This is a genomic window from Corallococcus sp. AS-1-12, assembly GCF_020036995.1.
GTDB lineage: Bacteria > Myxococcota > Myxococcia > Myxococcales > Myxococcaceae > Corallococcus.
Genome location: NZ_JAIQDD010000009.1, coordinates 226749 through 283744, shown reverse-complemented (window position 1 = coordinate 283744; position 56996 = coordinate 226749). Strand labels below are relative to the sequence as shown.

General features: G+C 71.2%; 46 protein-coding genes and 1 pseudogene (2 of these 47 cut by a window edge). 21 read left to right on the top strand and 26 right to left on the bottom strand.

The genetic code is table 11. From position 1 onward, the window contains the following. Positions 1 to 816, top strand: the end of a protein-coding gene (locus tag K8556_RS17965) for a hypothetical protein (protein WP_223741302.1). The gene continues 876 nt to the left of window position 1, outside the view; 816 of the gene's 1692 nt are visible here — the last part of the coding sequence; its start codon lies off the left edge, out of view; it ends in the stop codon at positions 814 to 816. A gap of 30 nt (positions 817 to 846) precedes the next feature. Next, complete coding sequence (locus tag K8556_RS17960) at positions 847 to 1170, top strand: DUF3644 domain-containing protein (protein ID WP_223741301.1); 324 nt, start codon at positions 847 to 849, stop codon at positions 1168 to 1170. 354 nt (positions 1171 to 1524) lie between these two features. On the opposite strand, the gene xerC is transcribed toward K8556_RS17960, so the two are convergent. The 11 genes and pseudogenes from xerC to K8556_RS17910 form a co-directional block, all read right to left on the bottom strand. After that, entirely contained in the window at positions 1525 to 2010 is a 486-nt protein-coding gene (gene xerC, locus K8556_RS17955; RefSeq protein ID WP_223741300.1) for a tyrosine recombinase XerC, read from the bottom strand. 403 nt (positions 2011 to 2413) lie between these two features. Then, positions 2414 to 3127 (bottom strand): laminin G domain-containing protein, encoded by a 714-nt coding sequence (locus tag K8556_RS17950; protein ID WP_223741299.1) that lies wholly within the window; start codon positions 3125 to 3127, stop codon positions 2414 to 2416. Between the two features lie 88 nt (positions 3128 to 3215). Beyond that, positions 3216 to 5117 (bottom strand): tetratricopeptide repeat protein, encoded by a 1902-nt coding sequence (locus tag K8556_RS17945; protein ID WP_223741298.1) that lies wholly within the window; start codon positions 5115 to 5117, stop codon positions 3216 to 3218. Continuing rightward, positions 5117 to 5755, bottom strand: a complete 639-nt coding sequence (locus K8556_RS17940; RefSeq protein WP_223741297.1) for a hypothetical protein — start codon at positions 5753 to 5755, stop codon at positions 5117 to 5119. Before K8556_RS17940 ends, K8556_RS17945 begins: the two co-directional genes overlap by 1 nt. Then, positions 5752 to 6255, bottom strand: a complete 504-nt coding sequence (locus K8556_RS17935; RefSeq protein ID WP_223741296.1) for a hypothetical protein — start codon at positions 6253 to 6255, stop codon at positions 5752 to 5754. The genes K8556_RS17940 and K8556_RS17935 overlap by 4 nt, the downstream gene beginning before the upstream one ends. Then, positions 6246 to 9518: a tetratricopeptide repeat protein gene (locus tag K8556_RS17930; protein WP_223741295.1), complete on the bottom strand. Its 3273-nt coding sequence runs from the start codon at positions 9516 to 9518 to the stop codon at positions 6246 to 6248. Before K8556_RS17930 ends, K8556_RS17935 begins: the two co-directional genes overlap by 10 nt. After that, positions 9515 to 11128: a hypothetical protein gene (locus K8556_RS17925; RefSeq protein ID WP_223741294.1), complete on the bottom strand. Its 1614-nt coding sequence runs from the start codon at positions 11126 to 11128 to the stop codon at positions 9515 to 9517. Before K8556_RS17925 ends, K8556_RS17930 begins: the two co-directional genes overlap by 4 nt. Continuing rightward, positions 11125 to 11760: an outer membrane beta-barrel domain-containing protein gene (locus K8556_RS17920; RefSeq protein WP_223741293.1), complete on the bottom strand. Its 636-nt coding sequence runs from the start codon at positions 11758 to 11760 to the stop codon at positions 11125 to 11127. Before K8556_RS17920 ends, K8556_RS17925 begins: the two co-directional genes overlap by 4 nt. Positions 11761 to 11819: 59 nt before the next feature. Beyond that, positions 11820 to 13289, bottom strand: a complete 1470-nt coding sequence (locus K8556_RS39790; protein ID WP_370639938.1) for an AgmX/PglI C-terminal domain-containing protein — start codon at positions 13287 to 13289, stop codon at positions 11820 to 11822. A gap of 915 nt (positions 13290 to 14204) precedes the next feature. Continuing rightward, positions 14205 to 14303: pseudogene (locus tag K8556_RS39785) on the bottom strand (FHA domain-containing protein); the annotation flags it as partial. A gap of 174 nt (positions 14304 to 14477) precedes the next feature. Further along, positions 14478 to 14888 carry a hypothetical protein gene (locus tag K8556_RS17910; RefSeq protein WP_223741291.1) on the bottom strand — a complete coding sequence of 137 codons (411 nt, stop codon included), beginning with the start codon at positions 14886 to 14888 and terminating at the stop codon, positions 14478 to 14480. A gap of 230 nt (positions 14889 to 15118) precedes the next feature. On the opposite strand from K8556_RS17910, the gene K8556_RS17905 reads away from it, so the two are divergent. Next, complete coding sequence (locus K8556_RS17905) at positions 15119 to 17464, top strand: MtsA protein (RefSeq protein WP_223741290.1); 2346 nt, start codon at positions 15119 to 15121, stop codon at positions 17462 to 17464. Between the two features lie 230 nt (positions 17465 to 17694). Beyond that, complete coding sequence (locus tag K8556_RS17900) at positions 17695 to 18126, top strand: hypothetical protein (RefSeq protein WP_223741289.1); 432 nt, start codon at positions 17695 to 17697, stop codon at positions 18124 to 18126. On the opposite strand, the gene K8556_RS17895 is transcribed toward K8556_RS17900, so the two are convergent. The 3 genes from K8556_RS17895 to K8556_RS17885 form a co-directional block, all read right to left on the bottom strand. Further along, positions 18123 to 19085, bottom strand: a complete 963-nt coding sequence (locus K8556_RS17895) for an HTTM domain-containing protein (protein ID WP_223741288.1) — start codon at positions 19083 to 19085, stop codon at positions 18123 to 18125. The two genes, K8556_RS17900 and K8556_RS17895, sit on opposite strands and share 4 nt — an antisense overlap. Beyond that, positions 19082 to 19627: a hypothetical protein gene (locus K8556_RS17890; RefSeq protein ID WP_223741287.1), complete on the bottom strand. Its 546-nt coding sequence runs from the start codon at positions 19625 to 19627 to the stop codon at positions 19082 to 19084. The genes K8556_RS17895 and K8556_RS17890 overlap by 4 nt, the downstream gene beginning before the upstream one ends. A gap of 112 nt (positions 19628 to 19739) precedes the next feature. Next, positions 19740 to 20135 (bottom strand): hypothetical protein, encoded by a 396-nt coding sequence (locus K8556_RS17885; protein WP_223741286.1) that lies wholly within the window; start codon positions 20133 to 20135, stop codon positions 19740 to 19742. A gap of 247 nt (positions 20136 to 20382) precedes the next feature. Here K8556_RS17885 and K8556_RS17880 point away from each other — a divergent pair, with 247 nt between their 5' ends. The 5 genes from K8556_RS17880 (at position 20383) to K8556_RS17860 (ending at position 29639) form a co-directional block, all read left to right on the top strand. Further along, complete coding sequence (locus K8556_RS17880; RefSeq protein ID WP_223741285.1) at positions 20383 to 22020, top strand: calcium-binding protein; 1638 nt, start codon at positions 20383 to 20385, stop codon at positions 22018 to 22020. A gap of 170 nt (positions 22021 to 22190) precedes the next feature. Then, the gene (locus tag K8556_RS17875; RefSeq protein ID WP_223741284.1) at positions 22191 to 23513 is read left to right on the top strand and encodes a thrombospondin type 3 repeat-containing protein; all 1323 of its coding nucleotides are present in this window, start codon (positions 22191 to 22193) and stop codon (positions 23511 to 23513) included. Positions 23514 to 23549: 36 nt separating this feature from the next. Further along, the gene (locus K8556_RS17870) at positions 23550 to 25535 is read left to right on the top strand and encodes a vWA domain-containing protein (RefSeq protein ID WP_223741283.1); all 1986 of its coding nucleotides are present in this window, start codon (positions 23550 to 23552) and stop codon (positions 25533 to 25535) included. Next, a complete protein-coding gene (locus K8556_RS17865) occupies positions 25532 to 27322 on the top strand; it encodes a vWA domain-containing protein (RefSeq protein ID WP_223741282.1) in 1791 nt (596 codons plus the stop codon). Before K8556_RS17870 ends, K8556_RS17865 begins: the two co-directional genes overlap by 4 nt. A gap of 16 nt (positions 27323 to 27338) precedes the next feature. Next, on the top strand, positions 27339 to 29639 hold the full coding sequence (locus K8556_RS17860; RefSeq protein WP_223741281.1) for a hypothetical protein: 2301 nt from the start codon (positions 27339 to 27341) through the stop codon (positions 29637 to 29639). Between the two features lie 59 nt (positions 29640 to 29698). Here K8556_RS17860 and K8556_RS17855 read toward each other — a convergent pair whose 3' ends face one another. After that, the gene (locus K8556_RS17855) at positions 29699 to 30133 is read right to left on the bottom strand and encodes a hypothetical protein (protein WP_223741280.1); all 435 of its coding nucleotides are present in this window, start codon (positions 30131 to 30133) and stop codon (positions 29699 to 29701) included. 88 nt (positions 30134 to 30221) lie between these two features. Here K8556_RS17855 and K8556_RS17850 point away from each other — a divergent pair, with 88 nt between their 5' ends. Further along, positions 30222 to 30662 (top strand): hypothetical protein, encoded by a 441-nt coding sequence (locus tag K8556_RS17850; RefSeq protein ID WP_223741279.1) that lies wholly within the window; start codon positions 30222 to 30224, stop codon positions 30660 to 30662. A 10-nt stretch (positions 30663 to 30672) separates the two neighbouring features. On the opposite strand, the gene K8556_RS17845 is transcribed toward K8556_RS17850, so the two are convergent. Continuing rightward, a complete protein-coding gene (locus K8556_RS17845) occupies positions 30673 to 32325 on the bottom strand; it encodes a GMC family oxidoreductase (protein WP_223741278.1) in 1653 nt (550 codons plus the stop codon). Further along, positions 32322 to 32975: a gluconate 2-dehydrogenase subunit 3 family protein gene (locus K8556_RS17840; RefSeq protein WP_223741277.1), complete on the bottom strand. Its 654-nt coding sequence runs from the start codon at positions 32973 to 32975 to the stop codon at positions 32322 to 32324. The genes K8556_RS17845 and K8556_RS17840 overlap by 4 nt, the downstream gene beginning before the upstream one ends. 74 nt (positions 32976 to 33049) lie before the next feature. Between K8556_RS17840 and K8556_RS17835 the strand changes: the two genes are divergently transcribed. Both K8556_RS17835 and K8556_RS17830 read left to right on the top strand, forming a co-directional pair. Next, entirely contained in the window at positions 33050 to 34369 is a 1320-nt protein-coding gene (locus K8556_RS17835; RefSeq protein WP_223741276.1) for a hypothetical protein, read from the top strand. Then, positions 34366 to 34917, top strand: a complete 552-nt coding sequence (locus K8556_RS17830) for a hypothetical protein (protein WP_223741275.1) — start codon at positions 34366 to 34368, stop codon at positions 34915 to 34917. Before K8556_RS17835 ends, K8556_RS17830 begins: the two co-directional genes overlap by 4 nt. Before the next feature lie 50 nt (positions 34918 to 34967). Here the strand turns inward: K8556_RS17830 and K8556_RS17825 are convergent, their stop codons facing one another. The 3 genes from K8556_RS17825 to K8556_RS17815 form a co-directional block, all read right to left on the bottom strand. Continuing rightward, entirely contained in the window at positions 34968 to 35615 is a 648-nt protein-coding gene (locus K8556_RS17825) for a DUF3332 domain-containing protein (protein ID WP_223741274.1), read from the bottom strand. Between the two features lie 56 nt (positions 35616 to 35671). Beyond that, entirely contained in the window at positions 35672 to 37036 is a 1365-nt protein-coding gene (locus K8556_RS17820) for a sigma 54-interacting transcriptional regulator (RefSeq protein WP_223741273.1), read from the bottom strand. Positions 37037 to 37279: 243 nt separating this feature from the next. Continuing rightward, positions 37280 to 38992, bottom strand: coding sequence for a hypothetical protein (locus tag K8556_RS17815; protein WP_223741272.1), 1713 nt, complete (start codon positions 38990 to 38992; stop codon positions 37280 to 37282). A 217-nt stretch (positions 38993 to 39209) separates the two neighbouring features. Here K8556_RS17815 and K8556_RS17810 point away from each other — a divergent pair, with 217 nt between their 5' ends. Next, positions 39210 to 39908, top strand: coding sequence for a bifunctional 2-polyprenyl-6-hydroxyphenol methylase/3-demethylubiquinol 3-O-methyltransferase UbiG (locus K8556_RS17810; protein WP_223741271.1), 699 nt, complete (start codon positions 39210 to 39212; stop codon positions 39906 to 39908). Positions 39909 to 39918: 10 nt separating this feature from the next. Here the strand turns inward: K8556_RS17810 and K8556_RS17805 are convergent, their stop codons facing one another. After that, on the bottom strand, positions 39919 to 40632 hold the full coding sequence (locus tag K8556_RS17805) for a response regulator transcription factor (RefSeq protein WP_223741270.1): 714 nt from the start codon (positions 40630 to 40632) through the stop codon (positions 39919 to 39921). After that, entirely contained in the window at positions 40629 to 42161 is a 1533-nt protein-coding gene (locus K8556_RS17800; RefSeq protein WP_223741269.1) for an ATP-binding protein, read from the bottom strand. The genes K8556_RS17805 and K8556_RS17800 overlap by 4 nt, the downstream gene beginning before the upstream one ends. 255 nt (positions 42162 to 42416) lie before the next feature. Between K8556_RS17800 and K8556_RS17795 the strand changes: the two genes are divergently transcribed. Then, on the top strand, positions 42417 to 44453 hold the full coding sequence (locus K8556_RS17795) for a c-type cytochrome (protein WP_223741268.1): 2037 nt from the start codon (positions 42417 to 42419) through the stop codon (positions 44451 to 44453). 271 nt (positions 44454 to 44724) lie between these two features. Here the strand turns inward: K8556_RS17795 and K8556_RS39135 are convergent, their stop codons facing one another. Beyond that, entirely contained in the window at positions 44725 to 46185 is a 1461-nt protein-coding gene (locus tag K8556_RS39135; RefSeq protein ID WP_255651867.1) for a hypothetical protein, read from the bottom strand. A 185-nt stretch (positions 46186 to 46370) separates the two neighbouring features. Between K8556_RS39135 and K8556_RS17785 the strand changes: the two genes are divergently transcribed. Next, positions 46371 to 47318 (top strand): hypothetical protein, encoded by a 948-nt coding sequence (locus K8556_RS17785; RefSeq protein ID WP_223741267.1) that lies wholly within the window; start codon positions 46371 to 46373, stop codon positions 47316 to 47318. 29 nt (positions 47319 to 47347) lie between these two features. Continuing rightward, the gene (locus K8556_RS17780) at positions 47348 to 48355 is read left to right on the top strand and encodes an NAD(P)H-dependent glycerol-3-phosphate dehydrogenase (RefSeq protein WP_206799246.1); all 1008 of its coding nucleotides are present in this window, start codon (positions 47348 to 47350) and stop codon (positions 48353 to 48355) included. Positions 48356 to 48370: 15 nt separating this feature from the next. On the opposite strand, the gene K8556_RS17775 is transcribed toward K8556_RS17780, so the two are convergent. After that, positions 48371 to 48832, bottom strand: coding sequence for a hypothetical protein (locus K8556_RS17775; protein WP_223741266.1), 462 nt, complete (start codon positions 48830 to 48832; stop codon positions 48371 to 48373). A gap of 50 nt (positions 48833 to 48882) precedes the next feature. Then, entirely contained in the window at positions 48883 to 50538 is a 1656-nt protein-coding gene (gene hflX / locus K8556_RS17770; RefSeq protein WP_223741265.1) for a GTPase HflX, read from the bottom strand. A gap of 169 nt (positions 50539 to 50707) precedes the next feature. Between hflX and proB the strand changes: the two genes are divergently transcribed. Continuing rightward, positions 50708 to 51832: a glutamate 5-kinase gene (gene proB, locus K8556_RS17765; RefSeq protein WP_223741264.1), complete on the top strand. Its 1125-nt coding sequence runs from the start codon at positions 50708 to 50710 to the stop codon at positions 51830 to 51832. Positions 51833 to 51854: 22 nt separating this feature from the next. On the opposite strand, the gene K8556_RS17760 is transcribed toward proB, so the two are convergent. Next, positions 51855 to 52328 carry a hypothetical protein gene (locus K8556_RS17760; RefSeq protein ID WP_206799241.1) on the bottom strand — a complete coding sequence of 158 codons (474 nt, stop codon included), beginning with the start codon at positions 52326 to 52328 and terminating at the stop codon, positions 51855 to 51857. Between the two features lie 359 nt (positions 52329 to 52687). On the opposite strand from K8556_RS17760, the gene K8556_RS17755 reads away from it, so the two are divergent. From K8556_RS17755 to K8556_RS17740, 4 genes are all read left to right on the top strand, one after another. Beyond that, a complete protein-coding gene (locus tag K8556_RS17755) occupies positions 52688 to 53713 on the top strand; it encodes a YafY family protein (RefSeq protein ID WP_223741263.1) in 1026 nt (341 codons plus the stop codon). Next, positions 53710 to 54639 (top strand): YafY family protein, encoded by a 930-nt coding sequence (locus K8556_RS17750; protein WP_223741262.1) that lies wholly within the window; start codon positions 53710 to 53712, stop codon positions 54637 to 54639. The genes K8556_RS17755 and K8556_RS17750 overlap by 4 nt, the downstream gene beginning before the upstream one ends. A 6-nt stretch (positions 54640 to 54645) precedes the next feature. After that, positions 54646 to 56253: an FHA domain-containing protein gene (locus K8556_RS17745; RefSeq protein ID WP_223741261.1), complete on the top strand. Its 1608-nt coding sequence runs from the start codon at positions 54646 to 54648 to the stop codon at positions 56251 to 56253. A gap of 102 nt (positions 56254 to 56355) precedes the next feature. After that, on the top strand, positions 56356 to 56996 hold the 5' portion of the coding sequence (locus K8556_RS17740) for a phosphatidylserine/phosphatidylglycerophosphate/cardiolipin synthase family protein (RefSeq protein ID WP_223741260.1). It continues 592 nt past the right edge of the window; 641 of the gene's 1233 nt are visible here — the first part of the coding sequence; its start codon is at positions 56356 to 56358; its stop codon lies off the right edge, out of view.

Sequence of the window (56996 nt, the reverse complement as noted above, 5' to 3'; positions counted from 1 at the left end):
CGGCAGGTGCAGTTCGAGAAGGAGGTGCGCGAGGCGCTGGTGCGCATCGAGACCAAGCGCACGCATGAACTGAAGACCACGCGCGGCGGGCTGGTGTTCGAAGACGCGGTGCTGGCCTTCGTGCGGAGCGCGACGCAGGGGGCCCCGTGCGTGTTCGACGCGACCGGTGCCGCGGCGGGCATGGGCCGCAGCAAGAAGGGTGACGCCGTGGTGCGCTTCACCCAGGAGAGCGCCTTCGCAGGTGCGGGCGTCGTCTTCGAAGCCAAGCGCGACGCGAGCTACTCGGTGCAGAAGGCGCTCGACGAACTCGAAGCCGCCCGCAAGAACCGCGACGCGGCGGCGGGCGTTTTTGTGATGGCGCGGTCGCACGCCAGCGACGCGTTCCCGCGCTTCGCCCGCTTCGGAAACAACGTGCTCGTCGTGTGGGATGACCAGGACCCACTGACGGATGCCTACCTTCACGCGGCGGTGCTGCTCGGAGTCGGTCTCGTCACGCGCACCAAGACCGTCGGTGACGAAGGCGACATCACCGCCCTGCGCGACATCGAGAAGCGCATTGAAGACGAGCTTGTGCGCCTCGAAAAGATGGAAAAGCACAGTGAGAACATCCGCAAGAACATCGACGGCATCAGCGAAGAGATCCGCAAGGCGCAGAAGAAGCTCGACCTGCTCCTGCGGAACGCGCGCAGCACGCTGACGGCGCTGAACGTCGAGGTGAGCGACGAGGCCATCGAGATCAAGAGCCCGATCGCTCTGCCGAAGGGCTCGTTCGACGCGGCGGTGTGTTCGCTTCCCGGCGGCGGGGAGGCCGCGTGAGACTAATCGGCTCGTAGGAGACTGCACGCGATGCCCAAGTTCCGCCGCGATGTTCAGCCCTTGCTCGAGGGGTCGATCGATTCTCTCACCTTGGGGATCGCGCTGTTCAGCCGCCCCACCTACACGGCGCGAGCGCACGCGGTCCCGATGCTGCTCCATAACGCATTCAAGTTCGTGTTGAAGGCGGCGATCCTCCAACGCGGGCGTCGCATCCACGACAAGGCTGCCCGCAACACGTTCGGCCTCGACAAGTGCCTCGCGGTGGCCGAAGAGGAGCTGAAACTGATCACGAAGGACGAGCGCGCCACCCTCTCGATCCTCGACGCGCACCGGGACACCGCCGCTTCCGGTTGAAAGCGGCCATCACAGGCGAACGCGAGAACGCGTTCTCGCCGACTTGGCGCGCGGGGCGGAGCGCGAACGCCACCGAGACGATGGCCGCTTTCCGTGGGCACTCCGCCGTGACTCGCGGGGATCGGCCCGCACCGCGCGTCGATGATTGCCCCCGGGGGGAGGGCAAATTCTCGTGGCGCCGCTCGCGCCGGGCGTGGTGCCAGGGAGCCCCTGCCGATAGGGGTCGTTTCAGGGAAATGAACGGGGCCGACGCGGCGAAGCGAGCGTCCAGAAACAGCGGGCACGCCGAGCGCGCTGGTCACTATCGACTTGCAAGTAGCTCGAGAGCCCCGCTGCGGGGAGTCAGCAGCGCAGCTACTCGACGGCGCGCGAGAGGTCGTCGTCGGTCGGGTCGGTGTAGACCATCGTGGTGACGACGCTCCGGTGCCGGGCGAAGCGCTGCGTGAGCCACAGGTCCTTCGACAGCGCGTAGATACCGGACACCGCCGTGTGGCGGAGCGCATGCTGGCTCACGTGCCGCCCGAAGCCCGCGCGCTCCTGCCAGACGCCGAAGGCGTGCCGGAGCTGTCGCGTCGAGAGCCGAGCGCCTCGCTGGCTGACGAAGAGAGGGGCGGCGCGGTCGAGGCTCTCGCCCTCGCCGGTCTTCCACGCCCGGAGCTTTGCGAGCTTGGCGCGCAGCCCTTCGGGGAGCAGCACCTCCTGGCCGTCGTCGCCGCCACGTCCGTCACCCTTGAACACGCGCGGCGCGAGGCGGCGCCGCACGCGCCCGGCGTCGTCGAAGATGTCGCCGACGTTGAGCGCGACGAACTCGTGCGCGTGAAGCCCCCTGCCGAGCGCCATCGCGAAGGGGACGTGGTCACGTCAGCCGGCGCGGTGTTCGCCCGTCACGCGCAGGAGCACCTTCTGTTCGCGCTCCATCAGCGTGCGGAGCGCGCGGCGGATCGACTCGACGTATGCCGCCAAGCGGGGATGACGGCTTCCTTCACGTGCGAAAGCAAGGCCCGCTCGCGGCGGGACCGCGTTCTTTGCCGACCTCGCAGATACGCCTTGATGGGCCTGCCCGCGGGCACGAGCCCCGACGACGACCTCGTGCTGCTGGCGAGCGCCGGAGGCGAGTCCTTCGGCGTCCACGCGGAGGCGCGCTACCCCCCTTCGGCCGGACGCTCCCGGAGTCACCGCGTCCCACGTCCACGGGGCCTCCGCTGCCGGACGCCCTCATGCGCTCGCGCGAATAGCCCCGGACTCAATCCAGGTTGAAGTACACCTCGTCGATGGCGCCGTGGAACTGGTCGTTGTTGTTCCCCGCGCTCTTGGCCCCGATGCCGACGGACTGGCCCGTGGGGTTGATGTCGTAGGTGCTGGCGAGCAGCGCGCTGCCCCGGGCCACGTTGTCGATGAGGATGGTCAACGTGGTGCTGGTGCGCTGACACGTCACCTTGTGCCAGACGCCATCCGCGATGCCCACGGACGACTTGACGATGACAGCGTCCGCGCCGCCGGTGGTGCGCACCACGCAGCTCGGCTTGCCCGTCACCGCGTCGTCCAACTGCAGCTTCCACTGGGGCGTGGAGGAGAGCCCCTTCTGCACCAGGTTGGAGCCGTGGTCCGTGCTCAGCTCCGCGAGCGTCACCCGCACGCGCGCCCCGAAGGAGAACAGCGCCGTGCCCGGGTTGAGCGACACGGAGTCCGCCGCGCTGATGAACGCCTTCGCGCACGTCGTCCCGACACAGACGGCGGGGAAGCGCACGCCCTGGCCCTCGTAGCCCGCGGCCTCCACCGTCACGGTGCCGCCGTTGGACGCCTGCACGGTGCCCGTGTGGCCCTTGCCGCTGTCGTCCACCACGGTGGTCACCGGGTCGGACACCGACTCGAACTTGTAACGCAGCTTCTGGCTCACCGCGCCCGCCGTCAGCGGGCCCAGCAGCAATACCGCGGCGAATCCCATCCGCACCTTCATGACGTACCTCCCCAGGGACTGCGTGAGCGTGCCACTCCAGCACGGACTCAACCCCTGGGGCAGCGGGAAGGCTTCCCCGCCGCGCACGTCACGGCACGTCGACGGCCAGCTTCTGCAGCGCGGACTTCGCGTCCGCATGGTCTGGCTGCAACTTCACCGCGGCTTCGTACTCCTTCTTCGCCTCGGGCTTGCGGTTGGTGGCCTCCAGGAGCTGCGCGAGCGCGAAGTGCGGCTCGCCGGCGCTCGCGTCCACCTGCGACGCGCCCCGGAACGCCTTCTCCGCCTCCGGCAGCTTGCCCTGCCGGTACAGCGTGTGCCCCAGGTACAGCAGGCCCAGCGAGTTGCGCGGCTCCACCGCCAGCACGTCGCTCAGCACCTGGAGCGCCCTGGTGTCGTCACCGCCGCGCAGGTACAGGAAGCCCAGCTCCGCGCGGGCCTCCAACTGCGCGGGGTCCTTCGCCACCACCGCCTCCAGCTCCGGCACCGCCAGGTCCGGCCGGCCGCGCCGCGAGTGCAGGATGCCCAGCCGCGCCAGCGCCGCCGTGTCCGCCTCTTCGCCCGCCGCGGGCGTGAGCAGCTTCTCCGCCGCCGCGTAGTCGCCCATCGCGAGCAGCAGGTCCGCCAGGCCCAGCTTCGCCGCGCGGTGCTTCGGGTCCTCCTGGAGCACGGCCTCGTAGAGGGGCCGCGCCTGGGCGCCCACGTGCTTCTTCGCGTACGCCTCCGCCAGCATCAGCCGGTTCTCCACCGTGGGCTGGAGCTTCACGCAGGCCGAGTACTGCGCGATGGCGCCGTCCAGGTCACCCTTGGCCTTGAGCGCGTCGCCGTAGCCCGCGCGCACGCCGGGCTCGTCCGGGAAGGTCTCCACCGCCGTCTTCAGCGTGGCCAGCGCGTCGTCCACCTTGCCCAGCTCCAGATATGCGCGCGCCAGGCCCTGGTAGGCCTCCGTCGTCTTCTTGCCGTCGTCGGCGCTCTTCTCGATGGCCTTCTGGAACGCGGACACCGCCTGCGTCTTCTTGCCCTGCGCCAGGTACAACTGGCCCAACTGCGTGTACGGGCCGCTCGCGCGGCGGGGCTCCAAGAGCAGCGCCTTCTCGAAGGCCTTCGTCGCCCGGGCGTTCTCCCCCAACTGGAAGCACGCGAGCCCCAGGTTGAAGTGCGCCTCCGCGTACTTCGGGTCCAACGTGATGGCCTTCTGGAACGCCTCCGCCGCCTTGCGCGCGTTGCCCTGGCCGTCCAGCACCACGCCCAGGTTGTTCTGCGCGCGCGCGTGCCTCGGGTCCGCCTTCAGCGCCGCCTGGTACTCCGCGAACGCGCCCGTGACGTCGTTCTCCCGCATCAGCACGACGCCCAGGTTGTAGTGCGCCTCCGCGTCGCTGTCCTTCTGACGGATGGCCTCGCGCAGCGTCTCCTTCGCCTCCGCGGCCAGCCCCTTCTCCGCCAGCGCCTTGCCCAGGTTCACCCGCGCCACCTGGAGCCCGCCGTCCAGCTTCAGCGCCTCGCGGTACGCCTCGATGGCGTCGTCCGTGCGGTTCGCGCGCTGGAGCACCTCGCCCAGGTTGAAGCGCAGCTCCGCGTCCTTGGGCGACAGCTCCGTCGCCACGGAGTACTGGGTGATGGCCTCGTCCGTGTCGTCCTGGATGCGCGCCAGCAGGCCGCGCTCCGAGCGCAGCGTGGCCTCCTCCGGGAAGGCCGCCAGCGCCGCGTCCAGCACCGCCTTGGCCTTGGGCACGTCCCCGGACAGCCGCAGCGCCCGCGCCAGCGCGACCTTCGCGGGCACGCCGTCCGGCGTGAGCCCCACCAGCTTCGTCAGCGGCGCCACCGCGCGGCGCGGCTGGTTCTGCGACAGGAAGGCCGTGCCCAGCTTGTAGAGCGCGTCCGGGTCGTCCGGGAGCTTGTCCGCGCGCGCGGCGGGCTTCTCCGGCGGAGGTGCCTCCGGAGCGGGAGCCTGGGCCGTCAACAACTGGAGGAGAAGGACTCCGGCTTTCGTCATCACAGGTTCTCCACGTACGGGCTGGCGCGCGCGTCGAAGGTCTTCTTGGCCAGGGCGGCCTTCTTCGCCTCCCACGCCTCCTTCGCCGCCTGCGCTTCCTTCGTGTCCCCCCCGAGGTTCGCGCGCTCTTCCTTCACGGCGGCCTCGCACTCGGACACCTGCTCCTCGAAATCCTTCGGCTCCAGGCGCTCACTGCCCTGGACCTTCGCCTTGCGCGCCGCCGTCAGCCGCGCCAGCTCGAAGCGGGCGAACGCGCAGCGCAGCGACAGTTGCTCCACCTCGCGCAGCCCCACGTTGAGGCGCTGGTGCGCGCGCAGGTACTCCACGCGGGCCTCGGACTCCGCGATGGCCAACTGCGCCACCTCGCGGGACGCCGCGTCCTGCGCGCGGTCCTCCTCGTCCTCGGCGGCCTCCTGGCGGGACTTCGCGCGGCGGATGTTGTCGCGCGCGCGGTTGATTTCGTTGTCCGCCTCGTCCACCCGGTCGATGGCCAGCGCCAGGTCGTTCTCCGCCTCCAGGAGCTCGATGCGCGTCTCGTACGGCAGCTTCTTCACCAGCGCGTCCGGCACGCGCATGCCGTAGCTCGGGCCGCAGGCGGCGGTCAGGAGGGACAGGCTGAGGAGCAGGTGGCGCTTCATGGAGCGATGGCCTCGAAACGGCTGAAGAGGGTCCGGCCGGAGTAGACGTCGGTGCCGTTGGTGAACGTGACGTTGAACTCGCCCGACACCCGGTCCCCGGTGTTTTTCGGAAGGGACTTCACGAAGAGGTTGCCGCGCACGAGCGGCGGGAAGGGACGCACCGGCTCATCCAGCACGCTGCGGTCCACGCTGCCCCGCTGCGAGCCGTCCTCCAGCGCCTCCGCCAGGTCGATGTCCAGCGAGCCCGCGTACTCGTTGTCCGGCAGCATGTCCGCCACCCGCGCGCTCACCTTCAACACCACGTCCTGCCCGCTGCCCTGCGTGCTGACGAAGCTCACCGCCAGCGTGCCCTCCGCCAGGGCCGCCTCCGTGCGCTGGTAGCGCAGGTCGATGAGCTCCGACACGCTGCCCTCCACCCGGCCGCCCTCCTCACCACACGCGGTGGCGACGAGCGCGAACAGCACCGGGGCGATGCGGCGGAGGGGCGCGCTCACTTGCATGCCTTCCACCCCGCGTCCACGTCCGGGCCGTTGAGCGTGCCCATGTCCTTGAGCACGGCCAGCTCGCGGCGCGCGCCGTCCGTGTCGCCGAAGCGGCAGCGCAGCGCGGCCAGGTTGAGGCGGGCCTTGTCGTAGGTGGGGTCCGCCTCCAGCGCCTTGGCGTACGCCGCGCGGGCGCCCATGGCATCCCCCAGGTTGAGCATGGCCCAGCCCAGCGCCGCGTGCGCGGACGCGCGCGTGTCCTGCAGCTCCGTCACGCGCCCGAACGTCAACTGCGCCATGCCGTACTGGTGCGCGTCCAGGTAGCCCATGCCCAGGGCCTCCAGCGCCTCCGCGGTGAGCACCTTCTCCGCCTTCTTGCGCAGGTCCTCCAGCGCCGCGGGCTGCGTGGGCGCGGCCGGCTGCGGCACCGGCAGCGCGGCCACGTCCGTGCGGTTGCGGCAACCCACCACCGCCGCGTTGAAGACCTCCAGCGACTCCGCGCGGGACAGGCAGGCCTTGAAGGCTTCGTCCGAGCGGGCCTTGAGCGGCCCCACCTGCTGCTTCACCGCGTCCTGGAACTGCTTCGTCTCCGCGGCGGACAGCCCGCCGGGCACCGGCGTCTGGTCCACCACGTCCGCGATGTGGCCGTACGCCAGGGCGATCTTCCACAGCGACGCCACCGCCCACTCCGGATACCCGAGCGACGCGGCCTGCGTGTACACGCCCTCCATGGCCTGGAGCGCGGCGACCTTCTCCTCCACCTTGTCCGCCGGCAGGTCCTTGTAGCCGCGGTAGAGGATCTCACCCAGGTACCAGAGCCCCTTGGCCGCTTCCTCCGTCTGGCCGTTGGGGCCCTGCACCGCGGCGGTGAGGGTGGAGATGAGCGCGTCCGGCGGAGCGGTGGGCGCGGTGGTGGCCTGCACCTCCGCGAGCACCGCCGCGGCGGCCACGTTGTTCTTGTCCAGCTTGAGCGCGGTCTCCGCCGCCGTCTTCGCGCGCGCGTAGTCCTTCTGCTTCAGGCGCGTCTCGGCGAGCAGCGCCAGCACCTCGCCCTTGCGCGCGCCCGCGGCCTCCGCCGCCGTCTCCAGGTTGCGGGACGCTTCCTTGTACTCACCCAGCGCGATGCGCAGGCGGGCGCCGGCCATCCAGCCGTCCACCGACGCCAGGTCGCCCGTCAGCTTCTGGCCCACCTGCTCGAACCAGCCGGCCGCCTCGTTGAAGGCCGCGGCCTCCGCCGCGTGCCGGCCCAGCGTCAGGAGCACGTCCGACAGGTACTGGCTCTTGGGGTAGGACTGCGCCAGCTTCGCGCCCAGCTCGCGCTCGCGCGGCAGGTCGCGCTTCTCGCGCGCGGCGGTGAACGCGCCGTAGAGCGCCTTCTCGCCGATGTCGCTGTTCTTGTTCTCGTCCGCGACCTTCATCAGGCCTTCGATGACGTCGCCCGTCTCCTGCGCGCTCTGCAGGGCCAGCTCGTCCAGGGCCTCGGCCTTGCTCTGGGTGAGGATCTTCTGCACCTCACCCCGGAATCCGGACGGCAGCGCGGACGCGAGGAACTTGCGGCCTGTCTCGTCCAGCTTCTTGAAGTCGTTCACCTGCCGCAGGCTGTCCAGGGCCAGGTTGCCCGCCACCGGCGCGTCCTTGTACTGCGGGTGCGCCAGCGCGAACGCGGTGAACAGCTCCGCCGCCTTCGGGTACTCGCCGTCCTCGTAGTAGGCGCGCGCGATGTTGAACTTCACGTCCAGCACATGCGGGCTCTGCGGGAAGCGCGACACGTAGGAGGCGCCCAGCAGCTTCAGCGCCTGCCGCGCGTCCGCCACCTCGAAGGCGTTGCGCTTCTGCGCCTCCTCCGGCTTGAGCGTGGAGAAGTGGGCCAGGAGCGCGCCGTACATGGCGGTGTCCACGGCCTTGCCGTCCTTCGCCTTGTCCTCGTAGCGGGCCAGCTCCTCGAACTGGCGCGCGGCCTCCGGGAACTCCCTGGCGGCGAAGAGCGCGTCCGCGCGGTTCTTCATGATGGGCCGCACGTACTGCTCCGGCCGGAACAGCCCCAGGTACTCGCGGTAGGCGTCCGCGGCCTTCAGGTACAGCTCGCGCGAGTCCGCCTTCTGCGCGGCCAGGTGCACCTGCGTGGACAGGTCGCGCGCCATCTCCTCCGTCTCCGCGAGCTGCTTCTTGCGGTCGGACTCCGACATCTCCGGGTCCGTCTTGCTCTGCACCGCGGCGCGCACCAGGAAGCGGATGTCCTCCGGCTCCGGGCTCACCTTTCCCTTGGCGGCCTTGAGCGAGTCGTACAGCTTCTGGGCCCGCTCCAGGTCCATCTCCGGGTCGGGCTGCACTTCCATCAGCTTGCGCAGCGTGGGGATGGCCCACTCGTACTGCTGCTTGATGAAGTAGCGGTTGCCCAGCTTGTCCAGCGCGAGCGCGTACGTGGCGCGGCTGTCGCTGAGCTTCTCGAAGTAGTTGAGCGCGCCCTTGGGGGGCTTGGCCTCCGTGTAGCTGTAGACCAGGTCCAGCAGGGCCTCGCGCTTGACGTTGAGCGCCTTCTTCACGTCCACGCCGGGCAGGGGCGCGCTGGCGGCCGCCGCCTCGAAGAACGTGACGGCCTCCGCGTGCTTGGCCTGGTTCACGCGGATCCAACCCATCTTGTAGCGGGCCAGGTCGTGCACCGGCGACGGCGGCAGCTCCAGGATGGCCTGGTAGTGCTTCTCCGCCTCGACCAGGTCCGCCTTGTCGAAGAAGTGGTCGCCCAGGATCTGTTCGGCTTCCAGGCGCAGCGGGCTGTTGGGGTACTTGCGCGTCAGGTCCCCCAGCGTCTTGAGCATCTCGTCGAACTGGCCCAGCTCGCGCTGCTCGTGCGCCAGGTAGAACGTCACCTGGTCCCCGTCCTTGAAGTCCGGGTACTCGCGCAGCAGGCGGTAGTACATCTGCACCGCCTTCTGCTTCATCAGGCGCGTCTCCGGGGAGACGATGGCGCCCGTGGCGCCCTCCGGCCGGGACTCCGCCTGGAGGTAGTACACGTAGCGACTCTTCTCCACGTAGAGCTCCGCCAGCCGGAACTGCAGGTCCGGCAGGTACGGGGCGTTGCGGCTCTTGGAGATGAGCTTCTCCGTCTCTCCGATGGCGCGGTCCACCTTGAAGATGTCGCGCTTGAGCTTGGCGATGAGCTCCTCGCGCTCCTTCGCCTTGGACACGATGGGGTTGGTGTTGGGCCCGATACGGCCGCCAGGGCCGGGGGCCGCGGCCGCGAGCAGCGCGGCGGTGATGAGGCCGGTGAACGGGCCGGTCATGGGGTTTCCTCGATGCAACGGCTCTCGATGCGGACCCGGTAGGACTTGAGCTCGTCGTTCCAGTATTCGTTGTCGAACTTGAAGGCGACCTGCGCGGGCGACAGCAGCTCTTCCTCCTGCGCCGCCACCACCTGCGCGCCCTTCTTCACGCGCTCGTACAGCTTGAGGCCGACCTCGTACTCCATGAGGCGCACCTGCTCCGCGGCGCGCAGGAGCGTGTCCGCCTCCTGGCGCACGGCGTCCTGCAGCCGCGCGTCGTACACGCGCACGGCCTCCGCGTGGGACAAATCGTAGACGCGCGTCAGGTGCCCGAAGAGCCGGTCGCCGAAGCTGCCGGCGTAGCGGCCCAGGCGCTCGCCCTCCAGGTCCAGCAGGGCCACGAACTTCGCGGCGCGCTGGGTGCCGCCGTGCGCGTTGGCGGCGCGGCGCAGGCGCACGTCCTGGCTCAGGTCCTCGCGGTTGCGCACGGACTCCAGCGAGTCCGCGTACCGGCGCGTCAGCTCCTTCGCCGCGCGCTTGGCGGGCAGGTAGTGGCACAGGTCGCGGAAGATGAGCGCGCGCAAGAGGTACTTGTCCGGCATGAACTCATCGCGGAAGGACGGCGCGTCCAGCGTGGTGAGGATGCCCAGCGCCGCGCGCAGGTCGCCCAGCTTGTAGCGGGTCCACGCCTCCTCCAGGTAGAGGCTGGCGCGGCCGGGGTCCAGCTCCGGCAGCTTCACCTTGCTGTACGCGTCCAGCGCGCCGGTGAAGTCCTTCTTCTCGTAGCGCAGGCGGGCCACCGCGAGCGCCGCCTCGTTGCGCGCCTCGCGGGTGAGCTTCTCGTCCTGGGACAGGCCGAGGAAGTCCTTCACCATCTCCTCCGGCGGATCCTTCACCTGCTTGAGCCGGGTGACGAGCAGCGCGAACTTCGCGCGGCTCGCTTCGGCGCTGGTCTCCGGCAGCTTGGAGAAGTGCGTGTTGGCCCAGCGCTCGTTGCCCACGCGCAGGTCCACCAGGCCCTGCTGGTAGTGCGCGTAGGCGCCCGTCTCGTCCGGGAGGAAGCCCAGGTCGAGCGCGCCGAAGACCTGCTCGTCGATCATCACCTCGTCGTGCGGCCGGTCCGTCAGCCCCTTGAGCGCGTCCAGCGCGCGCGGCAGCACGTTGGGGTTGGAGCGCTCGCGCGCGATGCGCGCCAGGTACGTGGCGCCCGCGTGCGTGAGACCCAGGTCGATGAGGCTCCGCGCGAGGAAGTACTGGCCCCACGCGTAGTTGTCATCCGTGCGGGGCGTGGCCTGGAGCCACGCGTACAGCGGGCCCGCGGCGTCGCGCGGCTTGCCGTCGAAGTAGGCCTTGAGCGCGTTGTCGAAGGTCTCCGGCGGCACCTTCTGCGGCGGGGGCGGAGGCGCCTCCGCGACGGCGGCCCTGGCGGGCGCGGGCGTGCCGGCGGCGGTGCCCGCGTCCGTGGGGCCGGGGGTGCCCGCGTCCGTGGGGGCGCCCGCGGCCTTCGCGGCGGCGGCCGGTGGGGGTGGCATGGGCAGCGTGCCCGCGTCCGGCGCCGCCCGGGCGACCGTCGGGGACACGAGGAGCGCGGCGCTGGCGAGCGCGGCGACGATGAGGGGGCGTGACGTCATTCCGTGGCGCCGAAGTTGAAGGCCGTCCCAATCTGCACGGTGGGCACGTTGATGATGCGCGACGCGCCCGCGAAGACGGTGTTGTTGGTCACGTCCAGCCGGAAGGACACGTTCTGGCTGGAGAACAGGCGCACGCCCAGGCCCAGGTTGACGGCGGGGCGGAAGCCGTCGCTGCGGTCCACCTTCACCACCGTGCCGCCGGCCAGCAGGAAGACCTCGAAGTGCAGGACGTTGGCGTTGAGGAAGGACGTCTTGCCGTACAGCGGGCTCCACATGAGGTCGCTGCCCACCATCCACTGCACCTGGTCCTCGAAGGCGGTGGCGGTGGGGGCCGCGTCGAAGTCGCGCTCCAACTGGCGGCGCAGGCTGGTCTGCACGTTGTAGCTGTACGTGCCGCGGCCCACCTGCCACGCGACGGTGTCGCTGAAGTGGTACGTGTAACCGACGGTGCCGATGAGCCCCTTGTAGAAGGCGTCCGCGGGCAGCACGCCCACGCCGAGCGAGAGCTCGTGGTGCATGCGGAAGAGACGGTCCTGCACCGCGGAGACGGTGCCGGGGTTCTCGAGTTCCTCGGCCTGGGCGCGCGCGAGGCCGGGCACCAGGCACAGGAGGGAGAGCAGGAGGAATCGCACGGGGACTTTTTCCTGTCAGGAGGCGGGGAACGACGTGGGGTGGGGGAGGCGTCCCCGCGTCAGTAGCCGACCGAGTTGAAGAGGAACGGATACGTGATGATGACCTGGCCGCCCTTGGGGGCTGGGAACTGCCAGCCCTTCAGGCTGCTGAGGATGCACGCCTCGACGGAGGCGTTGCGGAGGGTGGAGGACTTCGTCTTGGCGGAGGCGACGCGGCCGTTGAGCCCGATGGCCCACTCCAGCACCACCTTGCCGGCGAGGCCGGGGTCCTTGAGCAGCGCGCGTTCGTAGCAGCCGTGCACCTCATTGAGGTGGCTGTTGATGACCTTGGCCACGGCTTCGCGGTCCACGGTGCCCTGCGTGGAGGAGATGCTGCGCGCGGTGGCGCGCGTGACGGTGCCGCCCACCGCGCCCTTGCCCACGCCGCCCGCGCCGAGCGCGCCAATGCCGCCGCCGCCCTTGCCGCGCAGCAGCTCCGCGCCCAGGGTGGCGCCGCCGCCCTTGCCGCCGCCGCCCAGGCCGAAGGTGCCCAGGCCCGCGTTGGCGATGGGCGCCTTTCCGATGAGGCCCGCGAGCTTGTAGTTGGTCTGCTTGGCGTTCTTGCTGCCCGGGCCGCTGCCCAGCTTGTCCACGGCGGCCAGCAGGTCGTTGGCGGCGGGGCCCGCGGCGGACAGCTTCGCGAGCGCCTTGAGGGCCTTGCTCTCCGGCGCGGCGGCCACGGCCTTGGGGACCTGCACTTCCTTCACGGGCTTGGGCGGCGCCTTCTCCGCGACGACGGGCTTGTCCTTCGCGGGCTCCTTCTTCTTGAGCGTCTCGAGCTTCTTCTTCGCCTCTTCCTTCTTCTTGGGCTCGGGGGCGATGAGGCGCAGCGCGACGGGCGGGAGGTTCTTCTGGGTGAAGTCCGCGGTCGCGGGGCCCTGGGGCCGGGTGGCGATGAACCAGCCCAGGCCGCCGCCGAAGATGGCGAGGAAGAAGAGGGTCAGCCAGGGCAGGCCCTTGAGCGGGTTGACGAAGATGCGCTCGGGGGCGGGGGCCGCGTAGGCGACGAGCGACATCTTGCCCTGGGTGAGGCGGGCGGCGGCGCCGTCGCGCAGGGTGACGAAGCGGCGGCTGCCGTCGGACTCGAGCGCGGCGGTGGTGACGGGGGCGAAGCGGCCGTCCCCGTTCGCCTTCTCCACGTCGGTGCCGGGGGGCACGAAGAGGCGGTAGTTGCCGTTGACGGACTCGGCGAGGGTGAAGTCGTCACCTTCGGGGAGGGAGAAGCCCCACAGCGGCATGGGGGCCAGCTCGTCCACGGCGGCCTTCACGGGCTTCTTCGCGTCCGGGGTGAAGCGGCGCGCGTCGCGGCGCACGGCGCCCCAGTACAGCTCCAGGTAGAGCTGGGCCGCGCCCTTGCCCGGGCCGATCTTCGGCGCGTGCGTGGGGCGGCTGGCCGGGGCCGCGTCGAGGACGAGGGGGCCGGAGGTGGGCGCGGCGACGTCCGTGTCCACGTCCGCGAGCAGGTCGTCCGCGACGAGGAGGCTGGGCATGGCCTCCGAAGGAGGACGGCGCCGGGTGGAGGGGACGGTGCCCGCGGGAACGGCGGGAGCAGGAGCCGGCTTCGAGGCCGAGGGCTGCGCATGCGAGGCCTGCTGCCCGTGAGCCGCCTTCGCGGCCTGCTGCTGGGCATGGGCGGCCTGCTGCGCCTGCTGCTGCGAGTGTGCGGCCTGCTGGGCCTGCTGCTGCGCGAGCGCGGCCTGCTGCTGGGCATAGGCGGCCTGCTGGGCCTGCTGCTGCGCGTGTGCGGCCTGCTGCTGGGCATAGGCGGCCTGCTGGGCCTGCTGCTGCGCGTATGCGTTCTGCTGGGCCTGCTGCTGCGCGTATGCGGCCTGCTGAGCCTGTTGCTGTGCGAGCGCGGCTTGCTGAGCCTGTTGCTGTGCGAGCGCGGCTTGCTGAGCCTGTTGCTGTGCGAGCGCGGATTGCTGGGCCTGCTGCTGTGCGAGTGCGGCCTGTTGAGCGTGCTGCTGCGCGAGCGCGGCTTGTTGCTGCGCGTGTGCGGCCTGCTGGGCCTGCGCGGTTCGCTGTGCCTGCTGCTGGGCGTAGGCGGCCTGCTGCGCCTGCTGTTGTGCCAGCGCGGCCTGCTGAGCCTGCTGCTGCGCGTAGGCGGCCTGCTGGGCCTGCTGTTGTGCCAGCGCGGCCTGTTGCGCGAGCGCGGCTTGCTGCGCGTGCGCGGCCTGCGCGCCGAGCTGGGGCGCGAAGCCATTCGCGGGCCCGAACGCGTGCGTCGCTCCGTTGCCACCATTCACGGGCGCGGCGGGCGGAGCCCCCGCACCTCCCAGGAGCGCGGCGACCTCCGGCGGCGGCTGCGGCTTGGTCTCGACGGGACGCTGGTTGAGGATCCGCGTCTTCAGGACGAACGGCCCGCACAGCACCTCGTCCACGGAGCGGATCTCACAGGCGGTGACCTGGTGCCCGTTGACGAAGACGCCGTTGGTGCCTCCGCCCGCGTCCTGGATCGCGGTGCGGCCGTTCTGGAAGTACAGCAGCGCATGGCGCGGCGACACGGCCGCGTCGTCCAAGCGCAGATCCGACGACGCATCGGAGCCGAGCGCGTACGTGCCGGGGACGAAGACCTCCGTCCCCACCAGGAGGCCGTCGCGGAGGATGACGACTTGCAGGACGCTGGGCTGGCCGCTCAACGGTGACGCTCCCTTCGAGGGGTGATGGGCGGTACGGCCCTACTGATCGTAGACGGTGGCGAGCGTCTCCGAGCGGAAGCTGTCGCGCTCGCGAAGCATCGACCGCGTCTTCAATTCCTTGCGGTCATACAGATACACGGCGCCGGACTTGTTCGTCTGGCCCTGGATGAGGCGGTCGTCGAAGTCGATGCGCGACGGGCCGCGCTGCGGCGGCGCCGACGTCGCGGCGGCCGAGGCATCCCCCGTCACCGGATCCGTGACGGCCGTGCTCGACTTCGTCTCGATGCGAGGCGGCGCCTTGCTCGAGCCCTTCTTGGCCTTGGGTGCCTTCGCGGCCTTCGTCTTGGAGGCGCGTGCACGCCCCTGGGCCCAGGCATCGTTCGCGGGGGAGAGGGGACCGAAGCCGAGCACGCTGGCGACGGCACAGAAGAGAAGGAAACGTCGCATCATCAACAGGTTAAGCGATGCGAGCCCCGACCTGTCAACGCACACTCCAGCCCCATGGCGCGGGCCGTGGGGATCATGTGTGGGGGGCAGTCCACCTCACCTGGGGCGGACGCTCCACGGCGCGTCCTGCTTCGTGCCGGGATGCTGGAAACGTCCCGTGGGATTCCCTCCGCGCGGCGCCTCCCGACCATGCGAGCAGACGTGGTGAGAAGTCATCGTGACACGGTGGGCGGATGGAGGATGCTCGCGCGCGGGAGGACTGCACACGCGTGATACCTGTCACTCGCCATCGGGGATGGATCGCGGCGGCGCTCGGAGCCCTGGTGCTCCTGGGCCTGGGGCTCTTCGCGGTGAAGCCCCAGCGCGCTCCAGCGCCCACACCGCCCACCGCGCCCGCCGGGCCGCGCCCCATCCTCCAGGCGGTGGGGCCGAAGCTGACCAGCAACCAGACCTCGCAGCCGCTCTCCGTCTACGGAGAGAACCTGGTGCCGGGCCTGCGGCTGGTGCTCGGGGCGCCCCTGTCACGGGAGGTGCCGCTCACGGTGGTGGACGCGCGCCATGGCTACGCGAGGCTCCCCCCCGACCTCAAGCTCCCCGAGGGCACCTTCCAGACGGACGTGCAGTTGTCGCTCGCCGCGACCGGCCCAAGGCCCACGGGCACCGCGCGGCTCACCCTGGTCAACGACGCGGCCTTCCCGGACCTGACGGCCACGGCGCTGTCCCCGGACGGGCGCACGCTCTTCGTCGCGTCGCCGCCCACGGACACGGTGTTCGCGCTGGACGTGGCGTCCGGGCGCGTGGAGGCGATGGCGGTGGGAGACGGGCCGTCGGCGCTCGCGACCTGGAAGGACGCCAGCGGCCGTCCCTGGCTGGGCGTGGCCCATCGGTATGGCGCGGAGCTCTGGCTGTACGCGCTGGACGCGCCGGAGCGGAGGGCCCGCGTCGTCCCCGCGCCCCCGGGCGTGTGGGGCCTGGAGGTGGACGGAGCGAAGTGCGTGGCCTTCGTCGCCGAGCACCTGCGCGACACGGTGCACGCGCTCGCGCTGGAGGATGGCCGCGAGCAGTGGCGCGCGGCCGTGGATCCGAACCCGCGCGCGATGGCGCGGTGGAACGGGCTGCTCGCGGTGGGCAGCCTCCAGACGGGGCAGGTGGTGCTGCTGCGCCAGGATGACGGCCGGGAGCTGGCGCCGGTGGTGCCGAAGCCCGGCGTCCCCATCATCGGGGGCACCACGGAGGCCTTCTCCGCGCAGGTGATGGGCGGCAAGGCGCCGCGCGCCCTGGTCGCGAGCGACCGCCTGAAGCGCCTCTTCATGTCGAGCCTGGGGCCGAACGTGGGCCCCAACGCCCAGCGCATGGAGGTGAGCGCGAACAGCGGCGTCGCGGTGCTGGACCTGGACCGGCAGCAGGTGGTGCGGCACCGGGGCTTCGGCGCGGGCGTGACGGAGGGGCTGGCGCTGGATGACCGCGCCGGGCTGCTCTACGCGGCGGACGTGGGCCTGGGCCAGGTGCGGGTGCTGGACGCGAAGGCGCTGGTGAAGAGCGACGCGGCGGCGCGCGAGGCGGTGCTCCAGACGCTGCCGGTGCCCGCGCCGGAGGGCACGCCGTGGATCCGCCCGGCGGAGGACCTGGGGACGAAGGGCAGGGCGGGGTTGGAGCTGCACTCCGGGCCGCGCTCGCTGGCGCTGTCCCCGGACGGGCGGACGCTCTACGTGCTCAACCGCTTCACGGGCACGGTGGCGGTGGTGGACGTGAGCGAGGCGCGCGCGGGCAGGGCGCGCGTGGCGCGGCAGTGGCCGGTGGTGGACGTGCGCTCGCGAGAGCAGCGCCGGCTGGGCCAGGTGCTCTACTTCACCGACGTGGGGCGCACGGGCATGAGCTGCGACGCGTGCCACATCGAAGGGCACACGGGCGGCGTCTTCTTTGAAAAGACGCGCCCCATGCGCATCTACCGGTCCACGACGGCCCTGGGTAGCCGGGACACGCCGCCCTACTTCACGCCCGCGAGCACGCGCAGCATCGCGGAGACGGCGGAGACGGTGGGGGGACGCAACCGCTACCACAACCCGGATCCGCTGCCGTCGGAGGTGGAGGCCCTGGCGCTCTACACCTCGCTCCTGCCCACACCGCCCAACCCCTACCGGGGAGAGGGCGGCGCGCCGCTGGAGACCGTCACGTTGCCGGACGGAAGGACCGGCCACCCGGTGAAGGGGCTGGCGCTCTTCGAAGGGAAGGCCCGGTGTCTGGCCTGCCACCCCGCGCCCCTCTTCACGCTGGACCAGGACCCCGCGACGCGGGGCCAGTACCAGGACGTGGGCACGCCCATCGCGTTGCCGCTGCGCCTGGAGCAGCAGCAATTGGTGACAGGCGCGGCGCCGCCCTCGCTGGTGGGCACCTGGGACGTGTGGCCCCTGCTGACGAGCGCCACGGCGGGCTACGCGGTGCAGGAGGACCGGCTCGTGGTGGGCTCCCGCTTCCCGCTGCGCACGCTGCTGGAGACCCCAGGCCTGAACCACGGCGCCGCGCAGGAACTCAGCGCCGAAGAGCGGGACGACCTGCTCGCGTACCTGCTCACGCTGTGACCAGGGACGACGGTGCATGAACTGGCCCATGCCTGCGGCTGGAAGCATCGGCAGGGCCTTGGGGTTCCTGGCGATGATGGAGATCTCCGGTGCGAATGACCCGCTCGATGTTCCTGTCCCTCGGCCTCATGAGCCTGACCGCGTGTCAGGGGGGACTCTTTTCCAGTTCGCGGCCCGGTGCCGACACTCCACCCGCCACATGCCCCAAGCATGAAGCGGCGACCCCTCGGGTGGAGTTCCAGCACGCGGGCTTCGACGGACAGACCTTGTCGGGACGCCTGCTGCTGGGGACCTCGAGTGGAAGCCTGTGCCTGGACCGGCGGCTCATCGAGAGCCACACGCTGACCGTGGAGCGGGTCCTGGACTGTGCCAGCGGGCAGCCCCTGCCGCTCCTCGACGTCGATGTCCGGACGCCACCGCGCAGGGAAGAGGACATCCTCCTCCTCAAGCCAGGCCAGTGGTACGGGCGGGATGTGTCCGTCCCGCTCTTCCCACAGTCCGCGACCGGGCAACCCGGACCTGCCTGTGTCGACGTGGAGCTGTCCGTCCATGCGCTGGATGCCGCCAACCTCGCGAAGCCGAGGCTGCGCGTGACGCGCGCCCCGGCTCCCGAGTCAGAGGCTCCTCCCGCGGACGGCGCTCCCCGGGAGCCGTCACCCTAACGCGCGGGATTCGAGTGGAAGGGGAGCAGCACCTCGGCGCGGACCCGGGTGGCCAGCGCCTGGGAGAGCAGCGGCCAGCCGAACGCCGCGAACGTGAGCATGGCCATCATCCCGCTGAACATCCACAGCCCCATCATCACCGCGATGCCCAGGTGCATGCCCACCGTCATCGCCACCCAGAGCCCCCGCGTCCGCCGGGGCCAGACGAACAGGGCATAGCCCACCTCCACCACCAGCGTGCCCCACGAGGTGAGCTTCACCGCCCACGGCACCGACGCGAGCCACGCGAAGTCGAACTGGCCATACTGGGGCTGCATCAGGACCTTCCATATCGCCGTGCCTTCTCTCCAGAGCGGCCCCAGCAGCTTCTCGATGCCCGTGGCGAAGTAGATGATGCACAGGTGCACCTGCAACACGCGCAGCGCGAGCGTCGCCATGGCGGAAGGGGCGCCGGAGGCCCGCCCCACGCGCACGTCCCACGAGAAGGCTTCGCCCACCGGCATCACCGCGCAGTAGAACAGGCTGATGTGCGCGAAGGTCTCCACGCCGTAGACCAGGAATGGGCTGCTGTTGAGGATCACCGTATGGGACGTCCACGCCACCACCGCGGACAGCCGCGTGCGCAGGCCCAGCAGCAGCCCGACCAGCGAGACGCAGTAGATGAGCAGGACGCCTCGGACCACGGCCTCGGAGGAGAGCCCCAGCGGTGCCATCGCGGCCACCAGCGCGGCGAACCGGGGCACGAATTCGGTCGCCAGGGACTCGGAGATGCTCCAGGGGACCAGCCCCCGGTCATCCACCAGGAGTTGCAGGCTGTCCGACATGCTCCATGCCTGCACGAGCAGCAGCAGCGCGACGCCGATGCGCAGGATGCCCAGCGGCCCGGGGGATGAGGGCTCGGCGATGAACGCGGCCAGGCGCTGGCCCGCGGTGGGACGCTGGCGCAGGGAGGCACTCATGGCGCCACCGCCTGCGCGCCGAGGGAGGGGGCGGAGGCGAGCCGGTGCTCGAAGACCGCCTTGTAGGTCTCCGTCCACACGAGCGGCGCGCCGTCCCGGTGCGCCTCCATGGTGGGGACCTCGAGCAGCTCCATGCGCACGGTGACCGCGCGAGCCTCCGGGTGCTGTCCGAACATCGTCGCGGCCCAGGCGCGGGCCATCGCGTCCTGGCCATTGTTCAGGTCGAAGCGCAGCAGCATCGCGTAGACGCGCACGTTCAACGCGTCGTTGTCGAACTGGAAGTCGTCCTGCTCGTGCTCGCCGTCTGGATGCTCCACGTCGAACGACACACGCACCGCCGGGCTCACCCCCGGCGCGAAGAAGCTGAAGCGGCTGGCCGCGCCCGTCCAATGCGCGTATCCCCGGACCCAGGCATTCGTGCCGGTCGGGGCCTGGAAGAGCCGGATGTGCAGTGCACCGCAGGTCACCAGCATCAGATGCAGCACGGCAAGGCCGGTGACGAGCCCGTGCCAGGGTGTCAGGGAGGGTGAGGCAGGTCGCATGGGGGCTCCGGAAAAGAGGGACGCCGGAGGCGGGAGTCCTCCGGCGTCACAGGGTGGCTTGGGCGCTGAGCGCTACGCGTTGGGGCGCGATGGGCCGGTCAGCGAGGACGCGTTACAGCAGCGTGCCGGTCGTGGAGCCCAGGAGGTCGCCGAGCACGGTGCCGAGGATGTCGCCGAGCACGGCGCCGGTCGTGGAGCCGGTCGTGGCGCCGGCGAGGTTGCCGGTGACGTTGCCCGTCGTGTTGCCCACCGTGTTGCCCGTCGTGTTGCCCGAGGTGTTACCCGTCGTGTTGCCACCGGAGGTGCCCGAGGTGGAGCCCGAGGTGGAGCCCGAGGTGTTGCCGCAGTTCGGCCTGCTCCGCCCCGCGATGGACGTGCTCTTCGACACCAGGACCGCCTCCTCCAGCGGAACCGCCGGCCGCGGGTTGTTGGCCATCGCGCCCGTCGCACCCAGCGCCAGCACGAACATCGCCACGGTCCCGCCCAGCTTCACGTGCGTCTTCTTCATGGTCTTGCTCCTTGGGGATTGAACTGCATGGGCAATGTCTTTCCCCTCCCCGAAATCGGAACCATCCCGGTAAGACCAGGATTCTGTTGGGAGCTGATTCCAGGCGGGATGTGGACATTCCAGCCGGATTGGCGGCGAGCATTTCTTGGCGGGGACGAAGGGATGGGCGCGGTGTCGGGGGCCTCACGCGGCGCCGCCCTCGGGTCGCTTGCGTTGGAAGGGGGGGCTGAGGTCTACAATCCAACGGATGCGTTCCTCCCCCCGGGTCGCCTGGCTCCTGCTTCCCATGTTGTGGCTGTCGTGCACCGACGCAGGGCTCTATTCGATTGACGACCGCGCGGGCGGCACGCGGGACCGCGCCAACTTCGAGGGAGACCTCTGCGTCCCCGAGGCCACCGGCGACGCGTTCCCCGTGAAGGTCATCTTCGCGCTGCAGGGCGGCACCGGCGTGGAGCCGGAGGTGGTGGGCTCCGCGGTGGACGGGCTCACCACGCTCACCTCGCGCTATACCGGCCCCCAGATGCGCTTCGGGCTCGTGGCCTTCCACTCGGTGGCCACCGGCCTGCAGGGCAGCTTCACGGACGCCGCCAGCTTCCAGGCCGTGCTGCCCCGCTACGCCAGCTACCAGCAGGACGGCCCCATCAGCATCCGCTCCGCGCTGCGGCTGTCCAAGAGCCTGATGTCCGGCGAGATGCAGGCCACCTGCAGGGGCGAGGTCGCGCGCTCGCGCTACGTGGTCGCGCCCGTCATCCGCAGCTCCGACGTGAGCTGTGACAACCCGGCCTTCAACATCGGCATCGACAGCCGCTGCACCGCGCTGTCCCAGGCCGCCGGCTGCAACGCGTCCCCGGAGGCCCAGGCCCAGTGCAACGCCTCCTGCAGCCAGTGCGAGCTGACCGCCGTGGTGGGCGAGCTCAAGGGCCTGGTGGAGCAACTGGGCGCGGGCGCCGTCAGCGTCCAGCCCATCTACGTCCGCGACGCCACGCCGGACCCCGTCACCCGGTTGCAGGTGGCCGCCATCGCCAACGCGGGCGGCAGCGCGCCCGTGGAGACGGACTTCGTGGGCCTGCCCAACGCGCTCCGGCTGCTGGACTACAGCGCGCTCGACAACGCGCTCAAGCTGAAGCGCTTCCTCGCCTTCAACCGCAACGTGCAGGTGAGAAACGGCCAGATGCTCACCGACAGCGACGGTGACGGCGTGGCGGACGACGACGAGCGCGCCCTGGGCCTGGACCCCGCCGTCCCCGACACCGACCAGGACGGCCTCATGGACGGCGTGGAGCTGCGCATGGGCCTGGACCCGCTCGCCGTGGACATCATCAACGGCTGCAGCGTGGTGCAGGACACGGACGGCGACCGGCTCAACGACTGCGAGGAGCGCGTGCTCGGCAGCGACCCCTGCGTGGGCGACACCGACGGCGACGGCCTGCCGGACCTGGTGGAGGCCCTGTCCCAGACGAACCCGCTCATCGCCGAGGACCTGCTCGACACCGACCGCGACGGCATCTCCAACGTGGCGGAGGTGGAGGCCCACGGCGACCCGCTCAGCGCCGACCTCGACTTCCACCGCGAGCGCGGCTACGGCTACTCCATCGTCCCGCTGCCCCCCACCGCCACCAGCGACCGCGCCTGCTACCGCACCCGCGTGGAGAACGTCTCGCTGGTGCCCACCGTGGAGCGCCCCCACCCGCTGATTCCCGGCGAGGTCATCCCCGCCGGTACCAACGAGGTCTACCTCTACCTCCAGGTGGGCCGGGACAATGATCCGCGCGGCGCCGGCGTGGGTTCGCTCTTCATCCAGGAAATCCAATACGACCCCGACACGGGCCGCACCCCCGCCGGCATGGTCCCGCTCGTCTCCGACGACTTCATCGTGGGCACCTGAGGCGGCCCGCTGACGTGGGGTGTTCCCCACAGTCTCAATGGGGTGTCCCCCCCACACCCATCCTGTAGCAGTCGCTTCCGCACGCATAACCCCTTGAAGTTCCTGACCCTGAAACTCCTACAGACGCGGGATCGCCTCTTGCTAGGGCGGGGGTTGTGAAAGGAGTCACCATGACGATTGGTCGCATTGCCCCCATGTTGGCGCTCGGAGCCTTCCTGGTGCTGAGCCCCCGCACCGTGCAGGCCCAGGAGCAGAACCCGGACAACCCGGAGTGCCTCGGAGATGAGTGCGGTCGCCCCAAGGAGGAGGGCGGCGGCTGCGGTTGTGGCTGCGGCTGTTCCGTCTGGGTGGCGTACACGGACGACGGCAAGACGCTGTCGTACACGGACGACGCGGACGGCGACGGCAAGGCGGACGACAAGGACAACTGCCCCTTCACGTCGAACCGCGACCAGACGGACGGTGACGGCGACCTCGCTGGCGACGCCTGCGACAACTGCGCGGCCGTCTCCAACGCCACGCAGTTGGACACCGACGGTGACGGCATCGGTGACGCGTGCGACCCGGACGACGACAACGACGGCAAGCCGGACGGCGAGGACAACTGCCCCTCCATCCCGAACGCCACCCAGGCGGACAACGACGGGGACGGCATTGGCGACGTCTGTGACGACGACGACGACAACGACGGGCGCAAGGACGGCGAGGACAACTGCCCGCTCATCGCCAATGAGAACCAGCAGCTCCCGGCGGACGTGAGCGCGTGCCGCGTGGACGCGGACGGCGACAACGTCTCCGACAACCTGGACAACTGCCCCGGCCTGTCCAATCCGGACCAGAAGGACACCAACGCCAACGGCATCGGCGACGCGTGCGACCCGGACATCGACGGTGACTCGGTGCTCAACACCGCGGACAACTGCCCGGCGGTGGCCAACCGCGACCAGGCGGATGACGACGGCGACGGCCTGGGCGACGCGTGCGACACGCGCTACTGCGTGGTGCTCAACAAGGACAACCCCAACGACTGCCTCGACCCGAAGTCGCCCTTCAGCGTGGGCACCGGCGGCGTCATCAGCGTGGAGAAGACGGGCATGGCCGTGCGCCCGCCCCTGTTCGCCAACCGCAACGGCGCGGCCATCGAGTACACGTGGACGGTGGTGAAGCGTCCCTCCGGCTCCACCGCGGTGGTGGAGAACCCCAAGGGCGCCGTCACCTACAGCCGCCACTGGGAATACCAGTACGTGGACGGCAGCGTGCCCAACTTCCAGCCGGACAAGGAAGGCGAGTACGAACTGCAGGTGTCCACGCGCCTGGCCTTCGCGGACCGCGTGTTCCCCGACCAGCGCGCCTCCGTGTCCAGCCTCTTCGTGAAGGTGGGCAAGGACGACAACTCCGGTGGCGGCTGCACCTCGCTGCCCGCGGGCGGGAGCGCCGCGGCCCTGGGCGCTGGCGTGCTCGGCCTGCTGCTGCGCCGCCGCAAGAAGGCGTAAAGAGAGATGTCCCCCATGCCAGGAGGTCCGCATCGCATGCGCCGTCAGCTCGTCGTTCCGCTTCTTGCGACCGGCCTCCTGGCCCTGGGTGTGCTGTCCTGTTCAGACACGCTCCTGGAGCCGCGCGCCCAGGAGCAGTCCCAGTTGGATGACCGGCTGACGCTCACCGGCCGGGTGTGCACGCGCCCGGCGAACCCCACCGGCTTCCCGGTGAAGGTGGTGCTCGTCGTGGACGAGTCCGGCAGCATGTGCGTGTCGGATCCGCCGGGCTCTCAGGAGGGCAGCGGCTTCTGCGAGCGCGCGGAGGTGCAGGCCATCATCCCGCCGGGCGTGACGGAGCCCGCGCGCGTGCGCGCGCTGAAGAACCTGGTGAACGGCTTCCGGCGCATCAACGACGCGCGCCAGGGCAACATCAGCATCGCCATCGCCCCGTTCGAAACGAACGTGAAGAACACCTGGCCGCCGGCCTCCACGGGGGACCGCTTCGCGCCGCCGGGCAACATCAACGGCTACATCGAGGGCCTGCAGTCGCAGTTGGGCAAGGGCACGGACTACCAGGGCGCGCTCAGCTACGCGTACAGCCTCATCGCCAGCGACATCGAAGCGGTGTCCCAGGCCACGCCGGAGCTCCTTCCGCGCACGCGCTACGTCGTGGTGTTCCTCACGGACGGCACGCCGTACCCGCGCTGCTCCGCCAACGACGACCTGTCCGTCTACGCGGGGCCGGACACGCCGGACCTCACCTGGCGCGACTCCATCTCCAGCTTCTGCAACGCCACCAGCACCACGGACGCCATCACCGGCTTCGAGGTGGGCACGGACCGCAACCAGAACTACCAGCTCTTCAGCTACGTGCGCCGGCTGATGGAGCTCAAGACGCAGTACAACGTGGGCGACGTGCGCATGCACACGGTGCTGCTCTTCAACGAGGAGGCCGTGCGCGCCTGTGGCCCCATCTGCCAGGACATCTACGGCACCTACCCGGGCGTCCCGGAGGCGCAGTACCCGGCGGCGGCGAAGAAGATCGCCTCGTACCTGCTCAAGCGCTTCGCGGAGATGGGCAATGGCGTGTACCAGGAGTTCAGCGACACGGCCGAGATCGGCGAGCTGGGCCTGGGCGCGCTGGACTACTCCTCCTTCGCGTCGCCCAACGTGATGAAGACGCTGCTGGTGGAGCCCCTGAGCTCCGCGCCGGGGGATGACGGCCGCGTGCTGGACAGCGACGGCGACGGCGTCCCGGACTCGCTGGACAACAGCTTCACGCTCAAGACGAACCCCTTCACCATCGACAGTGACGGGGACTGCCTGAGCGACGGCTTCGAGTACCGGCGCCAGGACCAGGGCTTCAAGCCGGGCAACGACCTGGACGCGCGCGGCTGCAACCCGCAGTCCCCGCTGACGCCCGGCTGCATCTGCCGGGACACGGACGGTGACGGGCTGTCGCAGTTCGCCGAGGCCTACCTCAAGACGCGCCAGGGCATCGTGGACAGCGACGGCGACGGCGCGCCGGACGGGCTGGAGGCGAAGTACGGCCTCAACCCGCTCCAGTCGAGCGTGGCCGGCCTGGACACGGACGGCGACGGCGTGCCGGACGACGAGGAGCTGAAGGCCGGCAGCGACCCCACCCGGCGCGACCGGCCCTTCCACGACAAGTACGGCATCCAGTACGAGGTGACGAAGGTCCCGGGCGGCACCGACACGGACGGCGTCTGCTACGACTTCACCGTGTCCAACCTCCAGTTGGTGACGCCGCCGGACCGCTCCGGCGTGAAGCAGGGCTACAACCTGTTCAAGGTGTGGTTCGCGGAGGCGCCGGAGAGCGGCGTGGCCACGGACTACGGCGTCTGGCGCACCGCGTGCGCGTGGGCGCAGTACGCGCCGCCCAGCGTGCGCGTGCCGCTGGGGCCGGACCTGGCCATGGATGACGGTGACTTCCGCCGGCCGGATCAACTGGTGGACCCCTGGAGAGCCCAGGGCAATTGCGTCGGCGTGTCGCCGTCGCAGGGAGGCGCGTCGCCGTGAGCCGCGCGGGACGTTGGTTGGCCCTCACCCTGGTGGGGTTCGCCGTGGTGGTGGCCTGTACGGATTCGTACCTCTACGACCCGCGCCGCGACACGGAGGTGCCCGCGGACCGGGCCGTGGCGCTGGACGGGCGCTTCTGCACGCTGGGCGCCAACGAGGTCATCCGGCCCATCAAGATCATCGTCGCCATGGACGCCAGCCAGTCCATGCGCGTGAGCGACCCGGACGGCACGCGCGCCACGGCGCTGGTGGACCTGATTGAAAACCTGCCGCAGGACGACGAGGTCTCCATCGCGGTGATGCTCTTCGCGGGCAGCACCACGGCGTTCCTCACGCAGGACCCCGGGCCTCCGGCGGAGGACGGCTTCGTGCAGGTGTCCCAGTTGGACGCCACCGCGAAGGCCATCCTCACGGAGAAGCTGCTCACCTTCCGCAACACGGACACGTCGCCGAACCGGGACTCGACGGACTTCGTCAAGCCGCTGTCGGACATCTACTCGCTCATCAACACGGACATCGCGCGGGCGCGGCAGCAGCCCAGCGGGAGCGACGCGCTGGCGCAGGCGCGCTACTCGGTCATCTTCCTGTCGGACGGCAAGCCCACCAACAACCAGGATGACGAGCTCATCCGCGGCGACGCGGTGGTGCGCATCCGCCAGTTGCGCGACCTGGTGGAGGACGTGCGCTTCAACACCGTGCACGTCTTCAACCCCACGCAGCCGGTGCCGTCCGTGTGCGACCTGGTGGCGGAGGACGGCGGCTTCGGGGACGGCGGCTGCCCGCTGCTCATCATCAACCAGAACGCGGACCGCCTGGAGAAGATGGCCACGCTGGGCGGCGGCAACTTCCGCGACTTCCGCAACAACGAGCCCATCAACTTCCTCAACTTCCAGTTCGGCCAGGTGCGCCGCGCCTTCATCGTGAAGGACTTCGTGGCCTCCAACTTCTCCGCGCCCCCGGGCAGCCCGCTGGATGAAGCGGACACGGACGGAGACGGCCTCACCGACGCGCGCGAGTACGAGCTGGGCACGAACCCCAACCTGCGCGACACGGACGGCGACGGCTTCAGCGACGGCGTGGAGGTGTACTTCCGCGACCGCGGCGTGCAGTTCGACCCCACCCAGGAAGTGCAGCCGGACGGCGGCGGCCTGGACAAGGGGTGCCCGCCCGCGCTGCGCGGCGTGGACACGGACTGCGACGGCCTGCTGGACTGCGACGAGCAGTTCATCGGCACCAACGCCACCCTCCAGGACAGCGACGGCGACGGCGTGCCGGACGGCATGGAGTGGCGGGGCGGCACGCAGGGCTCCAGCAACGACATGGACGAGGACCCGGACACGGACGGGCTCACCAACCGCAGCGAGGCGCGCATGCACATGCGCCCCCTGCAGGTGGACACCGCCAACCTGGCCTCGGACGCGTACCGCTACAGCCTGGAGGCGGACGGCCCGGTGGATGACCAGGGCCGCCAGTGCTACCGCTTCCGCGTGGACAACGTGCTGCTGGCGCCCACCATCGCCATGGTCGCCGACGGCGGCGTGGACGGGGGCGTGGACGCCGGCACCGTGCAGCGCGGCGCGGGCTACAACGACATCTACCTCTCCGTGTCCATGCTGCCCGCGGACGACCCCACCGCGCGCACGCTGGTGCGCACCTTCCGCGTGGACTCCGTGCGCTACCCGGTGGGTGGCATCAAGTCGCCTCCGGATGGCGTCATCCGCGTGAACCCCGAGGACTTCGTGGACGGCTGCCCCGGCGTCGTCCCGACCCTCTCGCCCGTCCCCTGATTCTCCCGAGCCCCCCATGCGCCTTCGCACCCGACTGCTCCCGCTCGCGCTCCTGTTCCTGGCCGCCTGTTCCTCCGGCGGGGATGACACGCCGGACGCCGGCACGGGCGTGGTGGAGGACCTCTGCAACAGCCGCGACGAGGCGCTGACGAACGCGGACTGCGAGTTGAAGCCCGGCGTGCCGCTGGAGCGCTTCCTGGCGCTCACGGGCGACGTGAAGGCCGGTGACGAGGACTGGTACAGCGTCCGCATCCCCGCCACCGCCAACGCGCGCACGCTGGTGCACGTCACCGGCACGTACCTGGCGTCCAGCACGCCGGTGAACCTGTCCGTGACGGTGCAGGAGAAGGACAAGAGCACCGCGCTGGTGGCGAAGTCGGACCAGCACGGCTCGGGCGCGCCGAAGCCGGTGGACATCATCCTGCCGTACGCCACGCCGGACACGCAGCTCCTCATCGTGGTGCGCGACGCGCCGACGAACCCCGCGCGCCCCAACTTCGATGCGCGCAACCCCTACCGGCTCACGGTGGAGCTGCTGGAGAACCCGGACGCGAACGAGCCCAACGACGTCACGCCCACGCCCATCGCGCTCGCGGCGCAGGGGGCCGTGCAGGTGGGCACCGCGCAGGGCTACCTGGCCACGGACAACGACGTGGACCGCTTCAGCTTCCCGCTGACGGCGGGGAAGATCGCCTACGTGCGCATCACCGCGCCGGACCAGGGCTTCCCGCCCAACTACCGCCTGTCCTACGAGCTCGTGCGCCCCAACGGCACCGACAAGGAGTCGGAGGGCAACGTGCTGCCCAAGGTGCACCCGGGCGTGCTGGCCACCGCGCGCAAGGTGAAGCTGGCGGGCACCTGGGGGCTGGTGGTGAAGGGCTACCGGGGCAACAACGAGCCCGTGCCCTCGGGCGACCTGCGCCAGCCCTACGAGGTGGAGGTGCGCGTGGTGGATGAGGTGGACCCGCGCGACCAGTCCGGGGACAACGACGCCTACGCCCGCGCCTTCACCCGCAGCCTGGTGGGTTCGCCCGGGACGTCCACGACCTTCGAGGGCCGGCTGGGCTACGTGGGCGACCGCGACTGGTTCGCGCTGAGCCTGCCCGCGTACGCGAAGCCCAGCGTGCTGCGCTACCGGCTGGTGGAGGTGCCCACCCCCACGCGCTTCGACCCGCTGCCCCTGCCGCTGGGCCAACTGGCGGACCGGCAGGTGCTGGTGTTCACCACGGTGAGCACGGCGGTCACCGCGGAGCAGCGCGCCACCTGCACCAGCGACGCCACCGTGTGCCCTCGCGACGCGCGCGAGCACCCCGACGCGCCTTCGCTGGTGCAGGCCTACTGCAACAACGCGGAGGCCGTGCTGTGCATCCAGTCGCTGCGCGAGGAGAGCGACCCGGCGCGCTTCCCCGGCCTGAGCAACTTCCAGGGCGCGCTGCCGGTGCCCGCGCACGCCGCGTCGTTGACGTACCACTTCGTGGTGCAGGACGACGGCAACAACTGGGCGGATGACCGCGACTACCGGCTGGAGGTGTCCTGGGAGGCGGAGGACGCGGAGGAGGAGAACGCCTACAGCGGGGGCGTGGAGCAGGCGCGCTCCAAGACGCTCGGCGGCGTGGGCGCGGGCAGCCTGCCCGTGGGCAACGCCACCTTCGAGGCGAAGGGCCAGTTGACGCATGGCCACGGCCGGCTGCGGGGCAACGACCGCGCCACGGGCCTGGGCGTGCGCGGCCCCACGGACTACGACGCGGTGCCCTCCGACACGGACACCTTCCAGTACCAGCTCCCCGCGCTGAGCGCGCCCGAGGACGCGGCGTGGCTGGTGCAGTGGGACGTGGACAACCTGCCGGATGGCGGCACGCCGCACGGGCTGGCGCTGGATGTGACCTTCTGCGACGGCACCGCCACGGACGGCGGCGCCGCCACGTGCACGCCGGTGACGACCACCAGCATGGGCGGCGCGCTGACGCTGGCCTACAGCCCCACGGTGATGCGCGCGTGGCACACCTCCGCGAGCGCGCCGCTCAGCAGCTACCAGGCGCTGTACCAGTTGGAGAAGACGGCCACCACGACGCGCGTCACGGTGGCGCCCTACGCGTGCGCCTGCCTGGAGCGGCGCTTCATCCGGGGCGGCACGCTCAAGGTGGCGGTGAGCGCCACCGAGCGCACGGACTACACGCCCGTGGGCTACACGCTGCGGACCGGCTACGGCGACTACCCGCGCGGCTACACGGCGGCGGATGGTGGCGCGCCCACGTCGTGCCCGGCGCCCACGCAGGACGGCGGCACGTGGGTGGGTGGTTGCCAGTTCACCCGCTAGCGGGCCCGGGCGGGCGGCGGGGCTTCACGCCTCCGCCGCCTCCGGGGGCACCGCCGGGACTACGGCGCGATGCCCTTGCCCTTGAGCGCCAGCTCGCGCGTCTCGCCGTTGGCGGCGTTGGACTTGAGGGTGAGCGTGCCGGTGAACTCCTTCGCGGCGTTGGGCTTGAAGGCCACCTCGATGAAGGCGCGCTCGTAGGTCTCCAGCTTCAGGGGGCCGTTCTCCGGCCAGGTCTCCGGCTTCTTCATGGTGAAGACGCTGGGGCCGGAGATGGAGGCCTCGTTGAGCTCCAGCGTCTGGAGGCCGCGGTTCTCGATGTAGAGCGTGTTGAAGGTCGTGGCTCCCACGTAGGTCCCAGCGGAGAACTCCGTGTCGAAGCTCAGCTCCGTCCGGTCGATGAGCAACTGCGGCGTGTTCGGCAGCTCCTCGGCCTCGTCTCCGCAGCCCGCCAGGGCGATGATGGTGAGGGGCAGCCACAAGTTGCGCAGGCGCATGGACATCCACTCCTCGGTGAGGTTTGAAAGAATGTCTGGTGTTGTAACACGGAATGTCTCGCGACTGGCGGGCGCGGTGATGGGATTGATGCTCGTCGCATGCGGCGGCTCGCGGGAGGACTTCATCGGCGCGCGCGTGCTGGACGTGTGCAAGGCGTCCTGGCCCGTGTGCAGCGAGTACGCGGGCTGCATCCTCGGGCCGGAGAGCTACTCCGAGGGCCGCTTCCCCGGACGCGGGCAGGTGCTGGTGCGCGTGCCGGAGGCCTCCACCATCAAGGTGAGCTTCTACCTGGAGGAGGTGACGGCGGCCGGGGAGGAGACGGCCATCACCGTGCACGAGGAGGGCTGCCGCGCACGGCAGCGCAAGGCGTCCACGGGCCGCGCGGCGTTGGACCAGATGGAGAAGTTCGGCGTCTTCACCCAGCAGGCGGACGTCACCGGGGTGGGGGACCACCTGGTGGAGTTCGACTCCGACATGCAGGCGCGCTACGTGGTGAAGGTGGACGTGACGCCGCTGCGCCTCCAGTAGCGCGCGGCCTTCAGCCCTTGAGCGTGCGCACCAGGTGGTCCGCCACGCGGAAGCTGTTGGCGGCGATGGTGAGCGTGGAGGGCACGCTGCCGCCGGTGGGCATGAAGCTGCCGTCCACGACGTAGAGGTTGGGCACCTCGTGCGCGCGGCAGTGCTTGTCCAGCACGGAGGCCGCCGGGTCGTCACCGAAGCGGCAGGTGCCGTGCTGGAGGATGGTCGTCTCGCCCTGCGTGCCCACGCGCTCCACGCTGTCCGGGTCCAGGCGCATCAGCACCTCTTCGCCGCGCTCCACCAGGAAGCGCGTGGCGGCGAAGTCCGCGGGGTGCCGGTCCAGGGTGATGGCGGCCACGGGGATGCCGTACTTGTCCTTCACCTCGGGCTCCACCGTGACGGAGGTGCCGGGCGTGGGGAGGAACTCCGCGTAGACCTCGAACTCGAGGATGCGCGAGTCGCGGTACGCGCGCATGCGGTCCTTCAGCTCCTTGCCGAACACGCCCGTCTTGCCGGTGCCCGCCAGGCCCACCGCCGCGTAGATGGGGTTGGGGTGCGCCCACATGAAGCCCAGCGTGCCGCCCTTGCGGAAGCCATGGCGCCCGTCCGGCATCAGGTAGAAGTCCTGGAGGCTGCGGTTGACGAAGGGCGCCGGGTCCGTGAGCCAGGGCCGCGCGGCCTTCTGCCTGGACACGCGGAAGTGCGCCCGCGCGCCGCCGAAGGAGCTGAAGAGGAGGTTCTTCCCCACCAGCCCGCTGCCGTTGGCGAGCCCGTTGGGGAAGCGGCTGGAGGTGGAGTTGAGCAGGAGGCGCGCGCTCTCCACGGCGGTGGCGGAGGCGATGATGACCTTCGCGGGCTGCTCCCGCGCGACGCCGTCCTTGTCCAGGTACACCACGCTCTTCGCGCGGCCCTGCCTGTCCACTTCGATGGAGCGCGCCATGCTGCCCGGGCGCACCTCCACGTTGCCGGTGGCGATGGCGTTGGGGATGAGGCTCGCGAGCGTGCTGCTCTTGGCGCCCGTCTCGCAGCCGTAGCTGCCGCACAGCGCGCAGTACGCGCACGGAGAGCGGCCCTTGTAGGCCTTGCTGATGATTCCGCGCGCGGTGGGCAGGGCGTGCCAGCCCATGGCCGCGCACACCTTGTCGATTTCGGACGCCACCGGGTGCACGTCCAGGGGCGGCAGCGGGTAGGGGCCGCTGCGGGGCTCGGCGAAGGGGTGGGGGACGGCCTGGCCGGACACGCCCAGCTCCGCTTCCGCCTTGTCGTAGAAGGGGGCCAGCTCCTCGTAGGAGATGGGCCAGTCCGCCACGGTGGTGCCGGGCACGGCGCCCAGGGTGGAGCGCAGGCGGAAGTCCACCGGCTTGAGGCGGTAGAAGAAGCCGCTCATGTGCACGGTGCCGCCGCCCACGCAGTTGGCGGTCCACGCGGCGTTGCTGCGCTCGTAGCGGCCCCTGGCCCCCTGGCGCACCAGGTGCGGCTCCTCCCACGGCAGCGGCATGAAGAAGTTGCGGCGGCTGTTGAGGATCTCGTCGTGGACGAAGTCCCTGGGCTGGTAGTGGCGGCCCTTCTCCAGCACCACGACCTTGAAGCCCGCCCTGCCCAGCTCCAGCGCGAGCGGCGCTCCGCCCGCGCCGCTGCCCACGATGCACACGTCCACGGAAGGCAGGCTCACGGGTGGTGACCTCCGCACTCGCGCAGGCACTTCGGGCCGTCGTAGCCCTCCGGGGGGGCCATGGCGAGCGTGCCCACGGTGTCGAAGCCCATCAGGCGCCAGCCCACGCGGCCCTTGTTGCCGCCGTAGGACGGGTCCCCCAGGAAGCCCTCCAGGCTGAGCGTCATCAACAGCTCGAAGAAGTGGGCCTCGCCGCTGCCGGCGGGGCTGTCCTTGAAGAGGGCGAGCAGCTCGTCCTGCTGCTCGGGCGTGGCCTGGGCGAAGCCCTTCTGGAACATGCGCTGCGCGCGGCGCTCCAGCGCGGACAGGCCCTGGAGGAAGTCGCGGTGCATGGACTCCAGCCCCTGCGTCTCCAGGATGCGGTCGATGTAGAGCGCCACGTCCGCGTCCTGGGCGCCCGGGTCTTCATCGCGGGGGAGCAGCCGCTCCGTGGCCGCGGCGACGACGGCGTACTCGAAGGCGGAGAAGGTGCGCAGCGTCTGGCCGGCGGAGGTGGTGCCGGTGGGCTCCGGGGCCTTCTTCGCTTCCGCCTCCTTCGAACGTTTACACGCAGCGCCGCCCAGCAGCACCACGCCGCCGCCGAAGAAGGTGAGCCGCTGGATGAAGGTGCGCCGGGACAGCTTCGGGGGGAGCGAACGCGCGCGAGCCATGACATGCGAGCCTAGCCCAGGTGCCCTAGGATGGCGCGCTCAACCAGGCCGACTGGACCAAGGAGAAGAACCGTATGAAACGGCACGCGTGGCTACTGGGAGCGGCGCTCGCGCTGGGATGTGGCGGCGGCAAGCCCGCCAACCCGGACGCGGGGTCGAAGCCGCAGGACGACGGCGGAACGACGGACACGCCCTTCGTGCGGCTGACGGTGGACACGGGGCCGAGCGAGCAGACGGCCATCTCCAACATCGCGATGGCGGTGGGCCCGGAGGACCGCATCGGCATCGCGTACTACGTGAAGGTGAACGACAAGGACTTCGAGCTGCGCTACCGCGAGGTGCGGGACGGCCAGGTGCAGGCGCAGGCGGAGACCATCGCCACCGTGCAGCGCGTGTACGGCGTGTCGCTGGCGTTCAGCCCGTCCGGCCAGCCCGCGGTGAGCTACCTGGGCGGCGGAAGCGATGACTCCATCTTCTGGTTCCAGAGCGACCTGGCGGTGTCCTACCGCAACGCGAACGGCACCTGGACCGAGCACATCGCCGTCACCCAGGGTGACGAGGCCGTGGCGGGCAACCCGGTGAGCGACACGGGCTACCTGGTGGGGCTCAACCCCTCCATCGTCTTCAGCGGCAGCCAGGCCCTGGTTGTGTACCGCGACGGACACAACGGGCAGTTCCCGCAGCAGGACTGGGCGGGCAGCGACGTGGAGCTGGCCAGCGGCGGGCCCACGGCGTGGCAGCACCGGGTGGTGGCGTCGGGCGGCGACCAGAAGAACGCGTACGGCGGGCACCTGCAGATGCTGATGGCGGGTGAGCAGCCCGCGCTGGTGTTCGACCAGGCCTTCGGGGCCGCGGACGCGCCGGGGCAGAACGTGTTCTTCCAGCGCCGCAACCCGGACGGCACCACGTGGACGCCGCCGGTGCAGGTGCAGGCGGTGGGCAACACGATGCTGGGCGCGTCGATGGCGTACGACCCGGCGGTGGGCTTCGGCATCGCGGCGGTGGACCGCTCCAACAGCCGGCTCACGCTCATCACCTGCGCGGGCACCACGGGCACGAAGTGCACGGCGGCGGGGGACTGGACGACGCCGGACCCCGTGTACCAGACGGGTTCCGGCGGCTGGTACCCGTCGCTGGCGTTCGACCCGAAGACGCACGACCCGTCCATCGCGTTCCACATCTGCTCGCTGGAGTCCGGGCGCAACGAGGGGAGCTGCTCTCCGTCCGACGACGCGCTCGTCATCGCCACGCGCGTGGAGGACCAGTGGCGCGAGGTGACGGTGGACACGGCGGGCGGCTGGTCGCCCAAGCTGGCGTTCCTGTCCTCCGGTCAGAGGGTGGTGCTCTACCGCGCGGGCGGCACGCAGGCCCTGACGCTGGCGGTGGAGCGGTGAGCCTCGCGGGACGCGCCGTGGCGGCGCTGGGGCTCGCGGCCGTGCTCTCCGGCGCGGGCGCCGTCGCGTGCCGCGGAGACAACGAGCTGTCCGGCAGCGTGTCGGAATTGTTCCCCGTCACCGACGTGTCGCGGGTGGAGATCCGCCGCAACCCGGAGGCGCTCCAGGTGAGCTACTTCCGCAACAACGGCCTGGACGTGGACCTGGTCGCGCGGCTCACCGTGGACACGGAGGGCGTGGACCTGAAGCCGGGCACGAAGGTGCAGCTCGGCGGCACCACGCCCTCCGGCCGCGACCGCGCGTCGGTGGTGCACGTGGCCGCCGGTGAGCCGGCGCGCGTCTTCACCCAGGTGGAGCGCGGCGACTTGGTGCTGGACGAAGGCGGCAACGTGGGCGAGGCCACGCGCGGGGACTTCTCCCTGTCCTTCAAGAAGGGCGACGGCTACGGCGCGGGGCGCAGCATGGAGGGGACGTTCAACTCCCTGGCGCTCGACGCGGGCTTCGGCCCGGACCTGGGCGACGTGGTGGTCGACGAGCCCGCGCCCTGAAGCACCCCGGGGCTTCCGGTGGTTTCGCGCCGGAAGCCCCAAGCTGTCTGCTACGGCGTGCAGGTGTCGAGCGTGGCCATGCCCTGGGACAACTGCCCCTGGTGCGTGGCGAACCGCGCGAGCGCCGGAGCGCCACCGTCCATGAAGAGCTGGCGCGCGGCGTCCACCGCGTCCCGCGCGTGCACCGTCACGGTGGAGCCGCCCGCGTCCGTCACCTTCACCGCGCCGTCCGCCTGGCCCTGCGCGCGGATGAGCAGGGCGCCCGCCTCGTCGCGCGCGACCATGCCGTCCTCCAGCGGCTCGAAGTAGCGCACCAGCGGCTCCTGGCCTTCACGCTGGAGCTCCAGGCGCATGACGCCGGACTCCACGTCGCGGGACATCTTCAGCGTGTCGGTGGGGCCGAGCTTCACGATGCGCGTGTTGGAGTCTTCTCCCTCCACGCTGCTCACCGGGTTGCCGCCGGTCCAGAACTCGATGCTGTTGACGACGAGCGCGTCCACCAGCGTGCCAATCTCATAGACGGGCACCACGATGAACACGAGGAACACCAGCCACTGGACGAACTTGTTGCCGGAGATGCCCTTGTTGAACTGCCAGATTTTCTGGGTGAGCTTGAACGAGCCGAAGCAGCCCGTCGCGTTCATCATCAGGACACCCGCGCACAGCACGCCGAGCCAGCGGGACGGACGCATCTTCATGAAGCCCTCCTGGGGGATGGGGACCGCGGAAGCGGCCGCCACCATGCCACGAAGGCTCAGTCCGACTCGCTCTGAACCAGCCCGTACTTGTGCAGCAGCGAATAGAGGTGCTTGCGGTCCAGCTCCGCCTCGCGGGCGGCGCGGGCGATGTTGCCCCGGGCGCGGCCCAGCAGGCGCGTGAGGTACTCGCGCTCGAAGGCACGGACGAGTTCGTCCTTGCACACCTTGAACGGCCCGGTGAACTCCACCGGCAGGAAGTCCCCGGCGGGGGCGGGCACGTCGCGGGTGAACTCGCGCAGGAGGTTGTCCCCGGCGAGGCCCGGGATGTCCACCATGTGCCGGGCGCGCTCCAGGGCGTTGCGCAGTTCGCGCACGTTGCCCGGCCAAGTGTGCCCCAGGAACTGCTCCTGGATCTTCTCCGGCAGCCGGGGCCAGAGGCCCTCGCCCGCGAAGGCCTCCACGAGCAGCGGGATGTCCTCCTTGCGGTCGCGCAGGGGCGGCAGGCTGACGGTGAAGACAGACAGGCGGAAGTAGAGGTCCTCGCGGAAGCGGCCCGCCTGGGTCTCCGCCCACAGGTCCTTCTTGCTGGCCACGACGATGCGCGAGTCGAAGGAGATGGGCGTGGAGGAGCCCAGGCGGCGGAACTCGCGGTCCTCGATGGCGCGCAGCAGCTTGGGCTGCAGGTCCAGGGCGAGGTCGTCGATTTCGTCCAGGAAGAGGGTGCCGCCGTGGGCGCGCTCCAGGCACCCGATGCGCTGGCCCACCGCGCCGGTGAAGGCGCCCTTCTCGTGGCCGAACAGCTCGGACTCGATGAGGGAGTCCGACACGCTGGCGCAGTCGAAGACGACCAGCGGCCCGGCCGCGCGGGGGCTCAACTTGTGGATGGCCTTGGCGCCCGCGCCCTTGCCGGAGCCCGTCTCGCCCACGAGCAGCACGGTGGAGTCCGTGGGGGCGATGCGCTGGAGCAGCGCGAAGATCTGCCGCATGGGCACGCTGCGGCCCACGAGGTCGCCCAGCCGGTCCTCGGCGGTGGGCTCCACCTGCACGGGCGTCATCTGCGGGCTGAAGCGCAGGCGCACGTCACCCACTTCCAGGAGGGCGCCGGGGCGCAGGTAGGCCTCGCGCACCTGGGCGCCGTCGAGGAAGGTGCCGTTGGTGGAGCCCAGGTCCTGCACGAGGAAGCGGTCGCCCTGGCGGCGCACCACCAGGTGGTTGCGGCTGACGGTGGGGTGGTCGATGACGACGTCGTTGTCGGTGGACTTGCCGACGCGCAGGTCCTCCGTGGCGAGCGGGTACACGGTGCCCGCGCGTTCGGTGTCCAGCAGCACCAGGTGGAAGCGCTGCGCGGACAGCCGTTCCCCCTGCGCCCGCGCGGCGACGACGGTGTGCGTGGGGATGGGGACGGGAGGAACGGGAGGCATGAGCGGCCGGGGAGTCTAGACGGCTTCGGGCCCGCGCGGGCTGTCTGTCGGCGCAAGCCGTGCCCGGCAGGTGGGCGGCCGGGCACGGCGCGTCAAAAGCGTGTGCGCCAGTTTGTTTTCTCGCGGTGCGAGAGATGGGGCCGTCTTCATCACCGGCGTGTGGAGTTGCAGGCCCAAGGACAACGGCCGCCCTCCCCATGAAGGGGAGGACGGCCGTGTCGGGACTTCGGCGTGGCGGGTGCGTCAGTCGCCTTCGTAGATGCCGATGAGGCCCGGGGTGACGACGCCCGTCTTCGCGTTCTTGGTGCCCTCGAAGGAGACGAGGACGCGGCGCTTGCCGGCGGAGCGGTCGAACTGGATGTCGGACACGCTGCTGACGGAGGTGACCACGTTGCCGAAGACGTCACCGCTGTACTTCACCGTGCCGCCGCCCTTGAGGCGGGTGATGCCGCCCCACCAGTTGGCGCCCACCCAGAGGCTGCCGTCCCAGGGGTCCGTCGCCACGGCGGACGTGGGCGCCATCGCGGGCGTGCCGCCCTTCGCGGGCGTGTAGTTGACCAGGTCCTGCATCACCTTGGTCTCCACGGTCCCGTTGGCGCTCAGCCGCGCGAGGCCGTAGTAGAAGGAGCCGACCCATACGCCGCCGTTGGACGCCGGAGCCATGCCGGAGACGTTGTCGTCCACGCGCTGCGCGGCGGTGGGGTAGTTCGGCACGGCGTCAGGCCAGATGTCGAAGCGGTTCCAGTCGTAGCCCGAGTCCTCCGTCTCACTCTGGGCCGTCCAGTAATCATCCCCATTGGTGCCGTAGCGGAAGCGCGTGGAGCGGATCTGCCCGCCGAAGAAGACGTCGTGGTTCTCCGTGATGGAGATGCCGTAGTAGCGGTCTGAGAGCAGCTCGCCCGCGGAGCCGGAGATGGCGGGGTGCACGTGCTCGTAGAGGCCCGCGCACTCGAACTCCCACTTGAAGCCCTCCGTGTTCCAGGGACGCGGGTCCCAGCAGTATGCCGGGACGATGCCGTTGAACTTCGCGTCGCCCATGGCGAAGCCGTGGTTGCCGCCGAACCAGACGACCTCCTTCGCCGGGTCGTAGGCAATGCGGTAGATGGTGCAGACCTTCTCGCGCCCGCGCAGCTCGGCCTTCACCTTCTTGGGGCCGGTGTGGATGTCGTAGTGCACGACGTCGATGGAGCCGTCGGCCTTGAGGGTCACCTTGTCCGCGTCGCCGCTCTTGTAGACGCTGGCGTCAGGCTCGCGGTGGGCATTCTCCGCCTGGTCCCACTCGTCCTCGCAGGTGGGCATGCCCGGCTGGGGCGGCTTGCCGGCGTAGCCGACGAACACCGTGCCATCCGGGCCGCCTGCCACGGAGATGACCTTGAGGTACGGCATCCCCGCTGGAGGGCCGCCCACGCCGTCGCGCATGCGTCCGTAGGGGCGCAGGCCGTCGGACATCGTGAAGCGCTGAATCGTGTTGGAGCCCTTCTTGATGAGGAACAGGCCTTCCTCGCCGCCCGCGACCCAGACGTTGCCACCCTGGTCGGCGGTGATGCCGTACACGTAGCGCGGCGCTCCCTGCTCCTGGTTGTAGAACGTCCAGCCCGGGGCCGACGGGCGGGGATAGGTCTGGACCTTCTCCGGAACCCCCGCGTCGGTGCCCGTGCCCGCATCCGTGCCGGTGCCCGCGTCGGTGCCAGTCCCTGCGTCCGTCCCCGTGCCCGCGTCCGTGCCCGCATCCGTCCCGGTGCCCGCGTCGGGGACCTGGGTCCCCGCGTCCGTCCCGGTGCCCGCGTCCACTTCACCCGTGCCCGCGTCCGGCAGCCGCGGGTCCTCGTCCACGGGCGTCACCGGGACCACCGGGTCATCCACCTTGCGCGTGTCGTTGTCGTCCCCGCCGCAGCCCGTCCACCCCAGCGCTCCCGCCAGGAGGAGCGCTCCCGTCCACCGCCACCCGTGCCTCATATGCCGCCCACCTCACACCAGGCCGGGAGAGGGTCCCCCGGCACGAAGCCATTGTTCGCGGCCATCAAGGCAAGGAGGGTGCCAGCCCTCGGGGGCCGCTCACCGTCGGGCCGTCGTCGGTGGGCGTCGGTTGAGCGACACCGGGTGGGCAACCCTTTACCCATTGTGTGAACGCCGGAGTCCCGGAGCGCCCCGCAACCGTGCTAGGGCCTGGGCAATGGCTGGGAACGACGCACGCGGCCGCACCCCGCTGTCCCTCGTGGGACAGGAGCCGGACCTCGTCTTCTACACACGGCAGGCAACCGAGCACGGCGGGCCCGTGCTCGTGCTGGGCGCCGCCAACGGCCGGGTGCCCTGGTCGCTCGCGGGCCATGGCTTCTCCACCGTCGGCGTGGACCCCTCCGAGGCGATGATCCGCTCCGCCGAGGAGCGCCGCGCCTCCGAGTCCCCGGACGTCTCCGCGCGCACGCGCCTCATCGCAGCGGACCCCCGCGCGCTGCGGCTGCCGGAGCAGTTCCCCCTGGTGCTCGCCCCGCAGCACGCGCTGGGCCTGATGTCCGGCCGCGACGACCTGGAGGCCTTCCTCGCCACCGTGCGCCACCACCTGTCCCCCGGCGGCACCTTCATCTACGACGTGCTCAACGCCCCGCGCGAACCCGTGCTGCCGCGCGATGACGACGAGCCCGGCGCCGCCGTGGAGCCCCGCCGCCCCCTCTTCGCCCTGCACCTGCGCGAGCGGCGTCCCGCCGGCGGCCAGAGCCCCATCCGCCGCCTCAAGCTGAAGCACTTCCTGCCGGAGGAGCTGGAGAACGCGCTCACCGCCAGCGGCCTCACGCTGCGCGAGCGCTACGGCCGCTTCGACGGCAAGCCCTTCGACCTGGAGGACCTGCGCCAGATTGGCGTCGCCGGGGCGTGAGCGGCGCGCTTCAGCGCTCGAAGCGGTAGCCCAGGCCGCGCACGGTGAGGAAGTGCCGGGGCGCCTCCGGGTCGGCCTCGAACTTCAGCCGGAGCTGGCGCATGAAGTTGTCCACCGTGCGCGCGCTGCCCTCGTAGTGGTAGCCCCACGCGCCGGACAGGAGCTCCTCGCGCGTGAAGGTGCGGCCCGGGTGGGCGAGGAAGTGCGCCAGCAGCTTGAACTCCTGCGCCGTCAGCTCCACCGGCTGCCCGTCGCGCGCCACCGTGCGCTGCGACAGGTCCACCTTCACGTCCCCGAACGTCACCGGCGGCGGCGTGGTGCCCGTGGCTCCGAACCGGCGGCGCAGCACCGCCTTGATGCGCGCGAGCAGCTCCTGGAGCCCGAAGGGCTTCACCACGTAGTCGTCCGCGCCCAGGTTGAGGCCCAATATCTTGTCCGACTCCTGGCCCCGCGCGGACAGCACCACCACGGGCGTGTCCCGGCCGCGCTGGCGCAGCTCGCGAATCACCTCGTAGCCGTTCATCTCCGGCAGCATCAGGTCCAGCACCAGCAGGTCCGGCGCCTCGTCCAGCGCCTTGGCCAGGCCCGTGCGGCCGTCCTGGGCCTGGAGCACCTCGTAGCCCTCGAAGCGCAGGTTCATGGACACGCCGGTGAGGATGGACAGGTCGTCCTCCACCACCAGGATGCGCTGGGGCTTGTCGTCGTGAGGGACGGAGGTGCTCATGCGCGGCCCACCGGGAGCTGGATGGTGAAGCAACTGCCCTGGCCGGGCTCGCTCTCCACGGTGATGCGGCCGCCGTGCGCGTCCACGATGCGCTTGCTGATGGCGAGCCCCAGGCCGCTGCCCTCCGTCTTGCGCGTGAGCAGGTTGTCCACCCGGTAGAAGCGCTCGAAGATGCGCTTGCGGTCCTTCCTGGCGATTCCCACCCCGTTGTCCTCCACCGACAGGTTCACGTGTCCGCCGTCTCTCTGTGCCCGGAGGGCGATTTTGCGGTGGGTGGGCCCACTGTACTTGTAGGCATTCTGCAACAGGTTGAGCAGCGCGCCCGCCACCGCGACCCGGTCCACCTCCACGTGGGGCAGCCCTTCCTCCACCTTCACGGTGAACTCCATGCCGTCGCCGTGCCGCTGCGTGCGGAAGGCCGCCACCGCCGCGTCCACCACGTTCGCCACCGGCAGCGACTCGCGCTGGTACACCTTGCGGCCGCTCTCGATGCGCGCCCAGTCCAGCACCCGCTCGATGAGGTCCGACAGGCGCTCGGTCTCCTTCGTGAGCAGGTCCAGCACCTCCTGCTGCTGCGCCGGGTCCTTCAGCCGGCCCAGGGCCAGCGTCTCGATGAACATCCGGATGGACGTGAGCGGCGTGCGCAGCTCATGGCTCACCAGCGACACGAAGTCCGTCTTCATCCGGGACAGGCGCGCCTCGCGGTAGAGCACGCGGGCGGTGTAGCCCACGCCGAAGGTGAGCGTCAGGTAGAACAGGCCCAGCAGCACGCCGTACACGGCGCGGTTGCGCGTGGACGCGCTCGCCACCGGGTCCTCGCCCATGGGCAGCACCACCAGGCGGAAGTCCTGCAGCGGCGCGGACAGCACCCGCTCCGCGAGCACCGGCGGCCCCAGCGCGTTCTGCCGCGCCTGGGCCACCTCCGACATCAGCCGGTTGACGAGCCCGCCCTCGCTGGACGTGTCCCGAGGCACGGGCAGGAGCGTGAAGCGCACGGGCTCCGACGTGGCCCGCCCCTGCGCCTTTTCCGACAGGAGCGCGTCCAGCGCCACGCCTGACAGCCGCACGCCCCGCACGGTGGCGCCCTGGCGCTCGGCGGCCACCATCACCGCGCGGCCTCCCGTGGCGAGCGAGAAGACGGTGGGCACGGTGGGCAGCGAGGCGGCCTCCGGCACCAGCGCCGCCAGGGACTCCGCCAACTGCGGGTCCTTCGTGCGGACGAGCCCGTTCTCCACGAGGAAGGAGCCGTCCGGGTCGGACAGCTCCTGGTCATCCGGCAGCAGGAACGCCAGCCGCTCGTTGTCCACGCGCTCCAGGCGTCCGCTGCTGAGCGCGCGGGGCACCTCCGCGGACAGGTCCGCCAGCGTCCCCCGCCACGCGGCCTCCAGGCGTTTCTCCACCGCGGCGCGCTCGTTGATGATGGCCACGACGCCGAAGCCGGACAGGCCGGCTGACGGCAGCACGACCAGCAGGATGAGCAGCGCGAACGTGCGCCGGAAGCTGAGGATGACGGGCGCGGGACGAGACACGACCCCCCGTGTCTACACGCGACGGAGGTCTGGCGCTCGCGGCTTTTGGGGGAGGGGGGAGTCTTCCCGACATTGTCGGGAGGCACACGGCGGGTGGGGAAGGCGTCGACTTCGGAGGGCGGCTGGGCGAGCATGCGGGCTTCGGGACGGCGTGTGAGCAGGGCCGGCACGCTTCCGGACAGGCCGTGGGGCTCGCGCGCAGGGTGGGGCCGGAGGAGCGCGCGGAGGCCTTCGCGGGAGGGGATGGCATTTCCGATGCGACGGCAGGGATGGGCCGCGCTGTGCGCGGTGACGACGCTGGTGCTGTCGGGTTGCAAGGAGCGCGAGGTGGCGGGCACCTGGAGCAACGCCTCCGGGTCCGTGGCGCTCAGCCGGGACGACTCGCTGCTCTACGTGGTGGACGCGGACAACGGCATCCTCGCCGTGGTGGACACGGCCCGCCGGGAGAAGGTGTCCGAGGTGCGGGTGGGCCCGCGCCCGGAGCGCGTGACAGTGGGCCCGGACGACACCGTGTACGTGACGAACCGGGGCGGCCGCAGCGTGTCCGTCATCCGCAAGGGTGACGCGGTGGAGGCCGCGCGCGTCCCGGTGGGCGTGGAGCCCACGGGGATGGCGCTGTCGCCGGATGGCAGCACGCTGTTCGTGGTGAACAGCGCCATGCGTGAGTCCGCCGCGAGGGGCAGCCTCACCGCCATCGACACGGGCACGCTCACGGCGCGCTGGGAGCTGCCGCTGGGCGAGGAGCCGCGCGGCATCGCGCTGCTGGAGGACGGCCGCAAGGCGGCGGTGTCGCTGTTCCGCCAGGGCGACGTGATGACGGTGGACCTGTCGGACGCGAACCGGCCCCAGGTGATGCGCGGCGGCACGGACCTGCTCGCGAAGGCCAACCGGATGCTGCCCTCCAGGGCGGGCGGGTCCTCCTCGGCGGGCGATGCGCCGCTGCCCGTGGAGACGGGCCCGCGCTCCTTCCGGTCGCGCGGCATGGTGGACCTGTTGAGCGCTCCGGACGGCCGGCGCCTCTTCGCGCCGGTGCTGTGGTCGCGCGAAGACCCCCTGGGCGGACCCGTGGACGGCCGCGGACCCAATCCCGGGGACTCCATGTACGGCGGCGGGACGCCCTGCGGCGCGGCGGCCGGTGGCGGCGTGGTGGCCGCGGGCCTCATCACCTTCGACGCGGAGGACGACGCGCCCCGGCCGGTGGTGGACGACCTGGATGAGTGCAAGCCGCCGCCGGAGGAGAAGCCGGACTACCCCACGTCGCTCATCGCGAGCCCGTCGTTCAAGGAGCCCCTGCAGGGGCCGGCGGCGGCGGTGGTGGACCCCACGGGCGCGTGGCTGTTCCTGGTGAACCAGGACTCGAACAACGTGGCCGTCCTGCCCTCGTGGCGCCGCTCCGGTTCGGACCTGGTGAGTGAGGGCAGCCCGGTGCGGCAGTTGGTGTCCGTGGGCGCGGGCCCCAACGGCATCGCGCTCACGCGGGACGGGCGCAAGGCGTACGTCTACAACGCGTTCGACCACACGGTCAGCACGCTGGGGGCCAGCGGGGACGCGTTGGGGGACATCCGCGAGGAGGGCGAGCGCCTGGTCATCGCGGGCGACACGCTGTCGCCGATGGCGGCGGCGGGCCGGCGGTTGTTCTTCAGCGCGGTGGATGCGCGCATGACCAGCCCGGCCGTGGCGGTGTCCTGCGCGTCGTGCCACCTGGAGGGCCGCGAGGACGGCCACGTGTGGGGCTTCCCGGACGGGCCGCGCCAGACGCCCAGCCTGGCGGGGCGCATGACCACGGCGACGGCGCCCTTCCACTGGAGCGGCGAGTTCTCCGCGCTGGGGGACTTCATGAGCGCCACGGTGAAGGACCGCATGGGCGGCCAGGAGCTGGACGAGGACACGGTGGCGAAGCTGGGGGCGTTCATCGACGCCATCCCCGCGCCGGACAACGCGTTCCGGGGCGAGCCGCTGACGGCGTCCCAGGCGCGCGGGGCCGCCCTCTTCACGCAGGCGAAGTGTGACACGTGCCACACGGGCGCGGCGCTCACGGACAACCGCAACGTGGACGTGGGCACGTTCGTGCTCTCGGGCGTGCTTCAGGACGCGGCGGCGGTCATCAAGGCGGGGCTCAACACGCCGTCGTTGCTGGGCGTGGGCCGCACCGCGCCGTACCTGCATGACGGCAGCGCGCCCACGCTCAAGGCCCGCCTGATGAACGGCCGGGAGACGAACCAGCACGGCATGACCGCGCAGTTGTCCGACGCGGACATGGACGACCTGGTGGCGTACCTGGAGACGCTGTAGCAGGGGAGGGGCACGGGGCCCGAGGGTGCCCGTGCCCCGCGTTGCTGCTGGCGCGGGTCGTGCTGTTCGCTGAAGTCCACGGTCATGAGCAGCACCCGGGAGTCGAGGGTGCTCAGGCCGATGGCGACGGCGCGCCCCAGCCCCGTATCAGGGCTTCGATGGCGGCCATGTCCGGCCCCCGGGCTGACGGATGAATTCGTCCAGATGAATGGATTTGTTCCCGTGTCTGGAACGCCCAGCGAGGCCGCGCCCGTGGAACGCGCGCCGCAGGCTACTGCGCCGGGGGCGTGGTAACGGGCGCCGAGGGCTGCTGAGCATCGGAGCCTGACGCCAGTGCGGCCGGCGCGGGCTTCTGCTCCGCTGGCGCAAGCGTCGGTGCGGGAGCAGGCTTCTGCGTCGCGGCGTCAGTCGTCGGCGCGAGTGTCGCGGGCTTGTGCTCCGCAGGCGCAAGCGTCGGTGCGGGAGCAGGCTTCTGCGTCGCGGCGTCAGGCGTCGGTGCGGGTGTCGCGGGCTTGTGCTCCGCAGGCGCAAGCGTCGGTGCGGGAGCAGGCTTCTGCGTCGCGGCATCAGGCGTCGGCGCGGGTGTCGCGGGCTTCGGCTCCGCAGTCGCAAGCGTCGGTGCGGGAGCAGGCTTCTGCGTCGCGGCGTCAGGCGTCGGCGCGGGTGTCGCGGGCTTCGGCTCCGCGGGCGCAAGCGTCGGCGCGGGAGTAGCGGGCTGCTGTGCGGCCGGCGTGGGCACTGGCGCGGATGGCGCGGGCTTCTGAGCGGCCGGCGTGGGCACTGGCGCGGATGGCGCGGGCTTCTGAGCGGCCGGCGTGGGGTTCTGATCAGCCGGCGTGGGCACGGGCGCGGGTGTCGCGGGCTTCTGCGTTGCCGGCGTGGGCACGGGCGCGGATGGCGCGGGCTTCTGCGCAGCCGGCGCGGGCACGGCCGTCACGGGCTTTTGCGGAGCCGGAGCCACGGGCGTCGGGTTCGCGGGACGTGGCACCACGGGCCGCGCGTTACCCGGATTCACCGGTGCCGTCACGGTGGGGCGCGGGGCGGGGACGGGCGGCGGTGTCCGGGTGTCCGATGGCGCGGAGAGCAGCGCCGGTGACCCCGCGCGCGGCGCGGTGAGGCTGCCCATCGGCTCCAACGGCTCAGCCGGGAGGAGGCTGTCCCCCGCGTCCGCCGGAAGCTCCGTGCCCGCGTCCGCCGTGGCCTCCCCCACGCCGTGATTCGACGTCACCGCGAGCCGGGCCACGTCCATCGCCCGGTCGGGATCATCCCCCAGCCAGGTCACGACCACGACGCACGGCGTGTCGTCATCCCACGCCACCACCTGCGTCATGCCCTGCACGGGGTTGCGGCGCGCGGCGGCCCGGCCCAGCGCCGGAATCTCCTCTCCGCCCGCGTTCAACGTGGGCGCGAGCAGCGCGCGCACATCCGCGGTCGTGTACTGCGGCTGGCAGTCATACGCCACCGACACGGACACATCCGCCAGCGCCGCCGAACGCAGCGAGCACACGGGCCCGCACGTGGGACACGCGCGCTCCTCCTTCATCGTGAAGCCGTTCAACGTCAGGTCGCGCAGGTCCGCCGGCAGCAGCTCCTCGCACGAAGGCAGGGTCAGCGTGGAGGGCCGCCCCGGCGGTCCAATGGCCCCCGCGTCCGCCGCGCCCGTGCCCGCACCGGGCCTGCTGCACGCGCCCAGGGCGAGCGCCATCAGCAGTGCACCCCGTCCGACCCTCATCCCGTTGGCTCTCCTCACCGACGCCATGCGCGCGGGCGCGGATGGTAGACCGTGCCCGGCCCCCGTCATCAGCATTGTGGCGCGGCTGCCGCTTTCCTGACGCGACCGGATGGCGGGGGAGAGGTCGGGCAGGCCGGCCTCGTTCATGGCCGGAGCGTGGGCTAGGCTGCCTGCCTTCTTCCACCATGCGCCTCCCCGGTCTCCTCAGCCTGTCGCTCCTGGCCCTGGCGCCCGCTCCCTCCGCCCGCGCCCAGACGCCCAGTCCGCCTCCCCGGAGCGCGACCCCTGACGAGTCCTGGAGCGAACCCGGCCAGCCCGCTCCCGAAGCGCCGCGCCCCCAGGCGGCCCCCGCCGGGGAAGAGCCCTCGCGCGTCCAGCCGCCACCCGAAGCGGAAGGGTGGGAGTCCTTCCCCGGCGCCTCCGCCCCCACGCCCGCGCCGCCTCCGCCGCCCCGGGCCCCGCCGCCGCTGCCCGCCGAGCCGCCTCCCGCGAGCCCCGTGAAGCCTCCCCGTCCGCCCCTGGCCCCCAACCGCTACGGACTCTACGGCGGCCGGTCATTGGGCTCCGGACACGCGGGCGTGGGCATGTCGCTGGGCTTCCCCTTCGTGTCCGCGCGCGGCGTGTACGGCGTGCTGGAGCACCTGGACCTGGGGCTGGGCGTGGACACCGTCTACGGCCTGATGACCGAAGTGCGCGCCAGCGCCCGCCTCACCGTCCTGGACAGCGACAACGTCAGCCTCGCCGTCGTGGTGGACGGCGGCCGCGCGTTCTTCGCGCGGCCTCCCGACACCGAGGACAAGGGCGCGCGCTACCTGAGCGGCCGGCGCGACTGGAACGTGGCCCCGGGGCTGGTGACGTCCTTCCAGGGCGACAGCCCGCGCGCATGGCGGCCGTTCCTGGACGTCCGCGCCCTGATGGCCTTCGACATGGACCCCATCCAGAGGGATCCGCTGTCCGGCATGCCGCCCGCCTGGAAGCTGGATGCGGCCGTCCTCGTCCGGCTGGGCGCGGAGTTTCCCGTCGGAGAGAAGACGTCCTACGCTGTCTCGCTCGGTGGCGACTTCCGCAGCCGCTCCACGGACGCGGAGTTCATGCCCACGCTGTCCGTGGGCGTGGTGTCCACGCTGTTCTGAAATCCCCCCTCTCGACCCGAGGTCATCTCATGCGCGGCAGTGTCATTGGTGCAGGTTCGTTCGGAACGGCGCTCGCCAACGTGCTCGCGGTGAATTGCGACGAAGTCCGCCTGTGGGGCCGTGAACCCTCCACCGTGGAGGCCATCAACACCCGCCACGAGAACGACACCTACCTGAAGGGCATCCCCCTCTCCGAGCGCGTGCGCGCCACCACGGACCTGGAGGAGGCGCTGGCCGGCTCGGAGATGGTGGTGCTCGCCACGCCCAGCCACGCCACGCGCGAGGTGCTCGCGCGCGCCAAGGCCTTCCTCCCGAAGAGCGTGCCCCTCGTCACGGTGTCCAAGGGCATCGAGAACGGCACGCTGCTCACCATGACGGAGCTGCTGGAGGACTGCCTGCCGGAGGAGTTCCACCCGTACGTCGCGGTGCTCTCCGGCCCCAGCTTCGCCAAGGAGCTGGCCCGGCGCATGCCCACGGTGGTGACCATCGCGTCGCACTGGGACAAGGTGGCGCAGCGCTGTCAGAAGGCGCTCCAGACGGACACCTTCCGCTCGTACACGTCCACGGATGTGGTGGGCGTGCAGTACGGCGGCGCGCTGAAGAACGTCATCGCCATCGCCGCGGGCATGGCGGACGGCCTGGGCATGGGCCACAACGCGCGCGCGGCCATCATCACGCGCGGCCTGGCGGAGATCACGCGCCTGGCGGTGAGGAAGGGCGCCAACCCGCTGACGCTCTCCGGCCTGTCCGGCATGGGCGACCTGGTGCTCACCTGCACGGGCGAGCTCAGCCGCAACCGCCACGTGGGCATGGAGCTGGGCAAGGGCCGCAAGCTGCCGGACATCCTCGCGGAGATGAAGGAGGTCGCCGAGGGCGTCAAGACGGCCAAGAGCGCGCGCGACCTGTCCCTCAAGACGGGCGTGGAGCTGCCCATCTGCGAGCAGGTCTACCTCATCGCCTACGAGGGCAAGAACGCCAAGATGGCGGTGGTGGACCTGATGACGCGCCAGCCGAAGTCGGAGCTGTCCGGCGTCTGAGGACGCCGCGCAGGCCTAGTAGCGGCGCGGCTTGGCTTCCGGGCCCGCGCCGCGCACGCGCCACACGGTGAGCCGCTCGGAGTTGGTGTGGCTGAGGACGAGCCCCTCCGTCTGCATCTCCTCCAGCAGGCGGTGCGTCTTGAGCCGGTCCAGCCCGATGGTGCGGCCCAGCATGTCGCCGGGCATGCCGCTGATGTTGCTGCGCAGCTCGTTGATGATGGCGCGCTTGAACTCGTTCTTCTGCAGGCCGTCCATGTCCTGCGTTCTCCACGCGGACAGGATGCCCCAGCCGATGAGCAGCAGCGTCACCACGGCGATGACCGGGTAGACGATGTGGCTGTTCTTCTCGAGCAGCTCGATGTAGCCGGTGGTGATGGACGAGACGGGCCGGTCGTAGTCCGGCCCGGAGTCCTGTCCGGGCAGACCTTCGATTTGGGCCGTCAACAGCGGGATGAGCAGTTTCAGCGCGGGAGCCAAGGCCCCCCGACTCTACGGGGAGGGCCCCCGCGCCGACAACCCGCCCGCCGTCAGACGACGCCGATGGACTCGGACGCACCCTCGGCGAACAGGGTGGTGTCCGCCTTGGCCAGGAGCGTCGCCAGGCCCTCGCGCTTCACCGCGCTGATGGCCACGCCGCCCTTGGAGCGCAGGAGCGTCTCCACCTCGTTCGCGGAGAGCTGGTCCGCCTTGTTCCACACCATCAGGCGCGGCTTCTCCATCAGCCCCAGCGAGGCGAGGATCTTCTCCACCGCCTCCACCTGCTCGTCGCGCGCCGGGTCGCTCGCGTCCACCACGTGCAACAGGAGGCTTGCGTCGTACAGCTCCTCCAGCGTGGCGCGGAAGGCCGCCACCAGGTCCTTGGGCAGGTCCCGGATGAAGCCCACCGTGTCGGTGATGATGACCTCGCGCTCCTGCGGGAAGCGCAGGCGGCGGCTCGTGGGGTCCAGCGTGGCGAACAGCTTGTCCTCCGCCAGCACCTCCGCGTTGGTGATGGCGTTGAGCAGCGTGGACTTGCCCGCGTTGGTGTAGCCCACGATGGAGATGACCGGCACCTCGCGCCGGTTGCGCTGCGCCCGGCGGACGCTGCGCTCGCGGCTGATGACGTCGATGCGGCGCTCCAGGTGGGTGATGCGCTCGCGCACGCGGCGGCGGTCGATTTCGAGCTTCGTCTCACCCGGGCCGCGGCCGCCCACGCCACCGCCCATGAGGCGGCTGAGCGAGTCATCCCCCTGCACCAGCCGGGGCAGCCGGTACTTCAACTGCGCCAGCTCCACCTGCAGCTTGCCCTCGGCCGTCTGCGCGCGCTGCGCGAAGATGTCCAGGATGAGCTGCGTGCGGTCCAGAATCTTGAGGCTCGTCGCGTCCCCGATGTGGCGGCCCTGCGACGGGGTGAGGTCCTTGTCGAAGACGAGCAGGTCCACCATGGACTGCATGGAGCGCAGGTTCAGGTCCTCCAGCTTGCCCCGGCCGATGAGGTAGCGCGGATCCGCCTCGCGCTTCATCTGGAGCACGCTGTCCACCACCTCCACGCCCGCGGTGCGCGCCAGCTCCTTCAGCTCCGCCAGCGAGGACTCGGCCCGGGCGCGGTTGCCGTCCAGGCACACCGCCACCAGGATGGCGCGCTCCTTCCCGGACACCGTGCGCGCGGCCGCGGTGCGGTTGAACTCCTCCTCCAGCGCGTCCAGCGTGGACAGCAGGTCCGGCTGTTCGCCGTGCACGGAGGGCAGGGTGGACACGTGCCAGAAGTCACCCGAGCCGTTCTCCGGCACCAGGTAGGCCCAGTGCAGCACCCCGGGCAGGCCTTCGTGGCCCACGCCCACGGCCGCCACGCAGTCCAGGCGCAGGAGCGCCAGGTCCGTGAGGTCGTCCTTCGTCAGGGGTTCGCTCTTCAGGTGCGTGTGCACCAGCCGCAGGCCACGCAGACGGCTCTGCCCCGCGCGCGCACGGCCGATGTCCGGCAGCTCCAGCTTGTGCGCGTTGCCCACCACGACGTGCTCGATGTCGCCCTTGCGATTGATGAGGACGCCCACCTGACGGTTGAGCTCGTGCGACAGCTCGGTGAGGTGGCGGGCAAGCTCCGCGGACACGATTTCGCGCGGATCCACGCGGCGGCGGAAGGTGTTGCGCAGCCGCTGCTGCTCGCTCGTCTTCAGGCCCAGGGTGTTGCCGTAGATTTCCTTCAAACCGTTTCTCCTGGCGCGGACATCGAAGGGCCCGCGCCGCATTCAAGGCATTGGATGGACCGGGGCCGTCCGCGTTTCATGACAAGCGCCCCTGTTTTCCGCCCGCCGCGAAGCCGGGTGAACAACCGGCCGCGCGCGTCCTTTCCCGTTCCAGCCTACGCTGCCTTCCGTGACTGATTCCGCACGCAACGCCTTGCGCGGGGCCCGCCGCGTGGTGGTGAAGATTGGGACCAACGCGCTGACCAGCGCCACGGGCCGCTTCAACCGTGCCCACTTCGACGCGCTGGGGCAGGACCTGCTGTGGGCCGCCGGGGGCCGGGAGCTGGTGGTGGTGTCCAGCGGCGCCATCGCCCTGGGCATGGAGCGGCTGGGCCTCCCCGCGCGCCCCCGGGACATCCCCGGCAAGCAGGCGTGCGCGGCGGTGGGCCAGAGCCGCCTGATGCAGGCGTACGAGGAGGCCTTCGGCCACGCGGCCCGGACGGTGGCCCAGGTGCTGCTCACCCACGAGGACGTGCAGGAGCGCCGCCGCTACCTCAACGTGAAGCACACGCTGGAGCGCCTGCTGGCGGCGGGCGTGGTGCCGGTCATCAACGAGAACGACACCGTCTCCGTGGACGAGCTGAAGTTCGGCGACAACGACACGCTGGCGAGCCTGGTGGCCGGCGTGGTGGAGGCGGACGCGCTGGTCCTGCTGTCGGACGTGGAGGGGCTCTACACCGCGGACCCGCGCAAGGACGCCGAGGCCCGGCTGATGCCCGCCGTGCCGCGCGTCACCGCGGACGTGCTGGCCCTGGCCGGCGACGCCACCAGCGCGGTGGGCACGGGCGGCATGGCGTCCAAGGTGCGCGCCGCCGCCCGCGCCGCGGAGCTGGGCATCCCCTGCGTCATCACCTCCGGCGCGGTCCCCGGCCGCCTGCGCGGCGTGCTTCAAGGGGAGGCCGTGGGCACGCTCTTCGATCCCGCCGGACGCCGCAGCGCGCGCACCGCGTGGATCGCCCACGCCCTGAGGCCCCGGGGCCGGCTGGTGGTGGACGCGGGCGCGAAGGAGGCCATCGTCACCGGCAAGCGCAGCCTGCTGCCCAGCGGCGTGACGGGCGTGGACGGGGACTTCGGCCGGGGAGACCCGGTGGACCTGACGGACGCGGCCGGGACGGTGTTCGCCCGGGGCCTGTCCACCTACGACGCCAACGAGCTGAGGCGCATCGCCGGGCGGCGGAGCGCGGACATCGAGGCGGTGCTGGGCTACCGCTACCTGGATGAAGCGGTGCACCGCGACGACCTGGCGGTGCTGTAGCCGCGGTCCGCGCAACGTGCGCCTAGATGGAGGAGGAGACGGACTTCACCGTGCCGGTCTCCGGCTCCGTCAGCCGCATCAGCGCGCGGAACTCCGGGGAGTCCACCTTCATCAGGAGCAGTGACACCTCCAGCTCCCCCGGCACCCGGCCCAACTGGAGCTTGCGCTCCTGGCCGTGCAGCAGGGCGAGCTGCGAGTGGCCTTCCCCCTCCGGCAGGGACAGGTCCACCTGGAGCTGGAAGGAGTCGCCCTCGCCCTTGGGCGTGAGCACCAGCCGGTAGTCCGCCACCGTCGCGCCCGGACGGCGGCGCTCGGCGCGCAGGGTGCGGCCCGCCTCGCCCAGCAGCTTGGGCTGGGCGATCAGCCGGCCGTCGCGCCGGACCTCCAGCGCGAAGTAGAGCGGTTCGTTGCGGGCGTGCGCCGGGGTGGAGACGAAGGCCAGCAGCACCAGCGCCAGCCCGGGAAGCCACTTCTTCAGCAGGGAGGTGCGGTCCATGGTCGAGCCCTCGTCAAAGCTTCGGTCCGCCGCGTCGGCCCCACGGCAGCCAGCAGGGCCTCCAGGAGGCCTGCTGTCGCTTCTCACCCAATTCGACAATGTCCAAGGAATAACCCAGACGCGCCCCGAGCGCGAGCCCCACGCCCGGGGTTGTCTGCTGGCTTGCGGACGAAACGAGGGGTACATGGAGATACCTGCTTGCCTGTTCAGGTTGGGGCGGCTATCCCCCCTTGGACGGAGCCAGCCCCCTCCACTGTTCCTTTTCTGTTCGTTTCCATCCCTGCCCCCTTCTCCCACCCCGGAAGTCCCCGGTCTCTTGATCTCCCGGGTCCTGTCCGCCATGGTCACCGATCACCTGAATGGACCGCACGGAACGCATCCTTGATCTCGTGGCACTGCTGCTCGACGCGCGGGAACCCATCTCCTGGGCCGAGCTGCGTGAGCACTTCCCCGCGGACTACGGCGGCTCGGACGACGCCGCCGAACGGAAGTTCGAGCGCGACAAGGCGGAGCTCGTCGAGCTGGGCTTCCCGCTGAGCTACGTGCAGGGCGACGACGAGCGGCGCGACGGCTACATCGTCGACCGCAACGTCTACTACCTGCCGGAGGCGGACCTCACGAAGGAGGAGCTGGCCGTGCTCTACGCCGCCGGGTCCGCCGCGCTGGCGTCCGGCGCGTTCCCCGGCCGCGACGACCTGGCGCACGCGCTGCGGAAGATTGGCTTCTTCGCCGGCGAATCCCTGCCCACCCCGCGCGTGCGCATGGAGCTGGGCACCGGCCAGCAGGGCCAGGAGAAGGAGGTCTCCGCCCGCCTGGAGCAGCTCTGGGATGCGTGCTCCGCCCACAAGTGGGTGCAGTTGACCTATGGCAGCCCCCGCAAGGACGGCGTCACCGAGCGGCGCGTGGACCCGTACGGCCTGGCGCTCCGGCGCGGCGTGTGGACGCTGGTGGGCTACTGCCACCTGCGCCAGGGCCTGCGCACCTTCCACGTCCACCGCATCCGGGAGCTGAAGGTGAACACCGCCCGGCCGCGCACGCCGGACTTCGAGGTGCCGGCGGACTTCTCGCTGGACGCCCACGTGGCCTACTTCCCCTGGCAGTACCGCTTCCATGAGCCGCTGGAGGTGACGCTCCAGCTCACCGGGCCGCAGGCCTCGCGCGCGGGCTCGCTGTTCCCCGGCGCTGCGCTGGAGCCCGTGTCGGAGGGCGTGGTGCGGGCCCGCTTCCCGGTGACGTTCCTGGACGGGCTGACGCGCTTCGTCCTGTCCCTGGGGCAGGACTGCCGCGTGGAGGGGCCTCCGGAGGCGCGCGAGCGCCTGGAGCGGATGGCGGCGAACATCCTGGCGAAGCACGCGCCGGTGGAAGGTCAGCGGGTGAGCGCATGAGCAACGTCCACGAGCGGCTGCGCCGCCTGCTGTTCCTCGTCCCCTACGTCTCCAAGCACCCCGGCGTCACCGTGGAGGCCCTGGCGAAGGCCCTCAACATCAGCCGCGAGGACCTGCTGGAGGAGCTGGACCTGCTCACCTGCGTGGGCCGGCCGCCCTTCAACCCGGACGACTACATCGACATCTACGTGGACAACGACCGCGTCTACGTGGACCTGGATCAGCGCCTGTTCGCGCCGCCCCGGCTGACCGCGGGCGAGGCCGCGGCCCTGGCCGCCGCGGCGGAGCTCTTGCGCCCGGCCACCGGCGACGCGCTCCAGAGCGCCCTCACCAAGCTGGAGGGCATCATCCCGCCCGCCGCCCGCGAGCGCTTCCGGGACATGTACCGGAAGATCGACGCCTCCGCGGACGCGCCCCCGGCGCTGGGGCCCCTCACCCGGGCCATCCTGGAGCGGCTGGAGGTGACGTTCGGCTACGCCAGCCCCGGCCGCCCCACGGAGCCGCGCCGGGTGCGCCCCTACGAGCTGCTCAGCCACCGCGGCCAGTGGTACCTCCAGGGCTTCTGCCACACCCGCCAGGACGCGCGCCTGTTCCGGCTGGACCGCATGGAGGACCTGGCCGTCACCACCACCGCCTTCCAGCCCCCGCCGGACGCCCGCGCGGACGTGCCCAACCCGGCCCGCGGCGCCAGCGAGGCCTCCGTCCGGGTGCGCTTCACCCCCACGGCGGCACCCTACGTGAAGGAGCGCTTCGGCCAGGACGCCCGCCCGCTCGCCGACGGAGGGGTGGAGGTGCGGGTGGCCGGAGACAGTGAGCGCTGGCTCACGCAGTGGGTGCTATCCTTCGGGGGAGAGGCGGAGGTGCTGGAGCCGGCGAGCGCGCGCGCCGCCGTTGCCCGAGCCGTACATGCCTCGATAGGCTCCTAGGACGACATGGCCTTCCAACTGACGATCTCCGAGGGAAAAGACGCCGGCAAGGAGTTCGTCTTCGACCAGGACTCCGTGCTCATCGGGCGCACCTCCGAGTGCGACGTGGTGCTGTACGACCCCGGCATCTCCCGCCGCCACTGCCGCATCTTCCAGGACGGGGATGGCTACGCGGTGGAGGACCAGAAGAGCGCCAACGGCACGCTCGTCAACGGCGCGGCGGTGCAGAAGCAGGCGCTGACGGACGGCGACACGCTCACGCTGGGCCCGGTGACGTTCCTCTTCGCGATCGCCGCGGAGGACGCGCCCACCGGCGAGGACGAGAAGCCCGCGGAGGACGGCGCCAACAGCACGCGCATCGTCTCCATCGACTCCGTGCGCAAGTCGCGCAACAAGAAGGGCGCCGCGCTCGTGCCGGAAGGCGCGGACGAGGAGGACCTGCAGGGCATCCGCGCGGAGTCCACGCGCATGAACATGCGCGCCATCCGCCGGCCCACCTCTTCCGCCCAGCGCGCGGTGCCCCAGGCTCCGCCCCCGGAGGAGGACGCTCCGGCGGCCATCGAAAAGCCCGCGTCCGCGCCGCCGCCCGCGCGCCGCACCGGCTCCCAGTCCTCCCGCGCGGTGGCCCGCACGCCCCGCGCCGGTGGCGCCAGCGGCGGCGGTGGCCTGTCCGCGGCCGAGCGCGCCCGCATCCGCCGTGAGACGCCGGGCCTGATGGCCAACCTGCGCCTGTTCTGGGCGGAGGCGAACTCCAAGGTCCGCGCGGGCGTGATGGCCGGCGGCGGCGTGGTGGTGCTGGGCCTGTTCGCCCTCATGTACTGGCTGGTGCTGGGCGGCGAGGACACGGTGCAGAAGGGCGAGGAGCCCGTGCGCCTGACCAACCAGCCCATCACGGACTCGTTCGGCCTGGGCGACGGCGTCACCTGGAACCGGCCGGACATGAAGGTCTTCGAGTGGGAGTTCGTCGCCGCGACGCGCGCGGTGGTCATCCTCCACTACCAGGCCCAGGGCATCTCCAAGGACGAGGTGGTGGTGAGCGTCAACGGCGTGGACGTGGGCAAGGTGCCCCCGGACACGATGGCCAGCCAGGAGCGCTCGCTGGAGCTGATGATCCCGCCCCAGCAGCTCCGCAAGGGCGAGCCCAACCGCATCATCTTCGACAACACCCGCAACCCGCCGGGCGAGGACACCTGGCGCGTGTGGAACGTCTGGGTGGAGCGCGCGCTGCTCCCCGAGGACCTCACCACGCAGCAGCTCCTGCAGAACGCCAACGACCTCTTCAAGAAGGGCCGCAAGAACTTCGACACGCCGGACATCGGGGCGCGCAACCGCTACGAGGCCTGGAAGTCCTTCCGCGAGGCGTGGCTGATGCTGGAGGCCCACCCGGACCCGAAGCCGGACCTCTACTTCGAGGCCCAGGAGGCCATGCGGCGCGCCCAGATGGAGCTGGACCGCACCTGCTCCAAGCTGCTGCTGGAGGTGGAGGGCTACTACAACCAGGGCCACTACAAGCAGGCCGCCTCCACGCTGGACCACATGCGCGAGTACTTCCCCGAGTACGACCAGCCGTGCGCCACGCGCGCGGAGAACAAGCGCATCGAGTTCGGCCTGTAGCCGGGCTCCGTCGTCCAGTGGACGGTGCAACCCCGCCGGGGAGGCGGGCGGGGCCTGTCCGGGTTGCCGGTCCCTCCCCCCGTTCCCACCCTGAGTGGGGTGATGCGTGAGCTGGCGGGGGAGGACGGGCGGACGGAAGGGTTGGTGCCGGAGCACGGCCCGGTGTGGAGCGCCGGGGTGTCACGGCGCCTGCTCGCCCGCTACTACCTGCCGCAGCGCCACACCACCCTCCAGGGCAACGCGTGCCGCCTCCTGCGTGACGGCGTGGAGGCCTACCCGGAGATGCTGGAGGCCATCCGCCGCGCCCGCCGCTCCATCCGCCTGGAGACGTACATGTTCGTCACCGACGCGGTGGGCGAGCTGTTCGGCCAGGCGCTGGCGGAGGCCGCCGAGCGCGGCGTGCACGTGAAGGTGCTCTACGACGCGGTGGGGTCCTGGACCAGCCGCAGGAGCTTCTTCGAAGGCCTGCGCGCGCGGGGCGTGGACGTGCGGGCCTTCAAGCCCTTCAGCCTCCAGCGCGGGCTGCGGCACCTGCTGCGCCGGGACCACCGGAAGATCCTCGTGGTGGACGGCACGGTGGCCTTCACGGGCGGGGTGAACATCGCGGCGCACTGGGCCCCGGAGGGGCAGGGCGTGGCCTGGCGCGACGACGTGCTGCGGATTGAGGGCCCCGCGGTGCACGAGCTGGAGCGGCGCTTCCTCGCGACGTGGCGGATGATGTTCCGCGACCGCCTGAGCCGGCT

Bases quoted from the DNA above. Each gene is read 5' to 3' on its own strand.
- K8556_RS17960 (WP_223741301.1), top strand. From the start codon at position 847: ATGCCCAAGTTCCGCCGCGATGTTCAGCCCTTGCTCGAGGGGTCGATC.
- xerC (WP_223741300.1), bottom strand. From the start codon at position 2,010: ATGGCGCTCGGCAGGGGGCTTCACGCGCACGAGTTCGTCGCGCTCAAC.
- K8556_RS17950 (WP_223741299.1), bottom strand. From the start codon at position 3,127: ATGAAGGTGCGGATGGGATTCGCCGCGGTATTGCTGCTGGGCCCGCTG.
- K8556_RS17945 (WP_223741298.1), bottom strand. From the start codon at position 5,117: ATGACGAAAGCCGGAGTCCTTCTCCTCCAGTTGTTGACGGCCCAGGCT.
- K8556_RS17940 (WP_223741297.1), bottom strand. From the start codon at position 5,755: ATGAAGCGCCACCTGCTCCTCAGCCTGTCCCTCCTGACCGCCGCCTGC.
- K8556_RS17935 (WP_223741296.1), bottom strand. From the start codon at position 6,255: ATGCAAGTGAGCGCGCCCCTCCGCCGCATCGCCCCGGTGCTGTTCGCG.
- K8556_RS17930 (WP_223741295.1), bottom strand. From the start codon at position 9,518: ATGACCGGCCCGTTCACCGGCCTCATCACCGCCGCGCTGCTCGCGGCC.
- K8556_RS17925 (WP_223741294.1), bottom strand. From the start codon at position 11,128: ATGACGTCACGCCCCCTCATCGTCGCCGCGCTCGCCAGCGCCGCGCTC.
- K8556_RS39790 (WP_370639938.1), bottom strand. From the start codon at position 13,289: ATGCCCAGCCTCCTCGTCGCGGACGACCTGCTCGCGGACGTGGACACG.
- K8556_RS17910 (WP_223741291.1), bottom strand. From the start codon at position 14,888: ATGATGCGACGTTTCCTTCTCTTCTGTGCCGTCGCCAGCGTGCTCGGC.
- K8556_RS17905 (WP_223741290.1), top strand. From the start codon at position 15,119: ATGGAGGATGCTCGCGCGCGGGAGGACTGCACACGCGTGATACCTGTC.
- K8556_RS17895 (WP_223741288.1), bottom strand. From the start codon at position 19,085: ATGAGTGCCTCCCTGCGCCAGCGTCCCACCGCGGGCCAGCGCCTGGCC.
- K8556_RS17890 (WP_223741287.1), bottom strand. From the start codon at position 19,627: ATGCGACCTGCCTCACCCTCCCTGACACCCTGGCACGGGCTCGTCACC.
- K8556_RS17885 (WP_223741286.1), bottom strand. From the start codon at position 20,135: ATGAAGAAGACGCACGTGAAGCTGGGCGGGACCGTGGCGATGTTCGTG.
- K8556_RS17880 (WP_223741285.1), top strand. From the start codon at position 20,383: ATGCGTTCCTCCCCCCGGGTCGCCTGGCTCCTGCTTCCCATGTTGTGG.
- K8556_RS17875 (WP_223741284.1), top strand. From the start codon at position 22,191: ATGACGATTGGTCGCATTGCCCCCATGTTGGCGCTCGGAGCCTTCCTG.
- K8556_RS17870 (WP_223741283.1), top strand. From the start codon at position 23,550: ATGCGCCGTCAGCTCGTCGTTCCGCTTCTTGCGACCGGCCTCCTGGCC.
- K8556_RS17860 (WP_223741281.1), top strand. From the start codon at position 27,339: ATGCGCCTTCGCACCCGACTGCTCCCGCTCGCGCTCCTGTTCCTGGCC.
- K8556_RS17855 (WP_223741280.1), bottom strand. From the start codon at position 30,133: ATGCGCCTGCGCAACTTGTGGCTGCCCCTCACCATCATCGCCCTGGCG.
- K8556_RS17850 (WP_223741279.1), top strand. From the start codon at position 30,222: ATGCTCGTCGCATGCGGCGGCTCGCGGGAGGACTTCATCGGCGCGCGC.
- K8556_RS17840 (WP_223741277.1), bottom strand. From the start codon at position 32,975: ATGGCTCGCGCGCGTTCGCTCCCCCCGAAGCTGTCCCGGCGCACCTTC.
- K8556_RS17835 (WP_223741276.1), top strand. From the start codon at position 33,050: ATGAAACGGCACGCGTGGCTACTGGGAGCGGCGCTCGCGCTGGGATGT.
- K8556_RS17825 (WP_223741274.1), bottom strand. From the start codon at position 35,615: ATGAAGATGCGTCCGTCCCGCTGGCTCGGCGTGCTGTGCGCGGGTGTC.
- K8556_RS17820 (WP_223741273.1), bottom strand. From the start codon at position 37,036: ATGCCTCCCGTTCCTCCCGTCCCCATCCCCACGCACACCGTCGTCGCC.
- K8556_RS17815 (WP_223741272.1), bottom strand. From the start codon at position 38,992: ATGAGGCACGGGTGGCGGTGGACGGGAGCGCTCCTCCTGGCGGGAGCG.
- K8556_RS17810 (WP_223741271.1), top strand. From the start codon at position 39,210: ATGGCTGGGAACGACGCACGCGGCCGCACCCCGCTGTCCCTCGTGGGA.
- K8556_RS17805 (WP_223741270.1), bottom strand. From the start codon at position 40,632: ATGAGCACCTCCGTCCCTCACGACGACAAGCCCCAGCGCATCCTGGTG.
- K8556_RS17795 (WP_223741268.1), top strand. From the start codon at position 42,417: ATGCGACGGCAGGGATGGGCCGCGCTGTGCGCGGTGACGACGCTGGTG.
- K8556_RS39135 (WP_255651867.1), bottom strand. From the start codon at position 46,185: ATGAGGGTCGGACGGGGTGCACTGCTGATGGCGCTCGCCCTGGGCGCG.
- K8556_RS17785 (WP_223741267.1), top strand. From the start codon at position 46,371: ATGCGCCTCCCCGGTCTCCTCAGCCTGTCGCTCCTGGCCCTGGCGCCC.
- K8556_RS17780 (WP_206799246.1), top strand. From the start codon at position 47,348: ATGCGCGGCAGTGTCATTGGTGCAGGTTCGTTCGGAACGGCGCTCGCC.
- K8556_RS17760 (WP_206799241.1), bottom strand. From the start codon at position 52,328: ATGGACCGCACCTCCCTGCTGAAGAAGTGGCTTCCCGGGCTGGCGCTG.
- K8556_RS17755 (WP_223741263.1), top strand. From the start codon at position 52,688: ATGGACCGCACGGAACGCATCCTTGATCTCGTGGCACTGCTGCTCGAC.
- K8556_RS17750 (WP_223741262.1), top strand. From the start codon at position 53,710: ATGAGCAACGTCCACGAGCGGCTGCGCCGCCTGCTGTTCCTCGTCCCC.
- K8556_RS17745 (WP_223741261.1), top strand. From the start codon at position 54,646: ATGGCCTTCCAACTGACGATCTCCGAGGGAAAAGACGCCGGCAAGGAG.